The organism is Streptomyces sp. NBC_01390, assembly GCF_045040105.1.
Lineage (GTDB): Bacteria > Actinomycetota > Actinomycetes > Streptomycetales > Streptomycetaceae > Streptomyces.
Genome location: NZ_CP109551.1, coordinates 4,817,849 through 4,873,314, shown reverse-complemented (window position 1 = coordinate 4,873,314; position 55,466 = coordinate 4,817,849). Strand labels below are relative to the sequence as shown.

Genomic DNA, 55,466 nt, shown 5'->3' with positions numbered 1-55,466 from the left:
CGGAGGCCTGACCGAAATGCTGATCCCCCGTAGGGTCAAGCACCGCAAGCAGCACCACCCGAAGCGTCGTGGCATGTCCAAGGGCGGTACGCAGGTTTCGTTCGGCGAGTACGGCATTCAGGCCGTCACGCCGGCGTACGTGACGAACCGTCAGATCGAGGCCGCACGTATCGCGATGACCCGCCACATCAAGCGTGGCGGCAAGGTCTGGATCAACATCTACCCGGACCGCCCCCTGACGAAGAAGCCTGCCGAGACCCGCATGGGTTCCGGTAAGGGTTCTCCCGAGTGGTGGATCGCGAACGTGCACCCGGGCCGGGTCATGTTCGAACTGTCATACCCCAACGAGAAAATCGCTCGTGAGGCCCTCACTCGCGCAGCCCACAAGCTGCCGATGAAGTGCCGGATCGTCAAGCGCGAGGCAGGTGAAGCGTGATGTCGGCCGGTACCAAGGCGTCCGAGCTGCGCGAACTGGGTGACGAGGAGCTTCTCGCGAAGCTCGTCGAAGCCAAGGAAGAGCTGTTCAACCTCCGCTTCCAGGCGGCGACCGGTCAGCTCGAGAACCACGGTCGGCTCAAGGCCGTCCGCAAGGACATCGCGCGGATCTACACCCTGATGCGTGAGCGCGAGCTGGGCATCGAAACGGTGGAGAGCGCCTGATGAGCGAGAGCAACGTGACTGAAGAGACCAAGACGAGCCGCGGTTTCCGCAAGACCCGTGAGGGTCTGGTCGTCAGCGACAAGATGGACAAGACCGTCGTCGTCGCCGTCGAGGACCGCGTCAAGCACGCGCTGTACGGCAAGGTCATCCGTCGTACGAACAAGCTCAAGGCTCACGACGAGCAGAACGCTGCCGGCGTCGGCGACCGGGTTGTCATCATGGAGACCCGTCCGCTGTCCGCCACGAAGCGCTGGCGCATCGTCGAGATCCTCGAGAAGGCCAAGTAAGTCCTCCTGCGGGCATCCTCGCAGGGAAGTTCCGCCAGGCTCGGTGAGCTCCGTAGGACAACACCTGCGGAGCTCGCCGGGAACCGGCAGACAATCAGGAGATAGACGTGATCCAGCAGGAGTCGCGACTGCGTGTCGCCGACAACACTGGTGCGAAGGAAATCCTTTGCATCCGTGTCCTCGGTGGCTCCGGTCGCCGCTACGCGGGCATCGGCGACGTCATCGTCGCCACCGTCAAGGACGCGATCCCCGGCGGCAACGTGAAGAAGGGTGACGTCATCAAGGCGGTCATCGTTCGCACCGTCAAGGAACGCCGCCGTCCCGACGGCTCGTACATCCGCTTCGACGAGAACGCCGCCGTTGTTCTCAAGAACGACGGCGACCCTCGTGGCACCCGTATCTTCGGCCCGGTGGGCCGGGAGCTGCGCGAGAAGAAGTTCATGAAGATCATCTCGCTCGCGCCGGAGGTGCTGTAAGCATGAAGATCAAGAAGGGCGACCTGGTTCAGGTCATCACCGGTAAGGACAAGGGCAAGCAGGGCAAGGTCATCGCGGCCTTCCCCCGCGAGGACCGCGTCCTGGTCGAGGGTGTCAACCGGGTCAAGAAGCACACCAAGGCCGGTCCGACCGCTCGCGGTTCGCAGGCCGGCGGCATCGTCACGACCGAGGCGCCCGTCCACGTCTCCAACGTCCAGCTGGTCGTTGAGAAGGACGGCAACAAGGTTGTCACGCGTGTCGGTTACCGCTTCGACGACGAGGGCAACAAGATCCGCGTTGCCAAGCGGACGGGTGAGGACATCTGATGACTACCACCACGACTCCGCGTCTCAAGACGAAGTACCGCGAGGACATCGCGGGCAAGCTGCGTGAGGAGTTCTCCTACGAGAACGTCATGCAGATCCCCGGCCTCGTCAAGATCGTGGTCAACATGGGTGTGGGCGACGCCGCCCGCGACTCCAAGCTGATCGAGGGCGCCATCCGCGACCTCACCACGATCACCGGTCAGAAGCCGGCCGTCACCAAGGCCCGCAAGTCCATCGCGCAGTTCAAGCTGCGTGAGGGTCAGCCGATCGGTGCCCACGTCACGCTTCGTGGCGACCGCATGTGGGAGTTCCTGGACCGCACCCTGTCGCTCGCGCTGCCGCGCATCCGCGACTTCCGTGGTCTGTCTCCCAAGCAGTTCGACGGCCGTGGCAACTACACCTTCGGTCTCACCGAGCAGGTCATGTTCCACGAGATCGACCAGGACAAGATCGACCGCACCCGGGGTATGGACATCACCGTGGTGACCACGGCGACCAACGACGCTGAGGGCCGCGCGCTCCTCCGTCACCTCGGCTTCCCCTTCAAGGAGGCGTAAGCGAGATGGCGAAGAAGGCTCTGATTGCCAAGGCTGCTCGTAAGCCCAAGTTCGGTGTACGTGGCTACACGCGCTGCCAGCGCTGCGGCCGTCCGCACTCCGTGTACCGCAAGTTCGGCCTCTGCCGCGTGTGCCTTCGTGAGATGGCTCACCGTGGCGAGCTGCCGGGCGTGACCAAGAGCTCCTGGTAATCCCCTAATTCGGGATTCCGGAAGCTCTCGGTAAGCAAATGGGTTGGTCAGGTGCCCGCCCCTCCATGGCTTAGGCTAGGAGGGTTGGGCGCCTGACGCCCGTACGACTTACTACGCCGTAGGTCCCCCGCACCGCACCCGTCCCGCCACTGAAGTGAGTGGGGAGAGGGATGGCGCATCCAGGAAACCCCGGCGAGAGAGGCCGAAGGCCAATTCATGACCATGACTGATCCGATCGCGGACATGCTGACTCGTCTGCGTAACGCGAACTCGGCATACCACGACGACGTCGCGATGCCGCACAGCAAGATCAAGTCGCACATCGCGGAGATCCTCCAGCAGGAGGGCTTCATCACGGGCTGGAAGGTCGAGGACGCCGAGGTCGGCAAGAAGCTCGTCCTCGAGCTGAAGTTCGGTCCGAACCGTGAGCGCTCCATCGCGGGCATCAAGCGGATCTCCAAGCCCGGTCTCCGGGTTTACGCGAAGTCCACCAACCTGCCGAAGGTGCTCGGCGGCCTGGGCGTGGCGATCATCTCCACGTCGCACGGTCTCCTCACCGACAAGCAGGCCGGCAAGAAGGGCGTAGGCGGAGAAGTCCTCGCCTACGTCTGGTAGAAGGGAAACGGAGGAAACAGCTATGTCACGTATTGGCAAGCTCCCCATCACGGTTCCCGCCGGCGTGGACGTCACCATCGATGGCCGCACGGTCCAGGTGAAGGGCCCCAAGGGCTCCCTCTCCCACACCGTCGCTGCGCCGATCGACATCGCCAAGGGTGAGGACGGCGTTCTCAACGTCACCCGCCCCAACGACGAGCGTCAGAACAAGGCCCTGCACGGCCTGTCCCGCACGCTGGTGGCGAACATGATCACCGGCGTGACCACGGGTTACGTGAAGAAGCTCGAGATCAGCGGTGTCGGTTACCGCGTGGCGGCGAAGGGCTCGAACCTCGAGTTCGCGCTCGGCTACAGCCACTCGATCACGGTCGAGGCGCCCGAGGGCATCTCGTTCAAGGTCGAGAACCCGACCCACTTCTCGGTCGAGGGAATCGACAAGCAGAAGGTCGGCGAGGTTGCGGCCAACATCCGCAAGCTGCGCAAGCCTGACCCGTACAAGGCCAAGGGCGTCAAGTACGAGGGCGAAGTCATCCGCCGCAAGGTCGGAAAGGCGGGTAAGTAAGCCATGGCATACGGTACGAAGATCGCTAAGGGCGACGCTTACAAGCGTGCTGCCATCAAGCGGCGTCACATCCGGATCCGTAAGAAGGTCAACGGAACGGCTGAGCGTCCCCGCCTGGTTGTAACCCGCTCGAACCGCCACATCGTGGCCCAGGTCATCGACGACATCCAGGGTCACACCCTGGCGTCGGCGTCGACCCTGGACGCTTCGATCCGCGGTAACGAGGGCGAAGACAAGTCGGCGCAGGCGGGCAAGGTCGGCGCACTCGTCGCCGAGCGTGCCAAGGCCGCCGGTGTCGAGGCCGTCGTGTTCGACCGTGGTGGCAGCCGGTACGCCGGGCGTATCGCCGCCCTGGCCGACGCCGCCCGCGAAGCCGGGCTCAAGTTCTGAGCCGCCCGTCGCGCTCGCGGCTTAACCGCCGCAGCGCAGCGTAGCTAGCGGAAAAAGAGAGAGGTAATCCAATGGCTGGACCCCAGCGCCGCGGAAGCGGTGCCGGTGGCGGCGAGCGGCGGGACCGGAAGGGCCGTGACGGCGGCGCTGCTGCCGCCGAGAAGACCGCGTACGTTGAGCGCGTTGTCGCGATCAACCGCGTCGCCAAGGTTGTGAAGGGTGGTCGTCGCTTCAGCTTCACTGCGCTCGTCGTAGTGGGCGATGGCGATGGCACCGTCGGTGTCGGTTACGGCAAGGCCAAGGAGGTGCCGGCCGCGATCGCCAAGGGTGTTGAAGAGGCCAAGAAGCACTTCTTCAAGGTCCCCCGTATCCAGGGCACCATCCCGCACCCGATCACGGGCGAGAAGGCCGCGGGCGTCGTCCTGCTCAAGCCTGCTTCCCCCGGTACCGGCGTTATCGCCGGTGGCCCGGTGCGTGCTGTCCTGGAGTGCGCCGGCGTTCACGACATCCTGTCGAAGTCGCTCGGCTCGTCCAACGCGATCAACATCGTGCACGCGACCGTGGCGGCCCTCAAGGGCCTGCAGCGTCCCGAGGAGATCGCGGCTCGCCGTGGTCTGCCCCTCGAGGACGTCGCCCCCGCGGCTCTGCTCCGTGCGCGTGCGGGAGCGGGTGCGTAATGGCTCGCCTCAAGGTCACGCAGACGAAGTCGTACATCGGCAGCAAGCAGAACCACCGTGACACCCTGCGGTCCCTTGGTCTCAAGGGGATCAACACCGTGGTCGTCAAGGAGGACCGCCCCGAGTTCCGCGGAATGGTTCACACCGTCCGCCACCTCGTGACGGTTGAGGAGGTCGACTGATCATGGCGGAGAACAACCCGCTCAAGATCCACAACCTCCGTCCTGCCCCGGGCGCCAAGACCGCCAAGACCCGTGTGGGTCGTGGTGAGGCGTCGAAGGGTAAGACGGCTGGACGTGGTACCAAGGGCACGAAGGCCCGTTACCAGGTTCCGGAGCGCTTCGAGGGTGGCCAGATGCCCCTCCACATGCGTCTCCCGAAGCTCAAGGGCTTCAAGAACCCGTTCAAGACCGAGTACCAGGTCGTGAACCTCGACAAGCTGGGCGCGCTGTACCCGGAGGGTGGCGAGGTCACCGTCGAGGGTCTCGTCGCCAAGGGTGCCGTTCGCAAGAACAGCCTCGTCAAGGTCCTCGGCCAGGGCGAGATCTCCGTGTCGCTGCAGGTGACGGTTGACGCCGTCTCCGGCTCCGCCAAGGAGAAGATCACCGCCGCCGGCGGTACCGTCACCGAGCTGCTCTGAACACCACAGGCGTCTCGATGACTTGAGCGATCCCTACCGGGGATACCCCACAAATGGGGTATCCCCGGTTGGTCGTTCCTAGGAAGCTTGGTCGCCGGTAAGGTGGCCAGCACTGTCAAGTTGAGTCCGCTGTGTTCATGAGGAACTCCGGACCCCTCTCGGCTGTTAGTTATCTGTCAACGTATTCGTCGAACCTCAAAACCGTCACCTCTACGCAGTAGCGCGGGGGTCGCAGGAGGCACCGTGCTCACCGCGTTCGCCCGGGCGTTCAAGACGCCCGACCTGCGCAAGAAGCTGCTCTTCACGCTCGGCATCATCGTGGTCTATCGGGTGGGCACGCACATCCCGATCCCAGGTGTCGACTATCAGAACGTCCAGACGTGTATCGACGTCGCGAAGGGCGGAAGCCAGGGCCTGTTCGGTCTGGTCAACATGTTCAGCGGCGGGGCACTGCTGCAGATCACGATCTTCGCGCTGGGCATCATGCCGTACATCACGGCGAGCATCATCCTGCAGCTGCTGACGGTGGTGATCCCGCGTCTGGAAGCCCTCAAGAAGGAGGGCCAGGCGGGCACAGCGAAGATCACGCAGTACACCCGTTACCTGACGGTGGCTCTCGCGATCCTCCAGGGCACCGGTCTGGTCGCCACCGCGCGCAGCGGTGCGCTCTTCAGCGGCTGCCAGGTCGCCAGCGAGATCGTCCCGGACCAGTCGATCTTCGTGACCATCACGATGGTCATCACGATGACCGCCGGTACCGCCATGGTCATGTGGCTCGGTGAGCTCATCACCGACCGCGGCATCGGCAACGGCATGTCCATCCTGATGTTCATCTCGATCGCCGCCACCTTCCCGTCGGCGCTGTGGGCCATCAAGACCCAGGGCGACCTGGCGGACGGCTGGATCGAGTTCGGCACGGTCATCGCCGTCGGTCTCGTCATGGTCGCGCTGGTGGTCTTCGTCGAGCAGGCTCAGCGCCGCATTCCGGTCCAGTACGCGAAGCGCATGATCGGCCGCCGGTCCTACGGCGGCACGTCGACGTACATTCCGCTCAAGGTCAACCAGGCCGGCATCATCCCTGTGATCTTTGCCTCCTCGCTGCTCTACATTCCCGCGCTGGTCGCGCAGTTCTCCGGCGGAAACTCCAGCTGGAAGACGTGGATCGAGCAGAACCTGACCAAGGGTGACCACCCGATTTACATCGCCACCTACTTCACGCTCATCGTTTTCTTCGCGTTCTTCTATGTGGCCATCTCCTTCAACCCCGAAGAAGTAGCCGACAACATGAAGAAGTATGGTGGCTTCATCCCGGGCATCCGGGCTGGTCGGCCGACTGCTGAGTACCTGAGCTACGTACTCAACCGGATCACCTGGCCGGGTTCGCTGTACCTGGGTCTGATCGCTCTCGTACCGACGATGGCGTTGGTAGGTTTCGGGGCAAACCAGAACTTCCCGTTCGGCGGGACCAGCATCCTCATCATCGTGGGTGTCGGTCTTGAGACCGTGAAGCAGATTGAGAGCCAGCTCCAGCAGCGCAATTACGAAGGGTTCCTCCGCTGATGCGAATCGTCCTCGTCGGGCCTCCTGGTGCCGGGAAGGGAACGCAGGCCGCGTTCCTTGCCAAGAACCTGTCGATCCCGCACATCTCCACGGGCGACCTGTTCCGGGCCAACATCAGCAAGCAGACGGATCTCGGGAAACTCGCGAAGTCCTACATGGACGCGGGCAACCTGGTGCCGGACGAGGTCACGATCGCCATGGCCAAGGACCGCATGGAGCAGTCCGACGCGGTGAACGGCTTCCTGCTGGACGGCTTCCCGCGGAACGTCTCGCAGGCCGAGGCGCTGGACGAGATGCTCAAGGCCGAGTCCATGAAGCTGGACGCGGTGCTCGACCTGGAGGTCCCCGAGGACGAGGTGGTCAAGCGCATCGCCGGCCGCCGCATCTGCCGTAACGACTCGGCGCACGTCTTCCACGTGACGTACCAGCAGCCGAAGGCCGAGGGCGTCTGTGACGTCTGCGGCGGCGAGCTGTACCAGCGGGACGACGACTCCGAGGAGACGGTCCGCAAGCGGCTGGAGGTCTACCACACCCAGACCGAGCCGATCATCGACTACTACAAGGTCCAGGGCCTTGTGGTGACGATCTCGGCGCTGGGCAAGGTGGAGGACGTCACCGGTAAGGCGATGGCCGCGCTGAAGGGTGACGGCGAGGGCGAGTAGTTCCGGTAGTTGCTTGGCTTTACGTCGGTCAGCCGCGGTTTCCTGTCAGGGGACCGCGGCTGCTGCGTTGGGGTGGGGCGCCGTATCGTTGGCTCGTTGGTTCCCTCGTTGGTTCCTTGGCTGTTGTGTGTTCGTTCGCTTCCCCGACTGGTCGGTTCAGGAAAGGCCGTAGTTCCCATGGTGCAGATCAAGACCCCCGAGCAGATCGCCAAGATGCGCGAGGCGGGGCTTGTCGTCGCCGCCATCCACGCGGCCACTCGTGAGGCGGCCGTGCCGGGCGCCACGACGAAGGATCTGGACCAGGTCGCGCGGAAGGTGCTCGCGGATCACGGCGCGAAGCCGAACTTCCTCGGGTACGGCGGGTTCCCGGCCACGATCTGCACCTCCGTCAACGAGGTCGTCGTCCACGGCATCCCGTCCGACGAGGTCGTGCTGAAGGACGGGGACATCATCTCCATCGACTGCGGCGCGATCGTCGACGGCTGGCACGGGGACGCGGCGTACACGGCGTTCGTGGGGTCGGGGCACGCTCCGGAGCTGATCGAGCTGTCGCGGGTGACGGAGGGGTCGATGTGGGCGGGGATCGCCGCAATGAAGCTGGGGAACCGGCTGGTCGACATCTCGCGTGCGATCGAGACGTACATCCGGCGTCAGCCCAAGGCGGGTGGCGGGCGGTACGGGATCGTCGAGGACTACGGCGGGCATGGCATCGGTACGGAGATGCACATGGACCCGCATCTGCTGAACTACGTCGAGCGGCGGCGGGGGAAGGGGCCGAAGCTGGTCCCCGGGTTCTGTCTGGCGATCGAGCCGATGGTGTCGCTGGGTACGCCGAAGACAGAGGTGCTCGCGGACGACTGGACGGTCATCACGACGGACGGGACGTGGTCGTCGCACTGGGAGCATTCGGTGGCGTTGACTGAGGCGGGGCCGTTGGTGCTTACGTCTCCCGACGGGGGGGCGGCGAAGTTGGCTGAGCTTGGGGTGACTGCGGCGCCGGATCCGCTGGCGTAGGGGGTTTCCTCGCCCCCGCCGCCCCTACCCGTCCCATCCCCAGGGGCTCCGCCCCTTCAACCCCGCCCAGAGGGCTCCGCCCCCTGGCCCCCGGGCGGGGACTGCGTCCCCTGCACCCCGCTTGGGTGTGGTTCTGCGTCCCGGTGGGGCTGGGTTCCTAGGGTTCCGGGTGGGGCTCCGCCCCCTGCACCCCGGGCGGGGGTTGCGCCCCATGGGCCCCGTGTGCCCTCTTGGGGGTGCGGCCTCTGCACCCCGGTGGGGTGCGGTCTCCTGCACTGCCTCCATGCTCCCCGCTCGGGTGTGGCCCTGCGGTCCGGCGGGGGCTGCCCCTCTTCGGGTCCAGGCGGGCCGTAGGGCCTGCGTGCGCCTCTTGGGGCTCCGTTCCTGCACCCCGGCGGGGACTGCATCCCCTTCACCCCGCTGGGGATGTGGCCCTGCACCTCGACCGGGGCACCAGCGGGGCCGAGGGCCTGGGGTTGGACCCTGTCCGTGGGGTCGTTTTGGGGGCTCCGGGGGGTGTCCTGGTTAAGGATCACCGGTGTGGGGCATTCTTCCTCGATTCGTCTTTCCGGGTGTGCTGACGTAGACTGACTCGTCGGCTCTCGTGCACCCGCATGTCCGCATGCGCCCCTCTGGGGAACGCAAGGGAGTCGATCAAGGTAGTCGATTCGAAGGGCGAAGCGTGGCCAAGAAGCAAGGTGCCATCGAGATCGAGGGCACTGTCGTCGAGTCTCTTCCGAACGCCATGTTCAAGGTTGAGCTCCAGAACGGCCACCAGGTCCTGGCACACATCAGCGGCAAGATGCGGATGCACTACATCCGTATCCTCCCTGACGACAGGGTCGTGGTGGAGCTGTCTCCGTACGACCTGACGCGTGGCCGCATCGTCTACCGATACAAGTAGATCTTGCCCACGTCCCGCACCAGCGGGGCCGCCGGCAACTGACCCGGAGAACCTCACCCCATGAAGGTCAAGCCGAGCGTCAAGAAGATCTGCGACAAGTGCAGGGTGATCCGCCGTCACGGTCGGGTCATGGTCATCTGCGAGAACCCGCGCCACAAGCAGCGCCAGGGCTGACGCACGACCCACCCTCTGCACCCGCAGAGATTCGCGCGACGCGAGCAGTACATGTTCATACGCAGGGCCCAGGTCTTGAGATTTCGAGAGATCTGATACCCCCGGTCGGAGGCCGGGGACCCGGTTCGTACCTCGTACGGCGAGCTGGGAAGCGGCTTTGTGGAAGACCTCCGAACGACAACTGGAGCCATTGAATGGCACGCGTTTCCGGTGTTGACATCCCGCGCGAAAAGCGTGTGGAGGTCGCCCTCACCTACGTGTTCGGCATTGGCCGGACCCTTTCCCAGCTGACGCTGGCGGAGACGGGCATCGACCCGAACACCCGTGTTCGGGACCTCTCCGAGGAGCAGCTCGTCGCGATCCGCGAGTACGTGGACGCCAACATCAAGACCGAGGGTGACCTCCGTCGCGAGATCCAGGGCGACATTCGCCGGAAGATCGAGATCGGCTGCTACCAGGGTATTCGCCACCGCCGTGGCCTGCCCGTTCACGGTCAGCGCACCAGCACGAACGCTCGTACCCGCAAGGGCCCGCGTCGCGCCATCGCCGGCAAGAAGAAGCCGGGCAAGAAGTAGTCCTCAGCGGACAACGCTTCATCAGCGGTCTTCGCTGTAGGACCGACCACCTCCCTGTAGGAGATTTAGATGCCCCCCAAGGGTCGTCAGGGCGCTGCCAAGAAGGTGCGCCGCAAGGAAAAGAAGAACGTCGCTCATGGGCACGCCCACATCAAGAGCACGTTCAACAACACCATCGTCTCGATCACGGACCCCGCGGGCAACGTGATCTCCTGGGCCTCCGCCGGCCACGTCGGCTTCAAGGGCTCGCGCAAGTCCACCCCCTTCGCCGCGCAGATGGCCGCCGAGTCGGCCGCCCGCCGCGCGCAGGAGCACGGCATGCGCAAGGTTGACGTCTTCGTCAAGGGCCCGGGTTCGGGTCGTGAGACCGCGATCCGTTCGCTCCAGGCCACTGGTCTTGAGGTCGGCTCCATCCAGGACGTCACCCCCACCCCGCACAACGGTTGCCGTCCGCCCAAGCGCCGTCGCGTCTGACGCACGGGCGTTTGTCGGTTCGTCGGTTTGAGGTTTCGGGCGGTATGGCTCCCTTGGATTTCCGTGGAGCCGTATCGCCCGTACCCTTGTAGTACTAGTCGGGCATCAAATAGCGGGTGTCCATGACTGAAGGATTTCCACATGCTGATCGCTCAGCGTCCGTCCCTGACCGAAGAGGTCGTTGACGAGTTCCGCTCCCGGTTCGTCATCGAGCCGCTGGAGCCGGGCTTCGGCTACACCCTCGGCAACTCCCTCCGCCGGACTCTGCTGTCCTCGATCCCGGGTGCGGCTGTCACCAGCATCCGTGTCGACGGCGTTCTGCACGAGTTCACCACCGTGCCGGGTGTCAAGGAAGACGTCACCGACCTCATCCTCAACATCAAGCAGCTGGTCGTCAGCAGCGAGCACGATGAGCCGGTCGTCATGTACCTGCGCAAGCAGGGGCCGGGTCTCGTCACCGCCGCCGACATCGCGCCGCCGGCCGGTGTCGAGGTGCACAACCCCGACCTGGTCCTCGCCACGCTCAACGGCAAGGGCAAGCTGGAGGTGGAGCTGACCGTCGAGCGCGGTCGCGGCTACGTCTCCGCCGTGCAGAACAAGCAGGTGGGTCAGGAGATCGGTCGTATCCCGATCGACTCGATCTACTCGCCGGTTCTCAAGGTCACGTACAAGGTCGAGGCCACGCGTGTCGAGCAGCGCACCGACTTCGACAAGCTGATCGTCGACGTCGAGACCAAGCAGGCCATGCGTCCCCGTGACGCGATGGCTTCTGCCGGTAAGACGCTCGTGGAGCTGTTCGGGCTCGCCCGTGAGCTCAACGTCGACGCCGAGGGCATCGACATGGGTCCGTCCCCGACGGACGCCGCCCTCGCCGCTGATCTCGCGCTGCCGATCGAGGAGCTGGAGCTCACCGTTCGGTCGTACAACTGCCTGAAGCGTGAGGGCATCCACTCCGTGGGTGAGCTCGTGGCTCGGTCCGAGGCCGACCTGCTGGACATCCGCAACTTCGGTGCGAAGTCCATCGACGAGGTCAAGGCGAAGCTGGCGGGGATGGGTCTCGCGCTCAAGGACTCGCCTCCCGGGTTCGACCCGACCGCCGCGGTGGACGCCTTTGGCGCGGATGATGATGTGGATGCAGGGTTTGTGGAGACCGAGCAGTACTAAGGGCTCGGGACTCACGGTTTAAGGTTTGGGTGCGGGTGCGCTGTGGCTTGTCGCGCAGTTCCTCGCGCCCCTAGTCCGAGCAATGCTCGGATCTTCGACGGGCAGCCGCCCGCTCGGATACTGACCTCGGTACCTGATACGGCCGGGGCAGACAACAAGGAGAAAGATCATGCCGAAGCCCGCCAAGGGTGCCCGTCTGGGCGGCAGTGCCGCGCACGAGAAGCTGCTTCTTGCGAACCTCGCGAAGTCGCTCTTCGAGCACGGCAAGATCACGACCACCGAGGCGAAGGCGCGCCGGCTGCGTCCGTACGCCGAGCGTCTGGTTACCAAGGCGAAGAAGGGCGACCTTCACAACCGCCGTCAGGTGCTCCAGGTCATCACGGACAAGAGCATCGTGCACACGCTCTTCACCGAGATCGGCCCGCGCTACGAGAACCGCCCGGGTGGTTACACCCGTATCACCAAGATCGGTAACCGTCGTGGCGACAACGCGCCCATGGCTGTCATCGAGCTGGTGGAGGCTCTGACCGTGGCCCAGCAGGCCACCGGTGAGGCCGAGGCGGCGACCAAGCGTGCCGTCAAGGAAGACACCCTCAAGAAGGACGAGGCCGTCGAGGCCAAGTCCGACGAGGTCGTCGAGGACGCGGCTCCGGCCGAGGAGTCGGCCGAGGAGTCGAAGGACGCGTAAGCGTTCGTCTCGTAAAAGCGGGTCCGTTCCTTCGGGGCGGGCCCGCTTTTGTGTTGCTGAGAGGATCTCTGTGTGAGCGACGACGTAGAGCCCGGGTTCGTGCGGGTGCGGCTGGACCTTTCCTACGACGGCACCGCGTTCTCCGGGTGGGCCAGGCAGGCCGGCGGACGCAGGACCGTACAGGGGGAGATCGAGGAGGCCCTGCGGACGGTGACCCGGTCGGGGGAGACCTCGTACGACCTGACCGTGGCGGGGCGTACCGATTCCGGCGTGCATGCGCGGGGGCAGGTCGCCCATGTCGATCTGCCGGTGAGGGTGTGGGACGAGCACCGGGAGAAGCTGCTCAAGCGGCTTGCCGGGCGGCTTCCCAAGGACGTGCGGGTGTGGCGGGCCGCCGAGGCGCCGGGCGGGTTCAACGCGCGGTTCGCCGCTCTGTGGCGGCGTTACGTCTACCGGGTCGGCGACCGGCCCGGCGGGGTGGACCCGCTGCTGCGCAACCATGTCCTGTGGCACGACTGGGAGTTGGACGTCGACATCATGGACGCCGCCGCCAAGTCCCTGATCGGTGAGCACGACTTCGCCGCGTACGCGAAGAAGCGCGAGGGAGCCTCGACGGTCCGCGAGGTCCTCGACTTCGGGGTACGCCGGCGGCTGGACGGCATCGTCGAGATCGAGGTCCGCGCCGACGCCTTCTGCCACAACCAGGTGCGGTCCATGGTCGGCGCGCTGCTGTTCGTGGGCGACGGGCACCGGGGCGTGGAGTGGCCGCGGCGGGTGCTCGACGCGCGGGTGCGTGACAGTGCCGTGCATGTCGTACGGCCGTACGGGCTGACCCTGGAAGAGGTCGCCTATCCGGCGGACGAGTTGCTTGCCGAGCGGCAGCTGCAGGCCCGGCGGGTGCGGGGCGAGGTGCACTGACGTGACCACCTGGGCCAGGTGGCCCACGCGCAGCGATGGCCGACGATCAGTGATCGTCGGCCATCGAGGGGCAGGAGGAAACTCCGGGGCGTGCCGGGCGTACCGGGCGGGCTACTGGCTGGCCGCCGAAGCCTGGGCCTCGCCGCGGCGCCTGATCTGGCGGAAGGCGAACTCGCCGAGGTCGTCGCCCGTGGTGAAGACGGCCGTGCTCTTCGTCGTCACGTCCTTGCCGTCGGTGAAGCCGGCGATCGTGAAGTAGGCGTAGCGGCCGTACGAGTTGGTGGTCGAGCGGCAGATCGCCGCGCGGCAGAACGTCGGGACGCCGCCGCCGGAGAGGGACTCGACGATGCTCTTCTTGTCCGCCGTGGCCTTGACCTTCGTGGCCTGGGCCTCGGTGTCGAAGACGGCCACGCCGACCGTCACCGCGACGCCGTCCTTGCTGTACGTGACGCGCAGGAAGCGCGTGCACTTGTTGTCCTTGAGGATCTTCGGAAGCGTGTTCTTCGCCGCCGACGCGCAGTTCGCCGTGTCCGCGGTCGGGCCCTTCTTGTAGAGGCGCTCGCCCATCGTCAGCTGTGTGCCGGGGAAGAGGGTGTCCGGGCTCAGCGCCGCCGTGTCCTTCTTCGCACTGGATATGAAGTCCTTCGGATCCAGCGGCGGCGGCGCGCTCGTCGGCGCGAACGAGGGCACCGTCGAGGCGGTGTCGCTGGGGATGTCCGCGGTGGCGGGCAGCCCGGAGGTCGGCCTGTTGGAGGCCTGGTTGTTGCCGTCGGCATTGACCACGGCCATGGCGACGGCCGTGCCCACGCCGACGGTGGCCACGGCGGCCGTGACGATCAGCAGGAGTCTGCGGCGTCTGTTACGGGTCTCGGACGCGTCGGCGAGCGCCGCCCAGTCGGGGGCCTGGCCGCCGCTCTGGCCGCCCCACGGCTGCTGCGGGGCCCGGCCGCTCTGGTCGTCCCACGGTTGTTGCGGGGTATTCGGTTTCCAGGGATCCCACTGAGGTCCCCCCTGCCCAAAGCTCATGGGCGCATCTTAGACGCCGTGCAACCCGTGTGCCGATGCGTCTCAGACGCTTCTCATGGGCCACGGGAGCAACGGAGTCGGGGTTCTGGGCGGTTTCTCACACACCGGCCCGGACTGTCCCCCCGCGCCCTCCGCGCCTCCCCCGCGCCCGGCGATCCCGACCCCGTTTTGACCCGTCCGGGGCAGCGCGGGTAGCCTTGGCGTTTGTTATGCGTATGGGCTTGGTCGTTCTCAGACGAGAAGCCCTTACGTAGGTTCCCTGGAGCAGTTTCCAGTGGGCGGCATACGGGCGGTGTTCCCGGCGATTGTCGTCCCCAGCTGCACGATCGCTTCAGTGATGCCATGAGTCAGGCCCTATCCACTGAAGAAGCGAAGGCTACGAAGTGCGTACGTTCAGCCCTAAGCCCGGCGACATCACTCGCCAGTGGTACGTCATCGACGCCCAGGATGTCGTCCTGGGCCGTCTGGCCACCACCGCCGCGAACATCCTGCGCGGCAAGCACAAGCCGATTTACGCGCCCCACGTCGACGCTGGTGACTTCGTCATCATCATCAACGCCGACAAGGTGCACCTCTCCGGCAACAAGAAGACCCAGAAGATGGCGTACCGCCACTCCGGCTACCCGGGTGGTCTGCGCTCCGTCCGTTACGACGAGCTTCTGGCGAAGAACCCCGAGAAGGCCGTCGAGAAGGCCATCAAGGGCATGATCCCCAAGAACACCCTGGGCCGTCAGTGCCTCTCGAAGCTGAAGGTCTACTCGGGCGACCAGCACCCCCACGCTGCCCAGCAGCCGGTGCCGTTCGAGATCACCCAGGTCGCGCAGTAGTTCCGGCCACCCCCTAAGACGTAGAGAATTCTGAGGAGAATCGTGGCCGAGACCACTGTCGAGCAACCGCTCGACGAGAACGCTGACGCCGAGTTCGAGAACGCCGACGTCGAGAGCTACACCACCGAGTCCGAGGCCCCCGTGGCCGAGGGCGAGTACGCGGAGGCCCTTGACGGCCGCTTCGGCGACCCGCAGCCGGCCGCCGGCCTGGGCCGTCGCAAGAACGCCATCGCCCGCGTCCGGATCGTCCCGGGCACCGGCAAGTGGAAGATCAACGGTCGCACCCTTGAGGACTACTTCCCCAACAAGGTGCACCAGCAGGAAGTCAACGAGCCCTTCAAGGTGCTCGAGCTCGACAACCGCTACGACGTTGTCGCCCGCATCACGGGTGGCGGTGTCTCCGGTCAGGCCGGTGCCCTGCGCCTCGGCGTGGCCCGTGCGCTGAACGAGGCCGACGTGGACAACAACCGCGGCGCCCTCAAGAAGGCCGGCTTCCTCCGTCGTGACGACCGTGCGGTCGAGCGCAAGAAGGCCGGTCTCAAGAAGGCCCGCAAGGCCCCGCAGTACAGCAAGCGTTAATCGCTCCGCTGTTCGCGGACGTCTCGCACGTATCGGACGTCCTGTACGTATCGCCCCGGCGGCACTCTTCGTGCTGTCGGGGCGGTTCGTTTACCGGGGCCATTGCTTATCAGAGGCTTACGGCACAGGTTTGAGGAACGCTCCCTACAGCCTGAAAAAAGGCACAGGGGATATACGTAGCCAGGTCCGGCATGGACACTCGGCACGAGCCGCACATTCCCAGCATCTTCGGAGGACACCAGTGGGACGACTCTTCGGCACGGACGGCGTGCGCGGTGTCGCCAACGCGGACCTGACAGCCGAGCTGGCTCTCGGCCTGTCCGTAGCGGCGGCCCACGTACTCGCCGAGGCGGGTTCCTTCGAGGGCCACCGGCCGGTGGCCGTGGTCGGACGGGACCCACGTGCGTCAGGAGAGTTCCTGGAGGCCGCCGTGGTCGCGGGCCTCGCCAGCGCGGGCGTCGACGTCCTGCTGGTCGGCGTGCTGCCCACCCCGGCGGTGGCGTTCCTCACCGCCGAACTGGGCGCCGACCTCGGTGTGATGCTCTCGGCCAGCCACAACGCCATGCCGGACAACGGCGTCAAGTTCCTGGCCCGCGGGGGCCACAAGCTCGACGACGAGCTGGAGGAGCGGATCGAGGCCGTGTACGAGGAGCACCGCACCGGCGCTCCCTGGGACCGTCCTACGGGCGGCGGCGTGGGCCGTGTGCGGTCGTACGACGAGGGCTTCGAGCGGTACGTCACCCATCTCGTCGGGGTCCTGCCGAACCGACTGGACGGTCTGAAGGTGGTGCTGGACGAGGCGCACGGCGCTGCCAGCCTGGTCTCGCCCGAGGCGTTCACGCGGGCCGGCGCCGAGATCGTCACCATCGGTGCGGAGCCGGACGGCCTCAACATCAACGACGGCTGCGGTTCCACCCACCTCGGCAAGCTCCAGGCCGCCGTCCTCGAACACGGGGCCGACCTCGGCATCGCCCATGACGGTGACGCGGACCGCTGCCTCGCCGTCGACCACACCGGTGCGGAGGTGGACGGCGACCAGATCATGGCCGTACTCGCGCTGGCGATGCGGGAGCGGGGTGTGCTGCGTGCGGACACCGTTGTCGCCACGGTGATGTCGAACCTGGGCTTCAAGCTGGCGATGGAGCGGGAGGGGCTGTCGCTGATCCAGGCGGCGGTCGGTGACCGGTATGTGCTGGAGGAGATGAAGGAGCACGGGTACGCGCTGGGCGGCGAGCAGTCCGGGCACGTGATCATCTCCGACCACGCGACGACGGGCGACGGGACGCTGACGGGGCTGCTGCTGGCGGCTCGGGTCGCGCAGACCGGTCGTACGCTGCGGGATCTTGCGTCGGTGATGGTGCGGTTGCCGCAGGTGCTGGTGAATGTGCCGGACGTTGATCGGACTCGGGTGGGGTCTTCCGCGGAGCTGGCGGCTGCGGTGGCGGAGGCCGAGCGGGAACTTGGGGCTACGGGGCGGGTGTTGTTGCGGCCTTCCGGGACCGAGCCGTTGGTTCGGGTGATGGTTGAGGCTGCTGATATTGATCAGGCTCGGTCTGTGGCTGGGCGGTTGGCGGATGTCGTGAAGTCGGCGCTGGGGTAGTAGTTGCCGGGTTTGGGGTGGGGGGTGCTGTTTGTTGCGGGCTGCCGGCTCGTTGTGGCTTGTCGCGCAGTTCCCCGCGCCCCTATGGGGCGCTCGGCCGTGTTCTCTGGGTGCTCCATAGCCATTTCTGGGCCAGGAGGGTGAGGGTGGCGGCCAGGAGGATGCCCAGGAGGTTCAGGAGGAGCTGTTTCGTGGAGCCCCAGGTCTGGCCCATGTCGCCGTAGCTCAGTGCCACGGCGGCGTTGGCCGCGGCGGGGACGGTGGTCACGGAGATGGCCACACCCACCAGGGCGCCGGACTTCGCCGAGGTCAGGGAGAGTGTGCCGGCGATGCCTGCGAGGACCGCGACGACGAACGAGAACCAGTCGGGGGCGTAGACGAAGCCGGTGTTGGGGCGCGTGGCTTCCAGTTTCGTCTCGGTGAACAGGCCGACGGCGTCCATGAAGACGCTGAAGCCGACCGTCACCGCCATCGCCGCCGCGAAGCCCACCAGCAAGGCGATCAGGGAGCGGGCCGCCAGTCTCGGGTGGCGTTGGACGAGGGCGGTGCTCAGGCCGGCCAGGGGGCCGAACTCCGGGCCCACCGCCATCGCGCCGACGATCAGGATCGCGTTGTCGAGGACCACACCGCAGGCCGCGATCATCGTGGCGAGCGTGATGAAGGCGACGTAGGTGATCGACAGCGTCGACTCCTCGTGGGTCGCCTCCGCGAGGTGCTCCCACAGGACCGCGTCCGCGCCCTCGCCGGGCGCCTCCTCCTCCGCCTTGTCGGCGCGCTTGGAGAGCGACAGGTCGATGTTCTCGACGGCGATCGAACCGGTCGCGTCGAGGCCCAGCTCCCGTAGCCCGGCGATGAGTTCGTCGCCCGCCTCCCTGGCCACGTCACACATCACGACGTCACCGGCGGGGTTGCGGGCGGCGCCGGGGAGGACGACGAGGTGGGTGGTGCCGACCGTCTTCTCGATCAGGCGGACCACGTCGTCGGTGCCGACGGCCGGGGTGATGAGGCGTAGGTGGAGCATGGGGGCAGGGTAACCGGCGTGTGGGTGCCTGGGGTTGCGGCGGGTCGCTTCGCTGCAGCTACAGCTTGCGCAGGCTGAGGCGTTGCACCTTGTGGTCCGGGCCCTTGCGGATGATGAGGGTGGCGCGGCCGCGCGTGGGGGCCACGTTCTCCAGGAGATTCACCTTGTTGATGGTGCGCCAGGTGGTGCGGGCGTAGTCCAGGGCCTCTTCCTCCGACACCTGGGTGTACTTGCGGAAGTACGAGGACGGCTTCTGGAACGCCGTCTCGCGCAGGCGGCGGAAGCGGTTGAGGTACCAGCGCTCGATGTCCTCGGGGCGGGCGTCGACGTACACGCTGAAGTCGAAGTAGTCGGCGAGGCCGACGCGGGTGCGGCCGTCGCTGCCGGGGAGGGCGGGCTGCAGGACGTTCAGGCCCTCGACGATCAGGATGTCGGGGCGGCGGACCGTGAGCTTCTCGCCGGGGACGATGTCGTAGATGAGGTGGGAGTAGACGGGTGCCGTGACCTCGTCCTTGCCCGCCTTGATGTCCGCCACGAAGCGGGTGAGGGCCCGGCGGTCGTACGACTCGGGGAAGCCCTTGCGGGACATCAGGCCACGGGACGTCAGCTCCTCGGTCGGGAGCAGGAAGCCGTCGGTGGTCACCAGTTCCACGCGCGGGTGTTCGGGCCAGCGGGAGAGCAGCGCCTGGAGGAGACGGGCGACGGTCGACTTGCCCACGGCCACCGAGCCCGCGACCCCTATGACGAACGGGGTGCCGGTCTGGGTGCCCTGTTCGCCCAGGAAGGTGTTCAGGGCGCCTCTCAGTCCGTCCGTGGCGCCGATGTAGAGGTTGAGGAGGCGGGACAGCGGGAGGTAGATGTCCCGCACCTCGTCGAGGTCGATGACATCGCCCAGACCGCGCAGCTTCTCGACCTCCTCGGCGGTGAGCGGGAGGGGCGTCTTGTCGCGCAGCGCACTCCACTCGGTACGGGTGAGATCGACGTAGGGAGTCGCCTCCGGCCGCTGCCGGTGGGCGCTCCGGGGCATCGGGGAGACCGGAGAGATCACAGTCCATTGTTACGGGAGTGTGGACGGGGTGGGGGGTGGAGTGCGTCACGCCGGGGCGGGGCACGACATGTCACGAGTGGGTTTCGAATGTGGGTTCGATGATCTTTCTGTGGATCTCGTCAGTAAAGTGCGCGTAAAGCGCATCTCCCGAAAAGCCCAAAGAGAAAGAGCTTTCTCCCTTGAGGACCTCCGTAGTTCGCCGTTCCGCCCTCGCTGCCTCCGCCGCGGCTCTCGCTCTTCTCGTCACCGCCTGCGGTGACGAGAAGAGCGACGAGGACAAGAACGGCGACAGTACGACCGCCCAGGCCGACAAGCCCGCCGCCAAGGCGCTCACCGCCGCCGAGTTGGCGAAGGTCGCTCTCGTGCAGGCGGACGTCAAGAGCGGGACGCTCACCGAGAAGGTGCCGGCGAAGGACGACATCGCGCAGGCCAAGGTGACGACGGAGGACGCGGCGTGCGCACCGCTGGCGTACCTCCAGTCCGCCACCTACGTCGGCAAGCCGGCGGCCGTGGTGAAGCGGACCTGGAAGGGCGACGCCGCGAAGCCGGCCGCCGGGGCGAGCGACGAGGACCAGTTCCTCGCCAAGCTGGATGTCCCGCAGGCCGTCATCACGCTGGCCTCCTACGAGGACGGCGGCGCCGAGCAGGCCATGAAGGACCTGAACACCTCCGTCGAGAAGTGCGCCGCCGGGTTCTCCTACACCGTGACCGGTACCAAGAGCGACGCCCTCAAGGTGACCAGGACCCCCGCGCCCGAGGGAGCGGACGAGGCGCTCGCCCTGACGGTGACCGTGGACGCCGGTCTGAAGGCGCCGATGAAGGCCGTCGTCGTCCGCAAGGGCAGCACCGTCGCGTACGTCCCCGCCGTCAACTTCGCCTCGGCCTCCTCCGGCAAGGACTACGCCTTCCCGACGGAGATCGTCGACGCGCAGCTGACCAAGCTGGGCTGAGCAATCTCGGTTGGGCAAGCTCGGTTGAGCGTCTCCCTGTCGGACCCGTTCCCGTCGGGGGCTTCGTGCTCCCGGCGGGAATTTCCGATATCGGGCACGCGGTGCCCGGATGTGGCGCGTGTTCGATCGTAGGCTGCGCGACATGTGCGGAATCGTGGGTTATGTGGGGTCTCAGTCGGCTCTCGATGTCGTGATGGCCGGGCTGAAGCGGCTGGAGTACCGGGGGTACGACTCGGCCGGGGTGGCTGTGCTGGCCGACGGCGGGCTGGCCGGGGCCAAGAAGGCCGGGAAGCTCGTCAACCTGGAGAAGGAACTCGTCGAGCGGCCGTTGCCGGCCGGGGGTACGGCGGTCGGGCACACCCGGTGGGCCACCCACGGCGGGCCGACCGACGCCAACGCGCATCCGCATTTCGACAACGCCGGGCGCGTCGCCGTCGTCCACAACGGGATCATCGAGAACTTCGCCTGTCTGCGGGCGGAGCTGGCCGAGCGGGGACACGTACTCGCCTCCGAGACCGACACCGAGGTCGTCGCCCATCTGCTCGCCGAGGAGTTCTCCGCGTGTGCTGATCTCGCCGAGGCCATGCGGCTCGTGTGCCGTCGGCTCGAGGGTGCGTTCACACTGGTCGCCGTGCACGCCGACGAGCCCGATGTCGTCGTCGGGGCGCGGCGGAACTCGCCGCTGGTGGTGGGCGTCGGAGAGGGCGAGGCCTTTCTCGCCTCGGACGTCGCCGCGTTCATCGCCCACACGCGGTCGGCGATCGAGCTGGGTCAGGACCAGGTCGTGGAGCTGCGCCGGGACGGGGTCACGGTGACGGGCTTCGACGGCGCTCCGGGGGACGCCCGGTCCTATCACGTCGACTGGGACGTGTCGGCCGCCGAAAAGGGGGGCCATGACTACTTCATGCTCAAGGAGATCGCCGAGCAGCCCAAGGCCGTCGCCGACACCCTGCTGGGCCGTATCGACGCGGCCGGATCACTGACCCTCGACGAGGTGCGGATTCCCGTGGGTGCGCTGCGGGAGGTCGAGAAGGTCGTGGTCGTGGCCTGCGGTACGGCCTTCCACGCCGGGTTGATCGCCAAGTACGCCATCGAGCACTGGACGCGCATCCCGTGCGAGGTGGAACTGGCGAGCGAGTTCCGGTACCGGGATCCGATCCTCGACGCGCGGACCCTCGTCATCGCCATCTCCCAGTCCGGCGAGACCATGGACACCCTGATGGCGCTGCGGCACGCCCGTGAGCAGGGTGCCAGGGTGCTGGCCATCTGCAACACCAACGGCTCGACGATCCCACGCGAGTCGGACGCGGTGCTGTACACGCATGCGGGGCCCGAGGTCGCCGTCGCGTCCACCAAGGCGTTTCTCACGCAGTTGGTGGCCTGCTATCTGGTCGCCCTGTATCTGGGGCAGGTGCGCGGCACGAAGTGGGGCGACGAGATCCGGGCCGTCGTGCGGGACCTCGCGGAGATCTCCGGGGCGGTCGAGCGGGTGCTGGAGACCATGGAGCCCGTACGTGAGCTGGCGCGTTCGCTCGCCGACAAGAAGACGGTGCTGTTCCTGGGGCGGCACGTGGGGTATCCGGTGGCGCTGGAAGGCGCGCTGAAGTTGAAGGAACTCGCCTACATGCACGCCGAGGGGTTCGCGGCGGGTGAGCTGAAGCACGGGCCGATCGCGTTGATCGAGGACGACGTGCCTGTGGTTGTCGTGGTGCCGTCGGCGCGTGGACGGTCCGTCCTCCACGACAAGATCGTGTCCAACATCCAGGAGATCCGGGCCCGGGGTGCGCGGACCATCGTCATCGCGGAGGAGGGGGATGAGGCGGTGGTGCCGTACGCGGACCACCTGATCCGCGTTCCGGCCACGCCGACCCTGCTGCAGCCGCTCGTTGCCACGGTGCCGTTGCAGGTCTTCGCCTGTGAGTTGGCCACGGCTCGGGGTAATGAGGTGGATCAGCCGCGGAACCTGGCGAAGTCGGTGACGGTGGAGTAGGTGGGGTGCGTTTCGCCGTCGGGGGCCGGTGGTTGGGCGAGTGCGGGTCCGTGGGGGCTGGTCGCGCAGTTCCCCGCGCCCCTGGGTAGGTGGAGGTGCGGGGAGTTGGGAAGTGCCGGGAGTTGTCGGGGGTTTGCGCGCCCGGTGCTGGTCACGGTGCCGCTCGGGCCACCGTGCTTGCGCGTTCTGTCAGGTGGGGTGGGAGGAGGGTGGCCTCTGGGGTGTGGCCCGTGCCGTTCAGCTTTTTCATCAGCAGGTCTACGGCCCGCGCCCCGACCTCCGCCGACGGGATGGCGACCGATGTGACCGGCACGGGCAGGTTCTCGGCCAGGTCGTCCGGGCAGATCGCGGTGACGGAGAGGTCGCCGGGGACCCGTAGGCCGAGGTGTTCGAAGGCGTCGATCAGGGGTTCCAGGATCGCCTCGTTGTGGACGACGACCCCCGTCAACGCCGGGTGCTCGCGCAGGAGTTGTTCCGCCACCAGCCTCGCCGCCGCCGGGGTCGCCTCGCAGGGGTGGACCGAGGACGACAGCCCGCCCCGGTCCGCCGCCGCCGTGAACCCCTGGACCACGCGCTGGGCGAACGCGGTCCGGCGTACGTACACCTCGGGCGGTGAGCCGACCAGGGCGACGACCCGGTGGCCGAGGGCCGCCAGGCGCTCCACGCACAGTTCGCCCGCCGCCTTGAAGTCCAGGTCGATACAGGTCAGGCCGGCCGGTTCGGAGGGGAAGCCGATCAGGACCGACGGCAGGTCCAGTGTGCGCAGCAACGGCAGCCGGGGGTCCTGGAGTTGGACGTCCATCACGATCAGCGCGTCCACGAGGGCCGTGTCCGCCACCCGGCGCAGACCCGCCTCGCCCTCCTCCTGGGTGAGGAGCAGGACGTCGTGGTCGTGGCTGCGCGCGGCCGTGACCACCGACACCGCGAACCGCATCGCGACCGGGACGTGGATGCCGGTCCGTAACGGGATCACCAGTGCCAGTACGTTCGAGCGGCTGCTCGCCAGCGCCCTCGCGCCCGCGTGGGGGCGGTAGCCGAGTTCGTGGATGGAGCGTTCGACGCGCTGCCGGGTCTCCTCGGAGATCGGGCGCTTGCCGCTGAGGGCGTACGACACCGTGCTCGGGGAGACCCCGGCGTGCCGTGCCACATCGGTGATCTTCACCATCACTCGCCTCCCGATTCGTCCGGCCCCGACGTGCCCGGCCCCAGCTCCAGCGTCAGGAAGCCGGTGCCCGCCTTCGCCCGTACCTCGCGTCTGCCCGCCGACAGTCCCCACGGCACCGACGGATCGCCGCACGAGGCCCGCAGTGTGTCGCCCTCGCGGACCACCGTGAACGTCACGTCCCCCACCGGGACCGTCACCTGGGCGCCGCGCTCCAGGCCGTACGTGTGCAGCGTGACCCCGTCGGCGTACGCGTAGTCCGGGCGGTCGTCCACCGCGCCGACCGGGATCACCGACCCGGGACGCACCAGCAGCGGCACACTGTCGAAGCCGTGGCGCTCCCGTACCCAGCGGGGGCCGGTCACCGTGCGGCCGGTGAGGAAGTGGGTCCACTCGCCCTCGGGGACGTAGTACGAGACGTCGCCCTCGTCGCTGAACACCGGCGCGACCAGCAGGTCCGGGCCGAGCATGAACTGCCGTTCCAGGTGGGCGCAGCCGGGGTCGTCCGGGAACTCCAGGACCATCGCCCGCATCATCGGGACGCCCTCGGTGTGGGCGGCGCGGGCGGCCTCGTACAGATACGGCATGAGGCGGAGCTTCAGCCGGGTGAACAGTCGCAGTACGTCCACGGCCTCCTCGTCGAACAGCCACGGCACCCGGTAGGACGAACTGCCGTGCAGGCGGCTGTGCGAGGAGAGGAGCCCGAACGCCGTCCAGCGTTTGAACAGGGCCGGGCTCGGGGTGCCCTCGAAGCCGCCGATGTCGTGGCTCCAGTAGCCGAAGCCGGAGAGCCCGAGGGAGAGTCCGCCGCGCAGTGACTCCGCCATCGACTCGTAGGTCGCCTCGCAGTCGCCGCCCCAGTGGACCGGGAACTGCTGGCTGCCGGCCGTCGCCGAACGCGCGAACACGACCGCCTCGCCCTCGCCGCGGTGCTTGCGCAGCACGTCGAAGACGGTCCTGTTGTAGAGGTACGTGTAGTAGTTGTGCATCCGCTCCGGGTCCGAGCCGTCGGCGAACTCCACGTCCAGCGGCACCCGTTCACCGAAGTCGGTCTTGAAGCAGTCGACGCCCTGGGCGAGCAGCGCCTCCAGTTTCGAGGCGTACCAGTCGCGGGCTTCCGGGCTGGTGAAGTCGACCAGGGCCATCCCGGGCTGCCACATGTCCCACTGCCACACGCTGCCGTCCGGCCGGCGCAGCAGATGGCCGAGTGCCTTGCCTTCGGCGAAGAGCGGTGACCGCTGGGCGATGTACGGGTTGATCCAGACGCTGATGTGCAGGCCCTTCGCCTTCAGCCGCTGGAGCATGCCTTCGGGGTCGGGGAACACCCGCGGGTCCCACCGGAAGTCGCACCAGTTGAACTCGCGCATCCAGAAACAGTCGAAGTGGAAGACGGAGAGGGGGAGTTCACGCTCCCGCATGCCCTCGATGAACGACGTCACCGTCTCCTCGTCGTAGGAGGTGGTGAAGGACGTCGACAGCCACAGGCCGAACGACCACGGTGGCGGGAGGGCCGGCCGGCCGGTCAGGGCCGTGTACTTGCGGAGGATGTCCTTCGGGGTCGGGCCGTGGATGACGTAGTACGTCAACTGCTGTGTCTCGGCGCTGAACTGGACCCGGGACACCGTCTCCGAGGCGACCTCGAAGGACACCCGGCCGGGGTGGTCGACGAAGACTCCGTAGCCCGCGTCGGTGAGGTAGAACGGGACGTTCTTGTAGGCCTGTTCGGTCGCCGTGCCGCCGTCGGCGTTCCACATGTCGACGACCTGGCCGTTCTTGACCAGCGGGCCGAAGCGTTCGCCGAGGCCGTACACGCTCGTCCCCACGCCCAACCCCAGCTGCTCACGCAGGTAGTGGGCGCCGGTCGCGCTGTCCCGCATGATGCCCATGCCCTTGGGGCCGCTGCTGGTGAGGACGCGGCCGTTGGCGAGGAAGTCGACGTGCCAGGGGCTGCTGCGGCTGACCCGGACGGAGAGGGTGCCGGAGGTCAGGGTCGCGTGCTCCTCGTCGTACTCCGTGTGAGCCGTCAAGTCCTGTCGTCGCAGCTCGAATTGGGGGCTCTGTGGCTGCTCGCCCTCGAAGTGCGTGAACGTGACGCCGATGACGTCGGGCATCGGGGCGTGGGCGCTGATCGTCACGACCGGTCCCTTCAGCAGGTCGCCGCGTCGGCGGATGGGATGGGTCGGCGCGTGGATGTCCAACGTGCCTTCGATGTCCGTCACATCGAGGACCTCGACCGGGTGGGCGGCGGTGACGCCCTCGCGCAGCAGCCAGTAGCCGTCGGTGAACTTCACAACCCGAACCCCTTTACTTGACCGCGCCCACGGCGATGCCGCGTGTGAGCGTTCGCTGGAAGACGAGGAAGAAGACGAGGGCCGGCAACACACCCAGCAGGGCAGCCGCGTTGGTCATCGTGGCGTCCATCAGGCGCTGGCCCTGGAGGACACCGAGGGCCACCGACACCGTCTGGTTGTCGTTGGAGATCAGCATCACCAGGGGGAGCAGGAACTCGTTCCAGGTCCAGATGAAGAAGAAGACGAGGAGCACACCGAGGGTGGGGCGGCTGACCGGGACGACGATCCGCCACAGCACCTGCCACTTGTTCGCGCCGTCGATCCGCGCGGCCTCGATGATCTCCCGGGGGAACTGGCCCAGCACCGAGGAGAGGAGGTACGTACCGAAGGCCGCCTGGATCACCGTGAAGACGATGATCACGCTCAACCGGGTGTCGTACAGGCCGACTTGCTTGCTCAGGTAGTACACCGGGTAGACCAGCGCCTCCTGCGGCAGCATGTTCGCGAGGACGAAGAAGGCCAGCACCCAGGTGCGGCCCCTGATCCGGCCGATACCGATCGCGTAGGCGTTCAGCACGGACAGGACGACCGCCAGGACGGCCACCGACCCGCTGATCAGAGTCGAGTTGACGAGTTTCTGGCCGAAGTCGACCCGTGTCCAGAAGTCCTTCACGCCGTCCAGGTAGAGGCCCTCGGGGAGACTGAGCGGGCCGTTCGCGGAGTACTCGGCGGGCGACTTCACGGCGTTGACCGCGACGATCACGAACGGCACGACCATGAACAGGGCGGCGAGGACGAGGGCGATGAGCACCGGGTAGCGGCGCAGGGCGGCGGTCGTCATGCCCGTACTCCTTCTTCGGCGTCCTCGGCCCGGGTCTGGAGCTTCAGGCCGACGAGCGAGACGGCGAGGATGATCACCGTCAGGACGGTGGAGACGGCCGCGCCGTAGCCGACCTGGGTCTTCTCGAAGAACGTGGTGAAGGAGAAGTACGACGGGACGTTGGTCGCGCCGCCCGGGCCGCCCTTCGTCAGGACGTACACCGCGCCGAACACCTTCAGCGCGGCGATCGTGCACCAGGTGAGGACGACGTAGATCTCGGGCCGGATCTGGGGGAGTGTGATGTGCCGGAAGCGGCGCCACCAGCCGGCGCCGTCCAGTTCGGCGGCCTCGTAGAGCTGCGGGTCGACGCGTTGCAGGCCTGCCATGAAGACGACCAGCGGGAAGCCGAGCTGCACCCAGACCATCACGCCCATCACGCTGTAGAGCGCGATGTCCGGGTCGCCGAGCCAGTCCTGCTGCCAGGAGCCGAGCCCGACGGCGCTCAGCAACTCGTTCAGTGAGCCGTTGTCGGGCGCGAGGATCCAGCTCCAGACGATGCCGGCGACCGCGATCGGCAGCACCTGGGGGAGGTAGAAGCAGGCGCGGAGCACGGCCGCCCAGCGACTTCCGAAGTGCTTGCCGACGTAGTCGAACAGGGCGGCGGCGAGGACGAGTCCGACCGCGGTGGGTACGGCCGCCATCGCCACCACCATGAACAGGCTGTGCCGGAACGACGCCCAGAACTCCGAATCGTCCATCAGGGCCCGGTAGTTGGCGAGCCCCGACCACTCCGGGGAACCCACACCCCGCCAGTCAGTGAAGCTCACCCCGGTGTTCATCAGGAACGGCACGACGATCACGGCGAGGAAGGCGAGCGCGCCGGGGAGGAGGAAGAGGGTGTACGAGTCCTTGCGGCGGCGCGAACTTCCGGGTGGCCCGGTGTCCTTGGCGACCCGGGCCCGTTCGACGGTGACCGTCATGACTTCGGTACGCCCTTGTCGTACGCCTCCTGCAACGAGTCGAGGACCGCGTCCGGTTTCGCGCTGCCCGTGATCAGCTTCTGGACCTCGGAGACGAGGACGTCGTAGAAGCCGGGCACCGGCCAGTCGGGGTAGAAGGCGAGGCCGTCCCGGTCGGAGAGGGTGTTGAAGTCGGCGATGAGGGACTTGGCCTGGGGGTCGGTGATGGCGGCCGGGTCGGCGGCCACCGGGACCCCGCCCTTGTTGCCGAGCAGGTTCTGGATCTTCTTCGATATGGTGATGTCGATGAAGTCGTAGGCGAGTTCCTTGTTCTTCGCGCCCTTGGGGACGACCCACAGGTTGCCACCGGAGCCGAGGGTGAGACCGCTGTCGGGCCACAGGAACGTGCCCCAGTCGAACTTCGCCTCGCTCTTGAAGCGGCCGTACCACCAACTGCCCGAGAAGAGGATGGGGTTCTTGCCCTGGATGAAGGAGACCCCGGCGTCCTCCGCCTTGAGGCCGCTGGAGTTCTTGCCGAAGTACCCCTTCTTCACCCAGTCGGCGAAGGTCTCGGCGCCGTACGTCCAGGCGGCGTCGTGGAAGTCCGTCTTCCCCTTGTACAGCTCGTACTTGTCGACCCAGGCGCGGTCCGCCTTCGACAGGGCGAGCTGGTACAGGTACTGCTGGGCCGGGTATTCGGCGCCCGCGCTCGCCAGTGGGGTGATGCCCTCGGCGGTGAACTTGTCCATGGCGGCGGTGAGTTCGTCGAACGAGGTCGGCACGGCGATCTTGTGCTGCTTGAAGAGGTCCTTGTTGTAGTACACCATCGTGTACTCGGCGTAGTTGGGCACGCCGTACCAACTGCCGGAACCCATCACGCCGTTGGTGTCGTACTGGCTGGTGGTACGGGCACCGGAGCCGATCTTCTTGTCCCAGCCGCGCTTGGTCACCTCGGCGCTCAGGTCGGTGAGCAGGCCCTGCGTGGAGAGCAGGCCGGCCGTCGCGTTGCCCTTGTTGTACTCCATCAGGTCGGGCGCGTCGGAGGAGTTGAGGACCATCGGGGCGGTCTTCTGGATCTGTTCGAAGCCCTTCTCCTCGAACTCCACTTTGACGCCCGGATGCGTCGCCTCGAACTCCTCGACGGCCGCCTTCCAGGCCATGCCCATCGCGCCGTTGGGGGCCTCGTAGTGCCACAGGCGCAGGGTCTTCCCGTCGCCCGATCCACTGTCCGAGTTGCCGCAGGAGGCTGTCAGCAGCGCTCCTACCAGGGCAGCGACCGTAATCGCCATGCACCTGCCATGCCTTCTTGCCGTGAACATCCACTGCCTCCAGGGGAGTCGGATGGATCTCGGTCACCCGTCACGCAGGGGTCGTCGAACTGATTCGACGGGGGTCGTCGAAGCGCTTCGACGGGCGAAGGTATGTGTGGCGTGTGAACGAGTCAATGGGGTGCGCACGAATTGGCTCCGCCGGTTGGGCGGGGCGTCGGCTCGTGCGGGTGTCGGGTTCTGGGCTCGTGTGGGCGTCGGGGTGCCGGCTCGTGCGGGTGTCGGGGCTCAGGGGCGTGTGGGTGCCGGGGCCAGGCTCGGGTGGGGTGTCGAGGGTTAGTTCGTGTGGGTGTTCGGGGCCCGGCTTGTGCGGGGGGCCAGGTCCGGGCTCCCCGCAGCGTCTGGGGTTCGGCTCCTGCCGGTGAGTAGTGACAGGAGTAGGGCGGCGGCCGCTGCCGTGAGCGGGACGCCGTATGCCGCTGTGGGGGACACGTGGTCCGCCGTCCAGCCGCCGGCTGCCGAGCCGCAGGCTATGCCGCCGAGGAGGCCTGTCACCGCGAGGGTCATGCCCTCGTTCAGGTGGCCCTCGGGAGTGCGGGTCTGGATCAGGGTCATGTTCGTGATCATGGTGGGCGCGGTCGCCGTCCCGGCCACGAGCAGTGCGCCCGCGAGGACGAGGAGCGAGCCGGTCAGGGCCGCGGCCAGCAGGGGCAGCGTCATCAGTGCCGTCATCGCGGCCAGGCACCAGGGGTGGCGCCGCTCGGCGGGTCCGGCCGGCCGCAGCGCCCCGTACAGCAGTCCGGCCGCGCACGATCCGGCTGCCTGGAGGGCGAGGACGGCACCGGCCGCCGCCTGGTGTCCCCGCTCGTCGGCGAAGGCGATCGTGACGATCTCCATCGACCCGAACACGGCGCCCGTAGCCAGGCATACGGCGAGCAGCGGGCGCATTCCCGGGGCGCGCAGCGGGGACGTACCCCGCGTATCCCGGGTACCCCGCGTGTGAAGCCCTTCCACGCGAGGCCGGACGGGCGGCTCGGTCGACCGCTGGGCGGCGAAGAGGAGCACGCCGGTCATCATCAGGACCGCCCCGACCAGCGTGCCCGCCTCCGGGAACAACGCCCCGCAGAGGAAGGCCGCGAGGACCGGGCCGAGCATGAAGCAGAGCTCGTCGGCGGCCTGTTCGAAGGAGTTGGCGGTGTGCAGGGCCTCCTTGTCGCCGTCCAGGAGATGGGCCCAGCGGGCGCGTGACATGCCGCCGGTGTTGGGGGTCGTGGCGGTGGCGGCGTAGGCGGCGAAGAGGGTCCAGTCGGGGGCGCCGTAGTGCGCGCAGAGCAGCAGCACGAGGGAGCCGAGCGCGGCAAGTGCCGTGGCCGGTACGGCGATTCGGGCCTGGCCGTACCGGTCGACGAGCCGTGCGGTCCAGGGTCCGACCACGCCCGTCGTGGCGAGCCCGGTCGCGGTGACGGCTCCGGCGAGGGCGTACGAGCCACGCGACCCGGCGATCATGATGACCGCGCTCACGCTGAACATGCCCATGGGGAGCCGGGCGATCAGGTTCCCGACGGTGAACGCACGTGCGCCGGGGACGGCGAGGAGGCGGCGGTAGGGGCCGGGCGGACGGTGGCCGTCCGTCGTACGGGCCCGGCCGCGCGGGCCGAAGTCGGCGATGACCAGGGTGTCCTGGGTGACGGCGGGGAGGGGCCGGGGGAGTGGGCGGGAGCGGGAGTGCGGTCGGTAGTGCGGCCCGGAGTGCGGTCGGGGCGGTGGCTGCGGCATGGATCCACCGTCGCCCGGCGTCGATCACGGGGTCCAACACCTGATCCCCGGCTATTCACGCACTCTCGTTGTAAGTTCGCCGGATGTCTGCCCCGAACCACCTCGACCCCCGTCTCCTGCGTGCCTTCGTCGCCGTGGCCGAGGAGCTGCACTTCACCCGGGCCGCCGCCCGCCTCTACGTGGCGCAGCAGGCGCTGAGCCGGGACATCCGGCGCCTGGAAAGGGAGTTGGGCGCCGATCTCTTCGTACGGTCGACCCGGCGGGTGGCCCTGTCGGCCGACGGCGAGCGCCTACTGCCGTATGCCCGGCGGGTGTTGGCGGCCCACGACGAACTGCTCACCGCGTTCGGGGAGATACGGCCGCTGCTGGTGGACCTCAACTCGCCGGGGCTCTCGACCGGACGGCGGGTGCTGCACCGGGCGCGTGAACTCGCCCCGGAGTGCGAGCTGATGGCCCGGTTCGAGAGCGGACTCACCTTCGCCGCAGGCGAGTTGCTCGCGGGTCGGCTCGACGCGTCGTTCGGACGGTTCGCGGGCCTGGACCCGGGGGTGCGGGCCCGGCTGGAGCAACAGCTCGTGCGCTACGAGCCGATGGCGGTCGTCCTGCCCGAGGACCACCGGCTGGCCGCGCTGCCCGAGGTGCCGTTGGCGGCGCTGGCGGGGGAGAGCGTGTACGCCGGTGCGGGCAATCCCCGGACCCCGGAGTGGACCGATCTCGCGCGCCAGCTGTTCGAGGGGCGCGGCATCGGGATCGCGCCGCCCGCGCCACTCGCCGTGGGCGACGAGGAGTTCCAGCGGCTCATGGCCAAGCTGCGGACCCCGGTCCTCGCCGTGGTGGATTTCCCGGCCCTGCCGGGGACGGTGGTGCGACCCCTGGTCGATCCCGTGCCGCTGTCGCCCGTGTCCCTGGTGTGGCGGAGGGGCCTGTCGCACCCGGGATTTAACGCTCTGCGACGGGCCGCGGCCCAGCTCGCGGGGGAGGAGGGGTGGCTTCGGGGGCCTGGGGACGGGTGGATTCCGGCCAGGGACAACGACATCATTTGGGTTCACAAGTAACACATGGCGAACACGGGTCCTCCATGTGCGCTACATTCGTGGCCCGGATGCAGTGTGATAAATGGGGCGCTCGGGTCGGATGGGGGTCCGATTCGAACATCGGTAGTACGAAAATCCGGGAATCGTACATGCGCCCGAAACGCTCCCATGGGGGGATGTACGTGCGTACGAATAAGTGGCGTGAAGACGCCCAACCGAATCGGTCCGACGCCGAGAGTGTGACCGCGTCAGGGACCCAACAGCTACCCGGAGTTACCGCAGGTGGCCCCGGTCCTGTGCCCCGCCAGAGGCATGCCGGAGCACCGGTGCGCCCCGGGCGGTCCGGAGGCAGAGGCGCGCACGCCCAGTCGCGCTCGAGCGGAACGGGAGCGCCTGGATCAACCGGGACGATCCCCGGCGGTCCGTGGGAGAACTCGGCGGAGTTCGGTCACACGCACGACCCGCACGAGGTGACGGTCCAGCTCGACGGAGTGGGCCGCCAGGTGGAGGAACTCCTCGTACGGCAGGCCAAGGAGGGCGCGGACGCCGGTGCCGGTGACGGCCCCGTCTTCGTCGACGAGACCGGACGCCGCAGCCGCCGATACCGCCGGATCGGCATCGTCGTCGGCACCGCCTGCGCCGTGTACGCCGTCGTCATCGTCGCCACCCTCCTCTCCGGCAACTCGGACGCGCCCTGGCTGCCGGTACCGGGTCAGGCGGACGAGCAGCCGGCGGGCAAGGTCGACACCTCGCCGCTGCCCGCCGAGTCGGTGCTGCCGTCGGACTCGGCCGGGGTCGCACCGGCCCCGGGGACGTCGGTGAGCGCGGGAGTCACTCCGTCGCGGGGAGCCGCTGCCGCCACCGCCACGGCGGACGCCTCGGCCGGCGCCTCGCAGAAACCGGGTCCGGCCGGTCCGTCGGTAGCGGCCAGGCCCTCGGCCGGCGTCGGCAAGCCCGACCCGGGGACCAGCACTCCCGGCCCGGACCCCGAGCCCTCCGTGTCGGTGTCCGACTCGGCGGCGCCGAGCCCGTCGGAGAGCGTCGCTCCCTCACCCGAGCCGTCTCCGACCCCGACCGGTGACGGCGGCACGGTCGCCGGTGGTCCGAGCGACCCGACCCCGATCGCCGAGGGCTCGGCCGAACCGAGTGCCACCGGCGACCCGGTCTCCCCGCCGACGTCGCCCGGCGTAACGGCGTAACGGCGTAATGGCGGGACGGAGTGCCGGCGTAACGGTGTGACGGCGTAGAGCCACCCGAGGCATCTCGCCGCGCCACCGGCCTCCGTGGCCGCGGCCGTGGCTGGCCCGCTCATTCCGCTCGACCTGTTCCTGACCCGCTCGGCCAGCTCCCGAACCGCTCCTGAATAGCTCGCGAACCGCTCCCGAACCACTTCCGAACCGCTCGTCCCGCTCAGCAGAACATCCGTCGACTCGACTCCACCGCGTCGACTCCGTTCTGATCCGTTCTGATCTCCTCGTCCCCGGAGAACGACCTCTGATGGCATCCCGCACCCGCCGCCACGGCGCCCCGAACGGCGCCGGGGGCGCCGCCCGGCGCCGACGGCTGCCCATGCGCCTGCTGCTTCCCTCGCTCATCCTGGTCGCCCTGATGGCGATGCTGATGCTGCGCGGGTACGTGCACAGCGAAATCCTCGCCGACCACCGCATCCAGCCCGAGGCCTCCGCGGACCGGGTACCGGAGAAGATCCTGGAGGGCGGCCCGGTCATCGACACCAGAAGCGGCCAGACCACCAGCCTCCGGCTGCCCGCCCACCGGATCGTCCTCACGTTCGACGACGGCCCGGACCCCAAGTGGACCCCCAAGGTCCTGGACGTCCTCAAGAAGCACCACGCGCACGCGGTCTTCTTCGTCACCGGCACCATGTCCTCGCGCTACCCGGAGCTCGTACGACGCATGGTGGACGAGGGCCACGAGGTGGGGCTGCACACCTTCAACCACCCCGACCTCTCCTTCCAGTCGAAGAAACGAATCGACTGGGAGCTGTCCCAGAACCAGTTGGCGCTCGCCGGTGCCGCGGGCATCCGTACCTCGCTGTTCCGGCCGCCGTACTCCTCCTCCGCCGACGCCATGGACAACAAGTCGTGGCCGGTCACGGAGTACATCGGCAAGCGCGGCTACATCACCGTCGTCAACGACACGGACAGCGAGGACTGGCGCAAGCCGGGCGTCGACGCGATCATCCGCGAGGCCACCCCCAAGGGCGGCAAGGGCGCGATCGTCCTCATGCACGACTCCGGCGGCGACCGCCACCAGACCGTCGAGGCCCTCGACCGCTTCCTGCCCGACATGAAGAAGCAGGGATACACCTTCCAGAACCTCACCGAGGCCCTCGACGCGCCCAGCGCGCACACCCCGGTCGCCGGCGTCGAACTGGCGAAGGGCAGGGCGTGGACCTTCCTGGTCCAGGCCTCCGACGAGATCACCGACGTCCTGGTCGTCTGTCTCGCGATCATCGGCGTCCTGGTGTTCACCCGCTTCGGCCTGATGCTGCTGCTCTCCGTCTTCCACGCCCGCCGCACCCGGCGTCCCGACTTCAGCTGGGGCTCGCCGATCACCGAACCGGTGTCGGTGCTCGTCCCGGCGTACAACGAGGCCAAGTGCATCGAGGCCACCGTGCGTTCACTGATGCGGAGCGAGCATCCCATCGAGGTGATCGTCATCGACGACGGGTCGAGCGACGGCACGGCCCGCATCGTCGAGGACATGGGCGTGCCGAACGTACGCGTCGTGCGCCAGGTCAACGCGGGCAAGCCCGCCGCCCTCAACAGGGGTGTGGCGAACGCCCGTTACAACCTGATCGTCATGATGGACGGCGACACCGTCTTCGAGCCGGGCACCGTCGGCGAACTCGTCCAGCCCTTCGGCGACGCGCGCGTGGGCGCCGTCGCCGGCAACGCCAAGGTCGGCAACAAGGACTCCCTGATCGGCGCCTGGCAGCACATCGAGTACGTGATGGGCTTCAACCTGGACCGCCGTATGTACGACGTCCTGGGCTGCATGCCGACGATCCCCGGCGCGGTGGGCGCCTTCCGCCGCAGTGCCCTGAAGCGGGTCGGCGGGATGAGCGACGACACGCTCGCCGAGGACACCGACATCACGATGGCTCTGCACCGCGACGGCTGGAAGGTCGTGTACGCGGAGAACGCCCGCGCCTGGACCGAGGCCCCGGAATCCGTCCAGCAGCTGTGGTCCCAGCGCTACCGCTGGTCGTACGGCACCATGCAGGCGATCTGGAAGCACCGCCGCTCGGTGATCGAACGGGGTCCGTCGGGCCGCTTCGGCCGTGTCGGCCTGCCCTTCGTGTCGCTGTTCATGGTGGTTGCGCCACTCCTCGCCCCCCTGATCGACGTGTTCCTGCTCTACGGGCTGGTGTTCGGCCCGACCGAGAAGACCGTGCTCGCCTGGCTGGGCGTCCTCGCCATCCAACTGATCTGCGCGGCCTACGCGTTCCGTCTCGACCGAGAGAAGATGACCCACCTGATCTCGCTGCCCCTGCAACAGGTCCTCTACCGCCAGCTCATGTACGTCGTGCTGCTGCAGTCCTGGATCACCGCGCTCACCGGCGGCCGGCTGCGCTGGCAGAAACTCCGGCGCACCGGAGTCGTCGGCTCGGCGCCGGAAGCCGTACCGGCCGCCCGGACGAGCGGCAGTGACAACAGGAGGCCCGTGGGATGACCCAGCGACCTACGGCCGCCACGACGCCGGCCGACCCGAAGCCCACACCCGCGTACGGCGTTCCGCTGCAACCGGTCGACGCCTCGGTTCACGCCCCGGGCCACGCCTCGGTCCATGACGAGCCGCCCGCCGAGCCCAGGGCGGCGAAGCCGGGCCGGGACCGCTATCTCGACCTGCTCCGCAGCATCGCCCTGGTCCGGGTCGTGGTGTACCACCTGTTCGGCTGGGCCTGGCTGACCGTGCTGTTCCCGTCCATGGGCGTGATGTTCGCCCTGGCGGGCTCCCTGATGGCCCGTTCCCTGAAGCGCCCGGCGCTCGGGGTGATCCGGGGCCGGATCCGGCGCCTGCTGCCCCCGCTGTGGGCGTTCAGCGCGGTGGCGCTGACGCTGATGTTCCTGGGCGGCTGGGACCTGGGCAAGGATCCCGACCACGGCGGCACCTGGGGCCTGCTCGACCTCCTCAACTACGTCGTCCCGATCGGCGCCCCGCCCTTCCCCTGGAGCGTCGGCTCCAAGTCCGGGCTCCTGGAGAACACCTGGGCGGTCCAGGCCGCCGGCCCGCTCTGGTATCTGCGGGCCTACCTGTGGTTCGTGTTCGCCTCGCCGCTGCTGCTGTGGGCGTTCCGCCGGGTCCCGTGGGTGACGCTGCTCGCCCCGCTGGCCCTGACGGCGGTCGTCGGCACCGGCCTGGTGACGATCCCCGGTGAGACGGGCAACGCGGTGTCCGACTTCGCGGTGTACGGCGGCTGCTGGGTACTGGGCTTCGCCCACCACGAGGGCCTGCTGAAGAAGATCCCGCGCTATGTCGCCGTGTCCTGTTCGGCCCTGCTGATGGCCTTCGGCATCTGGTGGGCCTCGGGTCACCAGGGCCCCGACGGCTGGGACCTGAACGACATTCCGCTGGCCCAGGCGACCTGGTCGTTCGGGTTCGTGGTGATCCTGCTCCAGTACTCCCCGTCGTGGCAGGAACTGCCGGGCCGCCTGGCCAGGTGGGACAGGCTGATCACCCTCTCCAACAACCGAGCGGTCACGATCTATCTCTGGCACAACTTCCTGATCATGGCCACGGTCCCCCTGATCGACCTCTTGTACGACCTCCCGTTCATGTCCGACGGATGGGTGTCCGCGCTGGACACGACGTACAACCTCTGGATGTTCGTCCTGGTCTGGCCCCTGATCGGCCTGACGATCCTGGCCCTGGGCTGGATCGAGGACGTCGCGGCGAAGCGAAGCCCACGGCTGTGGCCGGACGGGGCGAAGCGCGGGAGCGCGCGACGGCGGGGGTGACGTGGCCCGACGCGCGGGGACGAGGCAACACGGCACGGCCCGACACCACCAGGGTGCCGGGCCGTGGTGGCCTTCTGGTCCTGGCCTTTCGACGCGCACCAAGCAGGTCGGTACGGACACCGCCTGTGCGAGGCCGGCCGGTCCTATGCACGGACCGTGGGAACCCTTCGGGTAAAGGGCAGCCCATGATTCGCTCTGGTATCTGCCCCTCGTGCCCCGCTACCGTGATGCTGCCCCCGGCTTGACCGCCCCGCAAGATCAGCCGATCGCCTTACGTGAGAGAACGAAGCTTGAGCAAGGCACCGACAGCTCAGTCGTCCCCCGGACGCGCGCCGGTCTTCGGACTGATCACGCCCGAGGCCAGACCTTCGACGAGGTCGACCTCCCGCTGGGGCCGGCACTGCGTGTGCACCGTATGGAACCCACGGCCCCGAGGCGGACAGTGGCGAGATCGTGGAAGGAGTGGCCCACTATGTCCTCCCGCACAGCTACCCCATCGCTCTGGAGTGCCGGCTGCTGTGGGCGTCCCTCGGCCTGGGCGAGGAGTTGGGCAGGATGGCCGACGAACTGGCGGAGTCACTCCGCCTGAGATGACCCCGGGCGCACACGTGTCGTGATCCGCCTGCCGACCACGTCCCCGAGTCCGAGCTTCTCCCAGGGCAGCATCGCCAGCGGCATCCAACTGAACCCGACGGCGAAGACGCCGACGATGTTGACGATGCTCTGGGGGAGGAACCGGCCGAGCTGGGCGACGAGGAAGGCGACGAGAAGCACGTAGGCGCTGAAGACGAGTACGGCGAGAATCCTCCGTACGGCGGCCACCGGTCCGACTCTGGGCTCCTTCTCGTTCCCCTTGGCCATCGCGAAAACAGTCAGCGGCACCATCATTCCGGTGACACCGCCGACCACGATTCCCCCGATGACCAGGGCGATCCGCCCGTTCTCGGGCACCAGAGCCGACAGCGACGAGTTGTCCGCCGCCTTCAGGAGAAGGGCCACACAAGCGAACGCCCCGCCCAGGGCCGTGGCGGCGACAACGAGGAACGCCGCCGTGAAGAGCACGTTTGCGGCGAAGGAACGCCGAGCAGGTGGTGTCCTGGCTCTGTCGGACCCGGACTCGGCGGACATGAACCCTCCCCTTCCCTGTGTGGAGTCCGGTGGAGGGTAGCTGGATTTGGTGGCCCTCAAGAGAACGCCGCCGTGCCCTGGCCGTTACCTCCCTCTGCGTAACCTCTCATCCCGCCTCCTCGCGGGGTGAGAGCAACGTTCCCTTCCGGTCACCCACAGCCACAGCGTGGAAACGCGCCCTCTCTACCTTCGGGACTCATCACCGCTCAGCACCCCGCAAAGAACCACCCGAGCCCCGGACCACCGTGGAGGCGTCATGACAGCCCCTAGTTCAGCCCCCGCACCCGGCAGGGGAGGCCGCTGGATCGAGCACTGGGATCCCGAGAACGAGGCCTTCTGGAACGCGACCGGTGAGAAGGTCGCCCGCCGCAACCTGTTCTTCTCCGTGCTCTCCGAGCACATCGGCTTCTCCATCTGGACGCTGTGGTCCGTGATGGTGCTGTTCATGGGACCGGAGTACGGGCTCACCCCGGCCGACAAGTTCTTCATCGTGTCGATGGCCACGGCCGTCGGCGCCGTCGTCCGCGTCCCCTACACCTTCGCCGTCGCACTCTTCGGTGGCCGGAACTGGACCATCGTCTCCGCGTCGCTCCTGCTCATCCCGACGATCGCGGCGTTCGTCGTCATGGAGCCGGGGACGTCCTTCAACACGTTCCTCGCCTGCGCCATGCTCGCCGGTATCGGCGGCGGCAACTTCGCCTCCAGCATGACCAACATCAACGCCTTCTTCCCGCTCAGGAAGAAGGGGTGGGCTCTCGGGCTCAACGCCGGTGGCGGCAACATCGGTGTCCCGGTCGTGCAGCTCATCGGCCTCGCCGTCATCGGGGCGAGCGGCGGGCCCCGGGTGCTCCTGGGGATCTACATCCCCCTCATCGTCATCGCCGCAGGCCTCGCCGCGTTCTACATGGACAACATCACGTCCCTGAAGAACGACACCGGCGCCGCCAAGGACGCCGTCAAGGACGCGCACACCTGGATCATGTCCTTCCTCTACGTCGGGACGTTCGGGTCGTTCATCGGCTACAGCTTCGCCTTCGGGCTCGTCCTGCAGACCCAGTTCGGCCGTACGCCGCTCCAGTCCGCGTACGTCACCTTCATCGGCCCGCTGCTGGGCTCGCTGATCCGGCCCGTGGGCGGTGCGCTCGCCGACCGCTTCGGCGGGGCGAAGATCACGCTGTGGAACTACGTCGCCATGGCCGGAGCCACCGGTGTCATCGTCCTCGCATCCACGCAGAAGTCGCTGCCCCTCTTCACCACGGCCTTCATCGCCCTGTTCGTCCTCACCGGTGTCGGCAACGGCTCGACGTTCAAGATGATCCCCGGCATCTTCCACGCCAAGGCCCTCGCCAAGGGACTGGAGGGCGACGAGGCCGCGGCCTACGGCCGCCGTCTGTCCGGCGCCTCCATGGGGCTCATCGGTGCGGTGGGCGCGCTCGGCGGCCTCGGAATCAACCTCGCCTTCCGCCAGTCCTTCCTGAGCGTGGGCTCCGGAACCGGTGCCTTCGTCGCCTTCCTCGCCTTCTACGGGCTCTGCTTCCTGGTCACCTGGGCCGTATACCTTCGCCGCCCGGTGGGTGCGCAGGCCACGGAAACCACGGCCTCCGAAGCGAAGTCGCAGCTCAGCTACGCCGAGGTGTGACCTTGAGCCGAAGCGGCTTAAGTAACACCAGCGACATGAAGCCGAACCGAGCCTGTCACGCGCTGTTGACAGGCTCGTTCGGCACCCTTGTGCAGATGTGACCCCGACTGCGGGACGAGAGCCATGTACGACGAACAGCAGCGACCGGAACGACCGGAGCACGGCCCGGCGGACCACGGCCCCCTCGCGGGGTTCACCGTGGGCGTCACGGCCGCGCGTCGGGCCGACGAACTCGGGGCTCTCCTCCAGCGGCGGGGAGCCGCTGTCGTCCACGCCCCCGCTCTGCGGATCGTGCAGCTCGCCGACGACAGCGAACTGCTCGCGGCCACCAAGCAGCTGATCGCCCAGGCCCCGGACATCGTCATCGCCACCACCGCCATCGGCTTCCGTGGCTGGATCGAGGCCGCCGACGGCTGGGGGCTCGGCGCCGACCTGCTCGCCTGCCTCGGCGGGGTGGAACTGCTGGCCCGTGGGCCCAAGGTCAAGGGATCCGTCCGGGCCGCCGGGCTCACGGAGGACTGGTCACCGTCCTCCGAGTCCATGGCCGAGGTGCTCGACCGGCTCCTGGAGGAGGGCGTCGAGGGGCGCCGTATCGCCATCCAGCTGCACGGCGAGCCCGTGCCCGGCTTCGTCGAGTCGCTGCGTGCTGCGGGCGCCGAGGTCGTCGGGGTGCCCGTCTACCGGTGGATGCCGCCGGAGGACATCGGCCCCGTCGACCGGCTCCTCGACGCCACCGTCTCGCGCGGCCTGGACGCGCTCACCTTCACCAGCGCGCCCGCCGCCGCCTCCCTCCTCTCCCGCGCCGAGGAACGGGGGCTGCTTCCGGAACTCCTCGGCGCCCTGAACCACGACGTCCTGCCCGCCTGTGTCGGCCCGGTCACCGCGCTGCCGCTCCAGGCCCACGGCGTCGACACGGTGTCCCCCGAGCGCTTCCGGCTCGGCCCCCTCGTACAGCTCCTCTGCCAGGAACTCCCGTCCCGCGCGCGGGCGTTGCCCATCGCCGGGCACCGGGTCGAGATCCGCGGGCACGCCGTCATCGTCGACGGCGCCCTGCGGCCCGTCCCGCCGGCCGGCATGTCCCTGATGCGTGCGCTGTCCCGGCGGCCCGGCTGGGTCGTCGCCCGCGGCGACCTGCTGCGCGCACTGCCGGGCGCCGGCCGCGACGAGCACGCCGTGGAGACGGCGATGGCCCGTCTGCGCACGGCCCTCGGCGCCCCCAAACTGATCCAGACAGTCGTCAAACGCGGCTACCGCCTCGCCCTGGACCCAGCAGCCGACGCCAAGTACGCCGACACGTAGCCGCTGCCGCGGGTGGACCGGCCCCGTTCGCCGAGGCCACGGGCGCCGCGCGTACCGCTCAGGGCACGCCCGCCCCCGGTTCCCGGTCGTCGCCGGGCGGAGTGGCGCCCCCTAAGGGGCGCGGGGAACTGCGCGCCCAGCCCCCACCGGCCCGCACCCGACGAACGGCGTGCTCGCGCGGAGTGGGTCCTCACCGGACGGACCAGCACGTTCGTCGCCGGGCGGAGTGGCGCCCCCCAAGGGGCGCGGGGAACTGCGCGCCCAGCCCCCACGGACCCGCACCCGACGAACGGCGTGCTCGCGCGGAGTGGGTCCTCACCGGACGGACCAGCACGTTCGTCGCCGGGCGGAGTGGCGCCCCCTAAGGGGCGCGGGGAACTGCGCGCCCAGCCCCCACCGGCCCGCACCCAACGAACGGCGTGCCCCGCGGAGCGACCCGCACCCAACGAACCGCGTGCCCCCGCAGGGCGGCCCCGTCACCGGCCCCTGGGCGAACGAACCGCCTATCCGGCCCAGGGGGTTCCGGCCGGGAGGGCGGACAGGCACTGTAGAGGGAACGGTTCCCCGGACCCCCTCGTACGGTGGCGACTCCTAGGCGGTGACAGGCACATGGCATCGGAGACGACCGTGGCCACAGCCTCGTACGAGCTGCGTTTCGACGCCGGGCGGATCTGCCTGGACCTGCTGGCCACCACCCACCCCTGCGAACGGCTCGGCGCCGCAGAACCGCTCCGCGCCTGGATCGCCGCGTCCGGACTGGTCCCGGCGGGCACGCCCCTGCGTCACGCCGACGCCTCCTGGGCCGCGCGCTTCCGTGAACTGCGGGACCTGACCGGCCGGTTGGTGCACAGCCCTCCGGCCACCGACCCCCGCCGCCTCGACCACGCCCTGGCCCGCCTCAACGAGCTCGCCCGCCCGGCGCCCCCGGCCCCCCGCGCGGTCCTCGGCGAGGACGGCACGCTCGTACGGGAGTTGCACGGGCCGCCCGACTGCGCGGCCCTGCTCGGGGCGGTCGCCCGGGACGCCGTGGACCTGCTCACCGACCCCGTGGCGCGTGCGTGTCTGCGCCAGTGCGAGGGGGACAGCTGCCCGATCGTCTACCTCGACACCTCCCGGGGCCGGCGGCGCAGATGGTGCTCCAGCGAGATCTGCGGCAACCGCGAACGGGTCGCGAGACATCGCCGACGGGCCGCCCTGGCGCGCGCGTAGACCGTTCCCGAACCCCTCCACAGATTCCCCCATAGCGGGCGTGCGTGGCGGAATCGGGCCTATCAACTCTCGTGGGTTGCAGTGACCTTGGTTACACGTGTGTTTCCCGTCTAATGGTTGGGGGCATCGCCCCGATCTTGCCAATGTGGCGAAAATGTAAAGCACTTGCGGCAGGAATGTGCTCCCTTGTCCCTCACGTCGGGCCCGGATAAAGAAAGTTGTGGTCGCGCGTTGAACATCCCACGGTCCCCTTCCGTACTTCGGGGGGAGCGACCGGCCGGGGGAACCCGGGACAGCGGAGGTGGGCGTGCGCAAGGATTCCGTCGTGGCCAATGAACAAGGACCGAGGGCCCGACATCGCATGTCCCAGCCCTCGGAACCCGACGAGGACCTGATGCGTGCGCTGTACCGAGAGCACGCAGGGCCCCTTCTGGCGTACGTCCTCAGGCTGGTGGCCGGTGACCGGCAACGAGCCGAGGACGTCGTGCAGGAGACGCTTATCCGTGCCTGGAAGAACGCCGGTCAGCTCAATCGGGCAACCGGTTCGGTACGCCCCTGGCTGGTGACGGTCGCCCGGCGCATCGTCATCGACGGGCACCGCAGCCGGCAGGCCCGGCCGCAGGAGGTGGACCCGTCGCCGCTGGAGGTCATCCCCGCGGAGGACGAGATCGACAAGGCGCTGTGGCTGATGACGTTGTCGGACGCGCTCGACGACCTGACCCCCGCCCACCGGGAGGTCCTGGTCGAGACCTATTTCAAGGGGCGTACGGTGAACGAAGCCGCCGAAACGCTGGGCATACCCAGCGGAACGGTGCGCTCACGTGTCTTCTATGCCTTGCGCTCGATGAAGCTCGCACTTGAGGAGCGGGGGGTGACGGCATGAGCATTTACGGGGGTTTCGGAGCGGGTAGTCCTGGTTCCATGCGAGGAATGCAGGGTTCCCAGGGCCCGAACGAACACGAGACCGTAGGCGCCTACGCCCTCGGCATCCTCGACGACGCGGAGGCCACGGCCTTCGAGGCGCATCTCGCGGGCTGCGAGTGGTGCGCCCAGCAGCTCGACGAGCTGGCCGGGATGGAACCGATGCTGGCCGCTCTCGCGGACCTGCCCGGTGCCCAGGGGACGCCCGCCATCGGCGAGTCCCTCTCCGCCCGCCCGAGTCCACAGCTCGCCACGCGGCTGGTCGACGAGGTCGCGGAACGGCGAGCGAGCAGGCGTCGGCGCAGCTTCTACATGGTGGCCGCCGCGGCCGCCCTGATCATCGGCGGCCCCACCGCGGTGTTCGCGACGACGGGCAACGACACGTCCAGCGTGGCAAGCCCCTCGCCGACGGTCACGACGAAGGTCACCGGCTCCGCCAAGGACGCCTTCGGTCTCATGAGCGACAAGGTCTCCGCCACCGACCCCACCACCAAGGTCACCGCGACCGTGGCGATGGAGCCGAAGGCCTGGGGCGTCAGCGCGGTCCTGGAGCTGGGCGGCGTCAAGGGTCCGCTGAAGTGCTCCCTGATCGTCGTCGGCAAGGACGGCTCGCGCGAGACCATGTCCAACTGGTCCGTCCCGACGCCCGGCTACGGGATCAAGGACGCCACGACGGAAACGGCCCGCAACCCGCTCTACATCCACGGCGGAACCGCGTTCAGCGCCGACGAGATCGACCACTACGAGGTCGTCACCTCCACCGGCAAGCAGCTCGTCGAGGTCGACGCCTGATCCCGCTCGCACCGCCGCGGTAGTCCCTTGCCGCAGCAGTCCCCAGCACCTCCACAATCGCTCAGCGACCGCCCCAGGACGCCCTGTACGAAGACTCGTACGGTGTCCTGGGGCGGTCGCGTAGCATCACGGCCTCTTTTTCGCGTACGGTTGACGGCTGCCCAGCATGTAAGAAGGGGGCCCGGTGGCCGCTCAGGCTCAGCAGGAAACGGCGCTCGTACCGGTCGAGGACTCCTCAGTACAGGACTCCGTCCGCGACCGTGAGATCAGCGTCGAACAGGAACACCTGGACCGGGTGTACCGGCGTCTCGAGGAGAAGATCGACGAGGCCGAGTTCCTCATGCACGACGCCGCCAAACGCGGCCAGGTCGGCACACCCGGCGCGCTCGCCGAACGGGACGCCCAGGTGTTCCGGGCCGGCATCCACCTCAACAGGCTGAACAACGAGTTCGAGGACTTCCTCTTCGGCCGTATCGACCTGCTGGCGGGCATGGACGGCAAGAAGGGCCCGGACGGCGCCTACACGGCCGTGGAGCCCGCGGAGGGGGCCGTACGCCCCGACAGCACCGCCGACATCGCCGAGACCCTCCACATCGGCCGTATCGGCGTCCTCGACGAGAGCTACTCGCCCCTCGTCATCGACTGGCGCGCCCCGGCCGCCGCGCCCTTCTACCGCTCGACCCCGGTCGACCCGGGCCGCGTGGTCCGGCGCCGCGTCATCCGCTCCAAGGGCCGGCGTGTCCTCGGCGTCGAGGACGACCTGATGCGCCCCGAGCTGACGGCGTCCCTGGACGGCCAGGAACTCGCGGTGATCGGCGACGGCGCCCTGATGGCGGCCCTCGGCCAGGCCCGCAGCCACACCATGCGGGACATCGTGTCGTCCATCCAGGCCGAACAGGACCTGGTGATCCGCGCCCCCGCCGCCTCCGTGACGTACGTCGAGGGCGGCCCGGGCACCGGCAAGACGGCCGTCGCCCTGCACCGCGCCGCCTACCTCCTCTACCAGGACCGGCGCCGGTACGCGGGCGGCATCCTGATCGTCTCCCCGACGCCCCTCCTGGTGGCGTACACGGAGGGCGTTCTGCCCTCCCTCGGCGAGGAGGGCCAGGTCGCCATCCGGGCCATCGGCTCCCTCGTCGACGGCGCGGAGGCCACCCTGTACGACGCCCCGGCCGTGGCCCGCGCCAAGGGCTCGTACCGCATGCTCGCGGTGCTGCGGAAGGCCGCGCGAGGCGCCCTGGAGCAGTACGAGTCGCCGACGGACACCAGCCGTCTGAGGGTCGTCGTCTTCGGCCGCCGTATCGAACTGGAAGCCCCTGAGCTGGCCCGCATCCGCGAGTCGGCGCTCAGCGGCACGGCCCCCGTCAACCTGCTGCGCCCCCGCGCCCGCAAACTGCTCCTGGACGCCCTGTGGGCCCGCTCGGGTTCGCAGAGCCGCCACACGGACCCGGAACTGGCCGCGGAACTGCGCTCCTCCTTCGACGAGGACGTCACGACCGAGGACGACTTCATCGCGTTCCTGGACGCCTGGTGGCCGGAACTGACCCCCGCGTCGGTCCTCGCCGCCATGTCCGACGAACGCCGCCTCGGCCGCTGGGCCCGCCGCATCCTGAACCCGGGCGAGGTCCGCCGGGTCGCCCGCGCCCTCAAGCGCGACGGCCTCTCGGTGCACGACGTCGCCATGCTGGACGAGCTCAACGCGATCCTCGGCACCCCGGCCCGCCCCCGCAAGAAGCGCGACCGGGACCCCCTGGACCAGCTCAGCGGCCTCGAGGAGCTGATGCCGGTACGGGAGGAGACGCAGCGCGAACGCGCCGAGCGGCTCGCCCAGGAGCGCACCGAGTACGCCCACGTCATCGTCGACGAGGCTCAGGACCTCACCCCGATGCAGTGGCGCATGGTCGGCCGCCGCGGCCGGCACGCCACCTGGACGGTCGTCGGCGACCCGGCCCAGTCATCCTGGTCCGACCCCGACGAGGCGGCCCAGGCCCGTGACGAGGCCCTGGGCACCCGCCCGCGCCGCCGGTTCACCCTCACCGTCAACTACCGCAACCCGGCCGAGATCGCCGAACTGGCGGCCAAGGTCCTCGCCCTCGCGATGCCGGGCTCGGAATCCCCGAGGGCGGTCCGCTCGACGGGCGTGGAGCCCCGTTTCGTGGGAACGAACAATGGGCACAGCGTTGCCGTACGGGACTCCCTGGCCCAGTCGACCCGCGAGGAGGCCGCCCGGCTCCTGGACCTCGTGGACGGCACGGTCGGCGTCGTCGTGGCCATGAACCGCCGCGAGGAGGCGGCGCGTTGGCTGGAGGGCCTCGGTGACCGCGTGGTGGCCCTCGGCAGCCTGGAGGCCAAGGGCCTGGAGTACGACGCCACAGTGGTCGTCTCCCCGGCGGAGATCGCCGACGAGAGCCCCGCCGGCCTGCGGGTTCTCTACGTCGCCCTGACCCGGGCCACCCAACAGCTCACGGTCGTCTCGGCGGACCGCGACGAGCCCGACGCGCAAGGGGTGCCGGACCTTCTACGGGACTGAGGCGAAGACCGGCAAAGACAGAGCCCGTAGGGAATTGCCTTACGGGGATCGTTTGTTACCTTTGACGTGGCACCGGCTCGATCCAAGCCCCCGGGCCCAACCTTCGTCGCTACGAGCGACCACTTGCCGCGAGGCGAGCATGGCGGGTCGGTGCCACTGAACGGAGAAGTGCGAAGAGGTCCACGTCACCTGGTGACGTGGACCTCTTCGTCTTCAGGAACTTATTGAGAACAAAACGTTCGCAATCGAGGCCCCGTTACCAGCTACTCCACGGTAGGTGCGACGATCGGACGGCAAACCAAGCATCAGGGTGAAAGCAGAGGAAGTCGGCCATGGCAACGGCGCCCAGCGTCTCCTACTCGATCACGGTCCGGTTGGAGGTGCCCGCGAGCGGAACCGCGGTCTCCCAGATCACCACCGCCGTGGAGTCCTCCGGAGGCTCGGTGACCGGCCTCGACGTCACCGCCTCCGGCCACGAACTGCTCCGGATCGACGTCACGATCGCGGCGACCTCGACCGCGCACGCCGACGAGATCGTGCAGAAGCTCCGCGGCATCGAGGGCGTCAGCCTCGGCAAGGTCTCGGACCGTACGTTCCTCATGCACCTCGGCGGCAAGATCGAGATGGCGTCCAAGCACCCCATCCGCAACCGTGACGACCTCTCGATGATCTACACCCCGGGCGTGGCCCGTGTGTGCATGGCGATCGCCGAGAACCCCGAGGACGCCCGCCGTCTCACCATCAAGCGCAACACCGTCGCGGTCGTGACGGACGGCTCGGCGGTGCTGGGCCTCGGCAACATCGGCCCGATGGCCGCCATGCCGGTCATGGAGGGCAAGGCGGCCCTCTTCAAGCGCTTCGCCGACATCGACGCCTGGCCGCTGTGCCTGGACACCCAGGACACGGACGAGATCGTCGCGATCGTCAAGGCGATCGCCCCGGGCTTCGCCGGCATCAACCTGGAGGACATCTCGGCGCCGCGCTGCTTCGAGATCGAGGCCCGGCTGCGCGAGGCCCTCGACATCCCCGTCTTCCACGACGACCAGCACGGCACCGCGATCGTCGTCCTCGCCGCCCTCACCAACGCCCTGCGCGTCACGAACAAGTCGATCGGTGACATCCGGGTCGTCATGTCCGGCGCCGGCGCTGCCGGTACGGCCATCCTCAAGCTGCTGATCGCGGCCGGCGTCAAGCAGGCGGTCGTCGCCGACATCCAGGGCGTCGTCCACGCGGGCCGTGCAGACCTGGTGAACGCCGAGCCGGACTCCCCGCTGCGCTGGATCGCCGACAACACCAACCTCGACGGCCTCACCGGCACCCTCAAGGAGGCCGTGCGCGGCGCCGACGTCTTCATCGGCGTCTCGGCCCCGAACGTCCTCGACGGCGACGACGTGGCCGCGATGGCCGACGGCTCGATCGTGTTCGCGCTCGCGAATCCCGACCCCGAGATCGACCCGGCGATCGCCCGCCAGACGGCCGCGGTCGTGGCCACCGGCCGCTCGGACTTCCCGAACCAGATCAACAACGTGCTGGTCTTCCCGGGTGTCTTCCGCGGTCTCCTGGACGCGCAGTCCCGCACGGTCAACACCGAGATGATGCTCGCGGCGGCGACCGCACTCGCGAACGTCGTCTCCGAGGACGAGCTGAACCCGAACTACATCGTGCCGAGCGTCTTCAACGACAAGGTCGCGGGCGCGGTGGCCGGCGCGGTGCGGGACGCCGCGAAGGCTGCGGCCGCCACCGAGTAGGGGCCCGCATGGGGCGACGCGCCCCATGTGTGACGGTTGCCACGGGCCCCCGTACCGGCGCGTCGGGGGCGCCAGGCCCCCGGGCGCCTCTAGGGTGGCGGCCAGGTTCAGCCTGTCGGCCCCGGCCGCTGACGTTTTCCGTCCGACTCCCAAGGGTGTTCGTCTGACTCCCGGGGGTGCCGGATTGGCTTTCCCGCCGCAGGTGGGGGCAGGATGCGTCTTCGGGCGTGAGGGTCCGACGGCGGACCCGGGTCCGGGGACCCACCGAGGACCCTGGCAGCATCGGCTTCGCTGTGCCCCCCATGCGGCTCCACCGCGGGGCACGCCTCAACAGCAAGAAGAACACGGGAGTAACAACATGAACCGCAGTGAGCTGGTGGCCGCCCTGGCCGACCGCGCCGAGGTCACCCGCAAGGACGCCGACGCCGTTCTGGCCGCGTTCGCCGAGACCGTCGGTGAGATCGTCGCCAAGGGCGACGAGAAGGTCACCATCCCCGGCTTCCTGACCTTCGAGCGCACCCACCGTGCCGCTCGCACCGCGCGCAACCCGCAGACCGGCGACCCGATCGACATCCCCGCCGGCTTCAGCGTCAAGGTTTCCGCGGGCTCCAAGCTCAAGGAAGCAGCCAAGGGCAAGTAAGGCGCCTGTTCGCCGTTGTGGCTTGGTGCCGCGGGCGACTGCCGGCCTCCAGTGGCTGGTCGCGCAGTTCCCCGCGCCCCTTTCGGGGCGCTCAGCACAACGCCGATGGGGCGGTCACCCGAGTCCGGGTGACCGCCCCATCGGCGTTCGTACGACTGGCTGCTGACTGGCTGACTACCCGAGCGCCTTGCCCGGCAGCTCCACCTTCGCGCCCAGTTCGACGAGCTTCTCCATGAAGTTCTCGTAGCCCCGGTTGATCAGGTCGATGCCGTGCACCCTGGACGTCCCCTGGGCGGCCAGGGCGGCGATGAGGTACGAGAAGCCGCCCCGGAGGTCCGGGATGACCAGGTCGGCGCCCTGGAGGCGCGTGGGGCCCGACACGACCGCCGAATGGAGGAAGTTGCGCTGTCCGAAGCGGCAGTGGGAGCCGCCGAGGCACTCGCGGTAGAGCTGGATGTGCGCACCCATCTGGTTGAGCGCGGAGGTGAAGCCGAGGCGCGACTCGTACACCGTCTCGTGGACGATGGACAGGCCGGTGGCCTGCGTCAACGCGACGACCAGCGGCTGCTGCCAGTCCGTCTGGAAACCGGGGTGTACGTCCGTCTCCAGGGCGATCGACTTCAACTGGCCGCCGGGGTGCCAGAAGCGGATGCCCTCGTCGTCGATCTCGAAGGCACCGCCCACCTTCCGGTAGGTGTTCAGGAACGTCATCATCGACCGCTGCTGGGCGCCGCGGACGTAGATGTTGCCCTCGGTCGCCAGCGCCGCCGACGCCCACGACGCGGCCTCCAGACGGTCCGGGAGGGCCGCGTGGGTGTAACCGCCGAGCGAGTCCACGCCGGTGACGCGGATCGTGCGGTCGGTGTCCATGGCGATGATCGCGCCCATCTTCTGCAGTACGCAGATGAGGTCCTCGATCTCGGGCTCCACGGCCGCGTTGGACAGCTCGGTGACGCCCTCCGCCAGCACGGCCGTCAGCAGCACCTGCTCGGTCGCGCCCACGGACGGGTACGGCAGCTGGATCTTCGTACCGCGCAGCCGCTGCGGAGCCTCCAGGTACTGCCCGTCCGCGCGCTTCTCGATCGTCGCGCCGAACTTCCGCAGCACCTCGAAGTGGAAGTCGATCGGCCGGCCGCCGATGTCGCAGCCGCCGAGACCCGGGATGAAGGCGTGGCCGAGGCGGTGCAGAAGGGGGCCGCAGAGCAGGATCGGGATCCGGCTCGAACCCGCGTGCGCGTCGATGTCGGCGACGTTGGCGCTCTCCACGTGCGACGGGTCCATGATCAGCTCGCCGGGCTCCTCACCCGGCCGGACCGTCACCCCGTGCAGCTGCAGCAGCCCGCGTACGACCCGGACGTCACGGATGTCGGGGACGTTGCGCAGTCGACTTGGCCCGCTGCCCAGCAGGGCGGCGACCATGGCCTTCGGTACGAGGTTCTTCGCACCGCGGACACGGATCTCGCCCTCCAGCGGGGTGCCGCCGTGGACAATCAGTACGTCGTCTGTGCCGTTGACCGTCATGTATCTCGCGTTCCGGTGAGTTGGGCGGGGGGTGTTGGCGGGCCCGTCGTGCAGGACGCGGTCGTAGAGGCACGCGCCGGAGCCGAAGAGCAAGGGTAATCGCCGCACACCCCCCTTCCGTAAGCCCAAGCGCCGCCCAGCCGTGTCATAGGTTTGCCACAACACGAACCGTTCGCCACCGGGCACATGCGGTCACCGGTGCCGACGCGCGCCCTGTCCCGCTTCCGTACCCCTGACCTGCCTTGCTCCCGGTACCCCGATTGGCTCCCCGCGCGGAGGGAAGATGCGAGATCATGTCTGGCATGACCGAGGTGTCCTCGCTCACAGGGCGACTGCTCGTGGCAACGCCCGCCCTGGCGGACCCGAACTTCGACCGCGCGGTGGTGCTTCTTCTCGACCACGACGAGAAGGGTTCCGTCGGAGTGGTCCTCAACCGTCCGACGCCGGTGGACGTCGGCGACATCCTGGAGGGCTGGGCCGAACTCGCGGGTGAACCGGGGGTCGTCTTCCAGGGCGGCCCGGTCTCCCTCGACTCGGCCCTCGGTGTCGCGGTCATCCCCGGCGGCGGCGGATCCGGCGAGCGCACCCCGCTCGGCTGGCGGCGCGTGCACGGCGCGATCGGCGTCGTCGACCTGGAGGCGCCGCCGGAGCTGCTCGCGAAGGCGCTCGGGTCGCTGCGTATCTTCGCCGGGTACTCGGGCTGGGGTCCCGGGCAGCTGGAGGACGAGCTGGGGGACGGCGCCTGGTACGTCGTCGAGTCGGAGCCCGGCGACGTCTCCTCTCCGGCGCCGGAACGCCTGTGGCGCGAGGTTCTCAGGCGCCAGCGCAGCGAGCTGGCGATGGTCGCCACCTACGCGGACGACCCTTCGCTCAACTGACGGGTGTGACCTTCAGTACCCTTGCGTTTATGAGCACTCTTGAGCCTGAGATCCAGCCCCAGCGCGGGACTGGTACGGGGACCCTCGTCGAGCCCGCGCCGCAGACCTCGCACGGCGACGGCGACCACGAGCGCTTCGCCCACTACGTCCAGAAGGACAAGATCATGGCGAGCGCCCTCGACGGGACTCCCGTCGTGGCGCTGTGCGGCAAGGTGTGGGTACCGGGCCGCGACCCGAAGAAGTACCCGGTGTGTCCCATGTGCAAGGAGATCTACGAGTCCATGGGCGCCGGCGGCGACGAGGGCAAGGGCGACGGCAAGAAGTAGGGCCGTACCGGTGGCTGTTCGCTAGGCCGGTAGTCCGGTAGATCAGCTGTTCGGTGGGCCGGTAGCCCGGTCGCGTGGTGGTCCGAGGTCCTCAGGGTGCGATTTGGCGCGCCCTGGGGACCTTTGTGCTGTCTGCCGTTGCACGGAATGCGTCGGCCGGTCACAGAGTGGTGGAGACGTGGTCAAGACCTCTTGTGGCCATGTCCCCGAAGTCCATAGCCTCCGTGGTGTTGTGCAGAGCGAAACATCCATTGCGTATGTTGCAACGCTTTCACCGGAGGAACCGTCAGATGAACCTCTCTGTCCGATCTGCCCGACTGGCCGCCTCCGTGGTCGCCCTGACCCTCGCCGGGTTCACCGCCACCGCTTGTGCCCCCGAGACGGCCGACAACACCGACAACTCCTCCTCCGGCAAGGACGAGCAGACCGGCACCCTGCGCGTGTGGCTCTTCCAGGAGGTCGGCAACGCCCCGAAGGAGAAGGTCGTCACCTCGGCCGTCGACGCCTTCGAGAAGGCCCACAAGGGCGCCGACGTCAAGGTCGAGTACATCCCCGTCGAGACCCGCGCCCAGCGCATCAAGGCCGCCTTCAACGACCCGAAGAGCGCCCCCGACGTCATCGAGTACGGCAACACGGACACCGCCGGTTACGTCGCCGACGGCGGACTCCTCGACGTCAGCAAGGAGTTCGCGGCCTGGGGCGAGGCGAAGGACACCGACCCGACCGCCCGTCAGTCGGTCACCGTCGACGGCAAGGTCTACGGCGCCCCCTTCTTCGTGGGCGTTCGCGCCCTGTACTACCGCACCGACATCTTCAGGGAACTCGGCCTCAAGGTCCCGAAGACCATGGCCGAGCTGACGACCACCGCGCACGCGATCCGGGCGGCGAAGCCCGACCTGTACGGCCTCGCGGTCGGCGGCGCCTTCACCTACGGCGCGATGCCCTTCATCTGGGCCAACGGCGGCGAACTCGCCACCGGCCGGGGCGGTTCGTACGCCTCCGCCATCGACAGCGCCGCCGCCCAGAAGGGCATCAAGGCCTACACCTCCCTCTTCGGCGACGACAACTGCCCGGCCGCCAAGTGCGCCGGCATGGGCGGCAACGACACCATCACCGCGTTCGCCGCGGGCAAGGCCGGCATGGCGATCGGCGGCGACTTCAACCACACGGCCGTCGAGGCGGGCAAGGCCAAGGGCGACTACGCGGTCGTACCCCTGCCGGGCGTCACGGCCGGCTCGGTGGCACCGGCGTTCGCGGGCGGAAACAACCTCGGTGTGCTGAACAGCACTTCGCACCGCACGCTCGCCGTCGCCCTGATGGAACAGCTCGCCTCGAAGCGGACGCAGACCGAACTCTTCGACGCCATGGGCTTCCTGCCGACGTTCGCCGACACGCGCGACACGGTCGCCGAGAAGCAGCCGTACGTCGCGCCCTTCGTGAAGACCCTCGCCGCGGGCACCAAGTTCGTGCCGGCGTCGCCCGCCTGGTCCCAGATCGACTCCTCGCTGGTCCTGCCGACGATGTTCCAGGAGATCGTCAGCGGCAAGAAGGATGTCGCGGCGGCTTCGGCGGAGGCGGCTCAGAAGATGGACGATGCGTTCGGCTCCGCCGGGTGAGGCAGGTGACAGCGCCTAGTGGGGTGGGGGTTGGTGAGCGTCGGCGGGTGCGGGTGGGGCGTGGCTTGTCGCGCAGTTCCTCGCGCCCCTATTCAGCTACCCCCTGGCTCTATCTCGCGCCTGCTCTTGTCGTCCTTGGTGGGTTGCTTCTCTATCCCATCTATCAGCTTGGGCTGATCTCGTTTTTTCAGTACACCCAGGCTCAGGTCAGTGGTGGTGTGCCGACCACCTTCGAGGGGTTCGGCAACTACCGGGAGATCTTCTCCGACTCCCAGTTCTGGCAGGTGCTGCTCGCGACGGTCGTCTTCGCGGCGGCCTGTGTGGTCTCCACGCTCTCCGTCGGCTGTGCCCTCGCCGTCCTGCTCACCCGCGTTCGCGCTCTGCCCCGCCTCGCGTTGATGCTGGCGGCGCTCGGCGCGTGGGCGACCCCGGCGGTCACCGGCTCCACGGTCTGGCTGCTGCTCTTCGACCCCGACTTCGGCCCGGTCAACCGGGTGCTGGGCCTCGGCGACCACTCATGGACGTACGGCCGGCTCAGCGCCTTCTTCCTGGTGCTGCTCGAAGTGGTCTGGTGTTCCTTCCCGTTCGTGATGGTCACGGTGTACGCCGGCATCCGCGCCGTACCGGCCGAGGTGCTGGAGGCGGCGGCTCTCGACGGCGCCTCCCAACTGCGCATCTGGCGCTCGGTGCTGGCGCCGATGCTCCGCCCGATCCTGGTGGTCGTCACCATCCAGTCGGTCATCTGGGACTTCAAGGTCTTCACCCAGATCTACGTGATGACGAACGGGGGCGGCATCGCGGGCCAGAACCTCACCCTCAACGTGTACGCCTACCAACAGGCCTTCGCCTCCTCCCGGTACAGCCTGGGCTCGGCGATCGGGATCGTGATGCTGCTGATCCTGCTCGCCGTGACCCTCGTGTACCTGCGGCTGCTGCGCAGGCAGGGGGAGGAGCTGTGATGTCCGGCAACGTTGTCCAAGGCGCCTGGGGTGTCCGGAAGTTCGTCCGGCGGCCCTGGCGGCTGGCCGCCGAGGTGTCGGCGCTGCTGATCGCGGCCCTCGTCGCCTTCCCCCTCTACTGGATGGTGCTCAGCGCCTTCAAACCGGCCGGCGAGATCGAGTCGACCGAGCCGCGCCCCTGGACACTCGACCCTTCCCTCGACTCCTTCCGGCGTGTCTTCGGGCAGCAGGAATTCGGCCGGTACTTTCTCAACAGCCTGGTGGTCGCCTGTTCCGTGGTCGTCGTCTCGGCGCTGATCGCCTTTCTCGCGGCGACCGCCGTGACCCGATTCCGGTTCCGTTTCCGGACCACCCTGCTGATCATGTTCCTGGTGGCCCAGATGGTGCCCGTGGAGGCGCTCACGATCCCGCTGTTCTTCCTCATGCGGGACTTCGGACAGCTGAACACGCTGGGCGCCCTGATCCTGCCGCACATCGCCTTCTCGCTGCCCTTCGCGATCTGGATGCTGCGGGGTTTTGTGAAGGCGGTTCCCCAGGCGCTGGAGGAGGCCGCGTACATCGACGGGGCGAGCCGGTCGCGATTCCTCTGGCAGATCCTTTTCCCGCTGGTCTTCCCGGGGTTGGTGGCCACCAGCGTGTTCTCCTTCATCTCGGCCTGGAACGACTTCCTGTTCGCCAAGTCGTTCATCATCAGTGACACCTCCCAGTCGACGCTGCCGATGGCCCTGCTGGTCTTCTACAAGCCCGACGACCCGGACTGGGGTGGCGTGATGGCCGCCTCGACGGTGATGACGATTCCGGTGCTGGTGTTCTTCGTACTCGTGCAGCGCCGACTGGTGTCGGGGCTCGGTGGAGCGGTTAAGGACTGACTGACGTGACTGAACTGATTCCGGCGCCCCGCAGCGCCGTCAACGGTTTCGGCGAGGTGCGGCTGACGGCGCACTCCCGGATCTACGCCGGCAGCGGGATGGAGGGCGTCGGCCACTGGCTGCGCACCGTCCTGTGGCAGGCCACCGGGCTGCCGTTTCGTGAGGGGCGGGAACTCGACGACACCGACGAGGACGGCATCGGGCTCCAACTCGACCTCGGACTCGGCCCCGAGGAGTACCGCCTCGTCAGCGACCCGTCCGGGGTCCTCATCGAGGGCGGCAGTGCGGCAGGTGTCTTCTGGGGCGCGCAGACACTCCGTCAACTCCTCGGTCCCGAGGCGTACCGGAAGGCCCCCCTCGACCGCGCCCGCACCTGGACCGTGCCCCACGTCACCGTCGAGGACACCCCCCGCTTCCGCTGGCGCGGACTCATGCTCGACGTCGCCCGGCACTTCATGCCCAAGGAAGGCGTCCTGCGCTACCTGGACCTGATGGCGGCGCACAAACTCAACGTCTTCCACTTCCATCTGACGGACGACCAGGG

Annotated in this window: 59 protein-coding genes (2 of these 59 running past the window's edge); 48 read left to right on the top strand and 11 right to left on the bottom strand. The window is 68.4% G+C overall.

What is annotated here, in order from left to right; genetic code table 11:
* The 24 genes from rpsC to truA form a co-directional block, all read left to right on the top strand.
* Positions 1-11, top strand: partial view of a 30S ribosomal protein S3 gene (gene rpsC, locus OG241_RS21835; RefSeq protein WP_006376010.1) — the 3' end only. Its footprint begins 838 nt before the window's first position; the window shows 11 of its 849 coding nt (coding positions 839-849); its start codon lies beyond the left edge, outside the window; its stop codon occupies positions 9-11.
* A gap of 5 nt (positions 12-16) precedes the next feature.
* Entirely contained in the window at positions 17-436 is a 420-nt protein-coding gene (rplP, locus tag OG241_RS21830; RefSeq protein ID WP_319090397.1) for a 50S ribosomal protein L16, read from the top strand.
* Positions 436-660, top strand: a complete 225-nt coding sequence (rpmC, locus tag OG241_RS21825; RefSeq protein ID WP_043676824.1) for a 50S ribosomal protein L29 — start codon at positions 436-438, stop codon at positions 658-660. Before rplP ends, rpmC begins: the two co-directional genes overlap by 1 nt.
* On the top strand, positions 660-947 hold the full coding sequence (gene rpsQ / locus OG241_RS21820) for a 30S ribosomal protein S17 (RefSeq protein ID WP_307539704.1): 288 nt from the start codon (positions 660-662) through the stop codon (positions 945-947). Before rpmC ends, rpsQ begins: the two co-directional genes overlap by 1 nt.
* A gap of 107 nt (positions 948-1,054) precedes the next feature.
* Positions 1,055-1,423, top strand: a complete 369-nt coding sequence (rplN, locus tag OG241_RS21815) for a 50S ribosomal protein L14 (RefSeq protein ID WP_006376015.1) — start codon at positions 1,055-1,057, stop codon at positions 1,421-1,423.
* A 2-nt stretch (positions 1,424-1,425) separates the two neighbouring features.
* Positions 1,426-1,749: a 50S ribosomal protein L24 gene (gene rplX / locus OG241_RS21810; RefSeq protein WP_052839850.1), complete on the top strand. Its 324-nt coding sequence runs from the start codon at positions 1,426-1,428 to the stop codon at positions 1,747-1,749.
* Positions 1,749-2,306 carry a 50S ribosomal protein L5 gene (gene rplE / locus OG241_RS21805; protein ID WP_006376054.1) on the top strand — a complete coding sequence of 186 codons (558 nt, stop codon included), beginning with the start codon at positions 1,749-1,751 and terminating at the stop codon, positions 2,304-2,306. The genes rplX and rplE overlap by 1 nt, the downstream gene beginning before the upstream one ends.
* Before the next feature lie 5 nt (positions 2,307-2,311).
* Positions 2,312-2,497 carry a type Z 30S ribosomal protein S14 gene (locus OG241_RS21800; RefSeq protein WP_003948630.1) on the top strand — a complete coding sequence of 62 codons (186 nt, stop codon included), beginning with the start codon at positions 2,312-2,314 and terminating at the stop codon, positions 2,495-2,497.
* Positions 2,498-2,713: 216 nt separating this feature from the next.
* Positions 2,714-3,112, top strand: coding sequence for a 30S ribosomal protein S8 (gene rpsH / locus OG241_RS21795; protein ID WP_006376041.1), 399 nt, complete (start codon positions 2,714-2,716; stop codon positions 3,110-3,112).
* A gap of 22 nt (positions 3,113-3,134) precedes the next feature.
* Positions 3,135-3,674, top strand: a complete 540-nt coding sequence (gene rplF / locus OG241_RS21790; protein ID WP_405817191.1) for a 50S ribosomal protein L6 — start codon at positions 3,135-3,137, stop codon at positions 3,672-3,674.
* Between the two features lie 3 nt (positions 3,675-3,677).
* Entirely contained in the window at positions 3,678-4,064 is a 387-nt protein-coding gene (gene rplR / locus OG241_RS21785; protein ID WP_053746342.1) for a 50S ribosomal protein L18, read from the top strand.
* A 71-nt stretch (positions 4,065-4,135) separates the two neighbouring features.
* Positions 4,136-4,741: a 30S ribosomal protein S5 gene (gene rpsE / locus OG241_RS21780; protein WP_006376045.1), complete on the top strand. Its 606-nt coding sequence runs from the start codon at positions 4,136-4,138 to the stop codon at positions 4,739-4,741.
* Positions 4,741-4,923, top strand: coding sequence for a 50S ribosomal protein L30 (rpmD, locus tag OG241_RS21775; RefSeq protein ID WP_006376032.1), 183 nt, complete (start codon positions 4,741-4,743; stop codon positions 4,921-4,923). The genes rpsE and rpmD overlap by 1 nt, the downstream gene beginning before the upstream one ends.
* 2 nt (positions 4,924-4,925) lie before the next feature.
* A complete protein-coding gene (gene rplO / locus OG241_RS21770) occupies positions 4,926-5,381 on the top strand; it encodes a 50S ribosomal protein L15 (protein WP_055524710.1) in 456 nt (151 codons plus the stop codon).
* 243 nt (positions 5,382-5,624) lie between these two features.
* Positions 5,625-6,941, top strand: a complete 1,317-nt coding sequence (gene secY, locus OG241_RS21765; RefSeq protein ID WP_405817190.1) for a preprotein translocase subunit SecY — start codon at positions 5,625-5,627, stop codon at positions 6,939-6,941.
* The gene (locus tag OG241_RS21760; protein ID WP_405817189.1) at positions 6,941-7,603 is read left to right on the top strand and encodes an adenylate kinase; all 663 of its coding nucleotides are present in this window, start codon (positions 6,941-6,943) and stop codon (positions 7,601-7,603) included. Before secY ends, OG241_RS21760 begins: the two co-directional genes overlap by 1 nt.
* Positions 7,604-7,780: 177 nt before the next feature.
* Positions 7,781-8,617: a type I methionyl aminopeptidase gene (gene map, locus OG241_RS21755; RefSeq protein ID WP_405817188.1), complete on the top strand. Its 837-nt coding sequence runs from the start codon at positions 7,781-7,783 to the stop codon at positions 8,615-8,617.
* Between the two features lie 682 nt (positions 8,618-9,299).
* The gene (infA, locus tag OG241_RS21750) at positions 9,300-9,521 is read left to right on the top strand and encodes a translation initiation factor IF-1 (RefSeq protein ID WP_003948620.1); all 222 of its coding nucleotides are present in this window, start codon (positions 9,300-9,302) and stop codon (positions 9,519-9,521) included.
* Positions 9,522-9,581: 60 nt separating this feature from the next.
* On the top strand, positions 9,582-9,695 hold the full coding sequence (gene rpmJ, locus OG241_RS21745) for a 50S ribosomal protein L36 (protein ID WP_003998809.1): 114 nt from the start codon (positions 9,582-9,584) through the stop codon (positions 9,693-9,695).
* Positions 9,696-9,889: 194 nt separating this feature from the next.
* A complete protein-coding gene (gene rpsM / locus OG241_RS21740; protein ID WP_006376031.1) occupies positions 9,890-10,270 on the top strand; it encodes a 30S ribosomal protein S13 in 381 nt (126 codons plus the stop codon).
* 69 nt (positions 10,271-10,339) lie between these two features.
* Positions 10,340-10,744: a 30S ribosomal protein S11 gene (gene rpsK, locus OG241_RS21735; protein WP_006376016.1), complete on the top strand. Its 405-nt coding sequence runs from the start codon at positions 10,340-10,342 to the stop codon at positions 10,742-10,744.
* 141 nt (positions 10,745-10,885) lie between these two features.
* Entirely contained in the window at positions 10,886-11,908 is a 1,023-nt protein-coding gene (locus tag OG241_RS21730; RefSeq protein ID WP_405817187.1) for a DNA-directed RNA polymerase subunit alpha, read from the top strand.
* Between the two features lie 169 nt (positions 11,909-12,077).
* The gene (gene rplQ / locus OG241_RS21725; protein ID WP_405817186.1) at positions 12,078-12,596 is read left to right on the top strand and encodes a 50S ribosomal protein L17; all 519 of its coding nucleotides are present in this window, start codon (positions 12,078-12,080) and stop codon (positions 12,594-12,596) included.
* A gap of 72 nt (positions 12,597-12,668) precedes the next feature.
* On the top strand, positions 12,669-13,514 hold the full coding sequence (gene truA, locus OG241_RS21720; protein WP_405817185.1) for a tRNA pseudouridine(38-40) synthase TruA: 846 nt from the start codon (positions 12,669-12,671) through the stop codon (positions 13,512-13,514).
* Positions 13,515-13,625: 111 nt separating this feature from the next.
* Here the strand turns inward: truA and OG241_RS21715 are convergent, their stop codons facing one another.
* On the bottom strand, positions 13,626-14,540 hold the full coding sequence (locus OG241_RS21715; RefSeq protein WP_405817184.1) for a hypothetical protein: 915 nt from the start codon (positions 14,538-14,540) through the stop codon (positions 13,626-13,628).
* Between the two features lie 383 nt (positions 14,541-14,923).
* Between OG241_RS21715 and rplM the strand changes: the two genes are divergently transcribed.
* The 3 genes from rplM (at position 14,924) to glmM (ending at position 17,546) form a co-directional block, all read left to right on the top strand.
* Positions 14,924-15,367, top strand: coding sequence for a 50S ribosomal protein L13 (gene rplM, locus OG241_RS21710; RefSeq protein ID WP_006376008.1), 444 nt, complete (start codon positions 14,924-14,926; stop codon positions 15,365-15,367).
* A 42-nt stretch (positions 15,368-15,409) separates the two neighbouring features.
* Positions 15,410-15,946 (top strand): 30S ribosomal protein S9, encoded by a 537-nt coding sequence (gene rpsI, locus OG241_RS21705; RefSeq protein WP_319090385.1) that lies wholly within the window; start codon positions 15,410-15,412, stop codon positions 15,944-15,946.
* Positions 15,947-16,187: 241 nt separating this feature from the next.
* Positions 16,188-17,546, top strand: a complete 1,359-nt coding sequence (gene glmM, locus OG241_RS21700; protein ID WP_405817183.1) for a phosphoglucosamine mutase — start codon at positions 16,188-16,190, stop codon at positions 17,544-17,546.
* 82 nt (positions 17,547-17,628) lie between these two features.
* Here the strand turns inward: glmM and OG241_RS21695 are convergent, their stop codons facing one another.
* Both OG241_RS21695 and coaA read right to left on the bottom strand, forming a co-directional pair.
* On the bottom strand, positions 17,629-18,567 hold the full coding sequence (locus OG241_RS21695; protein ID WP_405817182.1) for a DUF389 domain-containing protein: 939 nt from the start codon (positions 18,565-18,567) through the stop codon (positions 17,629-17,631).
* Between the two features lie 58 nt (positions 18,568-18,625).
* The gene (gene coaA / locus OG241_RS21690; RefSeq protein ID WP_334594109.1) at positions 18,626-19,594 is read right to left on the bottom strand and encodes a type I pantothenate kinase; all 969 of its coding nucleotides are present in this window, start codon (positions 19,592-19,594) and stop codon (positions 18,626-18,628) included.
* A 200-nt stretch (positions 19,595-19,794) separates the two neighbouring features.
* Between coaA and OG241_RS21685 the strand changes: the two genes are divergently transcribed.
* Complete coding sequence (locus tag OG241_RS21685) at positions 19,795-20,565, top strand: hypothetical protein (RefSeq protein WP_405817181.1); 771 nt, start codon at positions 19,795-19,797, stop codon at positions 20,563-20,565.
* A gap of 142 nt (positions 20,566-20,707) precedes the next feature.
* On the top strand, positions 20,708-22,555 hold the full coding sequence (gene glmS / locus OG241_RS21680) for a glutamine--fructose-6-phosphate transaminase (isomerizing) (RefSeq protein WP_405826360.1): 1,848 nt from the start codon (positions 20,708-20,710) through the stop codon (positions 22,553-22,555).
* A gap of 151 nt (positions 22,556-22,706) precedes the next feature.
* On the opposite strand, the gene OG241_RS21675 is transcribed toward glmS, so the two are convergent.
* From OG241_RS21675 to OG241_RS21650, 6 genes are all read right to left on the bottom strand, one after another.
* Positions 22,707-23,720, bottom strand: a complete 1,014-nt coding sequence (locus OG241_RS21675; protein WP_405817180.1) for a LacI family DNA-binding transcriptional regulator — start codon at positions 23,718-23,720, stop codon at positions 22,707-22,709.
* Positions 23,720-26,008: an alpha-xylosidase gene (gene yicI, locus OG241_RS21670; protein WP_405817179.1), complete on the bottom strand. Its 2,289-nt coding sequence runs from the start codon at positions 26,006-26,008 to the stop codon at positions 23,720-23,722. The genes OG241_RS21675 and yicI overlap by 1 nt, the downstream gene beginning before the upstream one ends.
* A 13-nt stretch (positions 26,009-26,021) precedes the next feature.
* The gene (locus OG241_RS21665) at positions 26,022-26,849 is read right to left on the bottom strand and encodes a carbohydrate ABC transporter permease (RefSeq protein ID WP_405817178.1); all 828 of its coding nucleotides are present in this window, start codon (positions 26,847-26,849) and stop codon (positions 26,022-26,024) included.
* The gene (locus tag OG241_RS21660; RefSeq protein WP_405817177.1) at positions 26,846-27,808 is read right to left on the bottom strand and encodes a carbohydrate ABC transporter permease; all 963 of its coding nucleotides are present in this window, start codon (positions 27,806-27,808) and stop codon (positions 26,846-26,848) included. The genes OG241_RS21665 and OG241_RS21660 overlap by 4 nt, the downstream gene beginning before the upstream one ends.
* Positions 27,805-29,106: an ABC transporter substrate-binding protein gene (locus OG241_RS21655; protein ID WP_405817176.1), complete on the bottom strand. Its 1,302-nt coding sequence runs from the start codon at positions 29,104-29,106 to the stop codon at positions 27,805-27,807. The genes OG241_RS21660 and OG241_RS21655 overlap by 4 nt, the downstream gene beginning before the upstream one ends.
* A 285-nt stretch (positions 29,107-29,391) precedes the next feature.
* Complete coding sequence (locus OG241_RS21650) at positions 29,392-30,831, bottom strand: MFS transporter (RefSeq protein ID WP_405817175.1); 1,440 nt, start codon at positions 30,829-30,831, stop codon at positions 29,392-29,394.
* 83 nt (positions 30,832-30,914) lie between these two features.
* Between OG241_RS21650 and OG241_RS21645 the strand changes: the two genes are divergently transcribed.
* The 5 genes from OG241_RS21645 to OG241_RS21625 all read left to right on the top strand — a co-directional run bounded on the left by OG241_RS21645 (position 30,915) and on the right by OG241_RS21625 (position 37,441).
* Positions 30,915-31,886 (top strand): LysR family transcriptional regulator, encoded by a 972-nt coding sequence (locus OG241_RS21645; RefSeq protein WP_405817174.1) that lies wholly within the window; start codon positions 30,915-30,917, stop codon positions 31,884-31,886.
* A gap of 449 nt (positions 31,887-32,335) precedes the next feature.
* Positions 32,336-33,064 carry a hypothetical protein gene (locus tag OG241_RS21640; RefSeq protein ID WP_405817173.1) on the top strand — a complete coding sequence of 243 codons (729 nt, stop codon included), beginning with the start codon at positions 32,336-32,338 and terminating at the stop codon, positions 33,062-33,064.
* Between the two features lie 298 nt (positions 33,065-33,362).
* Positions 33,363-35,561 carry a polysaccharide deacetylase family protein gene (locus OG241_RS21635; protein WP_405817172.1) on the top strand — a complete coding sequence of 733 codons (2,199 nt, stop codon included), beginning with the start codon at positions 33,363-33,365 and terminating at the stop codon, positions 35,559-35,561.
* Positions 35,558-36,847 carry an acyltransferase gene (locus OG241_RS21630; RefSeq protein WP_405817171.1) on the top strand — a complete coding sequence of 430 codons (1,290 nt, stop codon included), beginning with the start codon at positions 35,558-35,560 and terminating at the stop codon, positions 36,845-36,847. The genes OG241_RS21635 and OG241_RS21630 overlap by 4 nt, the downstream gene beginning before the upstream one ends.
* Positions 36,848-37,309: 462 nt before the next feature.
* Positions 37,310-37,441, top strand: a complete 132-nt coding sequence (locus tag OG241_RS21625) for a hypothetical protein (protein WP_405817170.1) — start codon at positions 37,310-37,312, stop codon at positions 37,439-37,441.
* Here OG241_RS21625 and OG241_RS21620 read toward each other — a convergent pair.
* A complete protein-coding gene (locus tag OG241_RS21620; RefSeq protein ID WP_405817169.1) occupies positions 37,424-37,975 on the bottom strand; it encodes a hypothetical protein in 552 nt (183 codons plus the stop codon). The two genes, OG241_RS21625 and OG241_RS21620, sit on opposite strands and share 18 nt — an antisense overlap.
* A gap of 256 nt (positions 37,976-38,231) precedes the next feature.
* On the opposite strand from OG241_RS21620, the gene OG241_RS21615 reads away from it, so the two are divergent.
* From OG241_RS21615 to OG241_RS21580, 8 genes are all read left to right on the top strand, one after another.
* Positions 38,232-39,614, top strand: coding sequence for a nitrate/nitrite transporter (locus OG241_RS21615; RefSeq protein ID WP_405817168.1), 1,383 nt, complete (start codon positions 38,232-38,234; stop codon positions 39,612-39,614).
* A gap of 123 nt (positions 39,615-39,737) precedes the next feature.
* Positions 39,738-40,913, top strand: a complete 1,176-nt coding sequence (locus OG241_RS21610) for a uroporphyrinogen-III synthase (RefSeq protein WP_405817167.1) — start codon at positions 39,738-39,740, stop codon at positions 40,911-40,913.
* Positions 40,914-41,522: 609 nt separating this feature from the next.
* Complete coding sequence (locus OG241_RS21605) at positions 41,523-42,122, top strand: CGNR zinc finger domain-containing protein (RefSeq protein ID WP_405817166.1); 600 nt, start codon at positions 41,523-41,525, stop codon at positions 42,120-42,122.
* Positions 42,123-42,483: 361 nt separating this feature from the next.
* Positions 42,484-43,005, top strand: a complete 522-nt coding sequence (locus OG241_RS21600) for a sigma-70 family RNA polymerase sigma factor (RefSeq protein WP_044471680.1) — start codon at positions 42,484-42,486, stop codon at positions 43,003-43,005.
* Between the two features lie 47 nt (positions 43,006-43,052).
* The gene (locus OG241_RS21595; RefSeq protein WP_405817165.1) at positions 43,053-43,835 is read left to right on the top strand and encodes an anti-sigma factor family protein; all 783 of its coding nucleotides are present in this window, start codon (positions 43,053-43,055) and stop codon (positions 43,833-43,835) included.
* A gap of 184 nt (positions 43,836-44,019) precedes the next feature.
* Positions 44,020-46,365 carry a HelD family protein gene (locus OG241_RS21590; RefSeq protein ID WP_405817164.1) on the top strand — a complete coding sequence of 782 codons (2,346 nt, stop codon included), beginning with the start codon at positions 44,020-44,022 and terminating at the stop codon, positions 46,363-46,365.
* Positions 46,366-46,697: 332 nt separating this feature from the next.
* Positions 46,698-48,113 (top strand): NAD-dependent malic enzyme, encoded by a 1,416-nt coding sequence (locus tag OG241_RS21585; RefSeq protein ID WP_405817163.1) that lies wholly within the window; start codon positions 46,698-46,700, stop codon positions 48,111-48,113.
* A 358-nt stretch (positions 48,114-48,471) separates the two neighbouring features.
* On the top strand, positions 48,472-48,753 hold the full coding sequence (locus OG241_RS21580; protein ID WP_053741618.1) for an HU family DNA-binding protein: 282 nt from the start codon (positions 48,472-48,474) through the stop codon (positions 48,751-48,753).
* 174 nt (positions 48,754-48,927) lie between these two features.
* Here OG241_RS21580 and murA read toward each other — a convergent pair whose 3' ends face one another.
* Positions 48,928-50,274, bottom strand: a complete 1,347-nt coding sequence (gene murA / locus OG241_RS21575) for a UDP-N-acetylglucosamine 1-carboxyvinyltransferase (RefSeq protein ID WP_044471673.1) — start codon at positions 50,272-50,274, stop codon at positions 48,928-48,930.
* A 302-nt stretch (positions 50,275-50,576) separates the two neighbouring features.
* On the opposite strand from murA, the gene OG241_RS21570 reads away from it, so the two are divergent.
* The 6 genes from OG241_RS21570 to OG241_RS21545 form a co-directional block, all read left to right on the top strand.
* Positions 50,577-51,152, top strand: coding sequence for a YqgE/AlgH family protein (locus OG241_RS21570; protein WP_405817162.1), 576 nt, complete (start codon positions 50,577-50,579; stop codon positions 51,150-51,152).
* Positions 51,153-51,181: 29 nt separating this feature from the next.
* Complete coding sequence (locus OG241_RS21565) at positions 51,182-51,478, top strand: DUF3039 domain-containing protein (RefSeq protein ID WP_405817161.1); 297 nt, start codon at positions 51,182-51,184, stop codon at positions 51,476-51,478.
* A gap of 290 nt (positions 51,479-51,768) precedes the next feature.
* The gene (locus OG241_RS21560; RefSeq protein WP_405817160.1) at positions 51,769-53,094 is read left to right on the top strand and encodes an extracellular solute-binding protein; all 1,326 of its coding nucleotides are present in this window, start codon (positions 51,769-51,771) and stop codon (positions 53,092-53,094) included.
* Positions 53,095-53,141: 47 nt separating this feature from the next.
* Positions 53,142-54,053 (top strand): carbohydrate ABC transporter permease, encoded by a 912-nt coding sequence (locus OG241_RS21555; RefSeq protein ID WP_405817159.1) that lies wholly within the window; start codon positions 53,142-53,144, stop codon positions 54,051-54,053.
* Complete coding sequence (locus OG241_RS21550; protein WP_405817158.1) at positions 54,053-54,922, top strand: carbohydrate ABC transporter permease; 870 nt, start codon at positions 54,053-54,055, stop codon at positions 54,920-54,922. Before OG241_RS21555 ends, OG241_RS21550 begins: the two co-directional genes overlap by 1 nt.
* Positions 54,923-54,927: 5 nt before the next feature.
* On the top strand, positions 54,928-55,466 hold the beginning of the coding sequence (locus OG241_RS21545; RefSeq protein ID WP_405817157.1) for a beta-N-acetylhexosaminidase. The gene runs 1,087 nt beyond the window's last position; the window shows 539 of its 1,626 coding nt (coding positions 1-539); it begins with the start codon at positions 54,928-54,930; the stop codon falls past the right edge of the window.

What these genes read in the sequence shown, in the direction of transcription:
- OG241_RS21695 (WP_405817182.1), bottom strand. Translation starts at nt 18,567, where the DNA reads ATGCTCCACCTACGCCTCATCACCCCGGCCGTCGGCACCGACGACGTG.
- murA (WP_044471673.1), bottom strand. Translation starts at nt 50,274, where the DNA reads ATGACGGTCAACGGCACAGACGACGTACTGATTGTCCACGGCGGCACC.
- rplX (WP_052839850.1), top strand. Translation starts at nt 1,426, where the DNA reads ATGAAGATCAAGAAGGGCGACCTGGTTCAGGTCATCACCGGTAAGGAC.
- OG241_RS21635 (WP_405817172.1), top strand. Translation starts at nt 33,363, where the DNA reads ATGGCATCCCGCACCCGCCGCCACGGCGCCCCGAACGGCGCCGGGGGC.
- OG241_RS21645 (WP_405817174.1), top strand. Translation starts at nt 30,915, where the DNA reads ATGTCTGCCCCGAACCACCTCGACCCCCGTCTCCTGCGTGCCTTCGTC.
- rplE (WP_006376054.1), top strand. Translation starts at nt 1,749, where the DNA reads ATGACTACCACCACGACTCCGCGTCTCAAGACGAAGTACCGCGAGGAC.
- coaA (WP_334594109.1), bottom strand. Translation starts at nt 19,594, where the DNA reads ATGCCCCGGAGCGCCCACCGGCAGCGGCCGGAGGCGACTCCCTACGTC.
- rpsQ (WP_307539704.1), top strand. Translation starts at nt 660, where the DNA reads ATGAGCGAGAGCAACGTGACTGAAGAGACCAAGACGAGCCGCGGTTTC.
- OG241_RS21615 (WP_405817168.1), top strand. Translation starts at nt 38,232, where the DNA reads ATGACAGCCCCTAGTTCAGCCCCCGCACCCGGCAGGGGAGGCCGCTGG.
- OG241_RS21675 (WP_405817180.1), bottom strand. Translation starts at nt 23,720, where the DNA reads ATGGTGAAGATCACCGATGTGGCACGGCACGCCGGGGTCTCCCCGAGC.
- rplF (WP_405817191.1), top strand. Translation starts at nt 3,135, where the DNA reads ATGTCACGTATTGGCAAGCTCCCCATCACGGTTCCCGCCGGCGTGGAC.
- rpsE (WP_006376045.1), top strand. Translation starts at nt 4,136, where the DNA reads ATGGCTGGACCCCAGCGCCGCGGAAGCGGTGCCGGTGGCGGCGAGCGG.
- map (WP_405817188.1), top strand. Translation starts at nt 7,781, where the DNA reads ATGGTGCAGATCAAGACCCCCGAGCAGATCGCCAAGATGCGCGAGGCG.
- rplR (WP_053746342.1), top strand. Translation starts at nt 3,678, where the DNA reads ATGGCATACGGTACGAAGATCGCTAAGGGCGACGCTTACAAGCGTGCT.
- OG241_RS21760 (WP_405817189.1), top strand. Translation starts at nt 6,941, where the DNA reads ATGCGAATCGTCCTCGTCGGGCCTCCTGGTGCCGGGAAGGGAACGCAG.
- rpsK (WP_006376016.1), top strand. Translation starts at nt 10,340, where the DNA reads ATGCCCCCCAAGGGTCGTCAGGGCGCTGCCAAGAAGGTGCGCCGCAAG.
- OG241_RS21560 (WP_405817160.1), top strand. Translation starts at nt 51,769, where the DNA reads ATGAACCTCTCTGTCCGATCTGCCCGACTGGCCGCCTCCGTGGTCGCC.
- OG241_RS21585 (WP_405817163.1), top strand. Translation starts at nt 46,698, where the DNA reads ATGGCAACGGCGCCCAGCGTCTCCTACTCGATCACGGTCCGGTTGGAG.
- OG241_RS21620 (WP_405817169.1), bottom strand. Translation starts at nt 37,975, where the DNA reads ATGTCCGCCGAGTCCGGGTCCGACAGAGCCAGGACACCACCTGCTCGG.
- rpmJ (WP_003998809.1), top strand. Translation starts at nt 9,582, where the DNA reads ATGAAGGTCAAGCCGAGCGTCAAGAAGATCTGCGACAAGTGCAGGGTG.
- rpmC (WP_043676824.1), top strand. Translation starts at nt 436, where the DNA reads ATGTCGGCCGGTACCAAGGCGTCCGAGCTGCGCGAACTGGGTGACGAG.
- rplQ (WP_405817186.1), top strand. Translation starts at nt 12,078, where the DNA reads ATGCCGAAGCCCGCCAAGGGTGCCCGTCTGGGCGGCAGTGCCGCGCAC.
- rpmD (WP_006376032.1), top strand. Translation starts at nt 4,741, where the DNA reads ATGGCTCGCCTCAAGGTCACGCAGACGAAGTCGTACATCGGCAGCAAG.
- rplO (WP_055524710.1), top strand. Translation starts at nt 4,926, where the DNA reads ATGGCGGAGAACAACCCGCTCAAGATCCACAACCTCCGTCCTGCCCCG.
- OG241_RS21565 (WP_405817161.1), top strand. Translation starts at nt 51,182, where the DNA reads ATGAGCACTCTTGAGCCTGAGATCCAGCCCCAGCGCGGGACTGGTACG.
- rplP (WP_319090397.1), top strand. Translation starts at nt 17, where the DNA reads ATGCTGATCCCCCGTAGGGTCAAGCACCGCAAGCAGCACCACCCGAAG.
- OG241_RS21650 (WP_405817175.1), bottom strand. Translation starts at nt 30,831, where the DNA reads ATGCCGCAGCCACCGCCCCGACCGCACTCCGGGCCGCACTACCGACCG.
- glmS (WP_405826360.1), top strand. Translation starts at nt 20,708, where the DNA reads ATGTGCGGAATCGTGGGTTATGTGGGGTCTCAGTCGGCTCTCGATGTC.
- rpsH (WP_006376041.1), top strand. Translation starts at nt 2,714, where the DNA reads ATGACCATGACTGATCCGATCGCGGACATGCTGACTCGTCTGCGTAAC.
- OG241_RS21600 (WP_044471680.1), top strand. Translation starts at nt 42,484, where the DNA reads ATGTCCCAGCCCTCGGAACCCGACGAGGACCTGATGCGTGCGCTGTAC.
- OG241_RS21800 (WP_003948630.1), top strand. Translation starts at nt 2,312, where the DNA reads ATGGCGAAGAAGGCTCTGATTGCCAAGGCTGCTCGTAAGCCCAAGTTC.
- rpsM (WP_006376031.1), top strand. Translation starts at nt 9,890, where the DNA reads ATGGCACGCGTTTCCGGTGTTGACATCCCGCGCGAAAAGCGTGTGGAG.
- OG241_RS21605 (WP_405817166.1), top strand. Translation starts at nt 41,523, where the DNA reads ATGGCATCGGAGACGACCGTGGCCACAGCCTCGTACGAGCTGCGTTTC.
- OG241_RS21665 (WP_405817178.1), bottom strand. Translation starts at nt 26,849, where the DNA reads ATGACGACCGCCGCCCTGCGCCGCTACCCGGTGCTCATCGCCCTCGTC.
- OG241_RS21715 (WP_405817184.1), bottom strand. Translation starts at nt 14,540, where the DNA reads ATGAGCTTTGGGCAGGGGGGACCTCAGTGGGATCCCTGGAAACCGAAT.
- OG241_RS21655 (WP_405817176.1), bottom strand. Translation starts at nt 29,106, where the DNA reads ATGTTCACGGCAAGAAGGCATGGCAGGTGCATGGCGATTACGGTCGCT.
- OG241_RS21630 (WP_405817171.1), top strand. Translation starts at nt 35,558, where the DNA reads ATGACCCAGCGACCTACGGCCGCCACGACGCCGGCCGACCCGAAGCCC.
- OG241_RS21550 (WP_405817158.1), top strand. Translation starts at nt 54,053, where the DNA reads ATGTCCGGCAACGTTGTCCAAGGCGCCTGGGGTGTCCGGAAGTTCGTC.
- OG241_RS21580 (WP_053741618.1), top strand. Translation starts at nt 48,472, where the DNA reads ATGAACCGCAGTGAGCTGGTGGCCGCCCTGGCCGACCGCGCCGAGGTC.
- OG241_RS21610 (WP_405817167.1), top strand. Translation starts at nt 39,738, where the DNA reads ATGTACGACGAACAGCAGCGACCGGAACGACCGGAGCACGGCCCGGCG.
- OG241_RS21730 (WP_405817187.1), top strand. Translation starts at nt 10,886, where the DNA reads ATGCTGATCGCTCAGCGTCCGTCCCTGACCGAAGAGGTCGTTGACGAG.
- OG241_RS21570 (WP_405817162.1), top strand. Translation starts at nt 50,577, where the DNA reads ATGACCGAGGTGTCCTCGCTCACAGGGCGACTGCTCGTGGCAACGCCC.
- OG241_RS21660 (WP_405817177.1), bottom strand. Translation starts at nt 27,808, where the DNA reads ATGACGGTCACCGTCGAACGGGCCCGGGTCGCCAAGGACACCGGGCCA.
- OG241_RS21595 (WP_405817165.1), top strand. Translation starts at nt 43,053, where the DNA reads ATGCAGGGTTCCCAGGGCCCGAACGAACACGAGACCGTAGGCGCCTAC.